Origin of the sequence: Anaerobiospirillum sp. NML120449 (genome assembly GCF_023051105.1) — a bacterium.
Classification (GTDB): Bacteria; Pseudomonadota; Gammaproteobacteria; order Enterobacterales; family Succinivibrionaceae; genus Anaerobiospirillum.
In genome coordinates this window covers 1-47,788 of sequence record NZ_JALKIL010000037.1, presented here as the reverse complement: position 1 = coordinate 47,788, position 47,788 = coordinate 1, and the positions used below count along the sequence as shown (strand labels likewise).

At 52.5% G+C, this 47,788-nt stretch carries 24 protein-coding genes and 1 riboswitch; of the genes, 11 read left to right on the top strand and 13 right to left on the bottom strand.

From position 1 onward, the window contains the following. Window positions 1–325: 325 nt before the first annotated feature. Together MXE41_RS10205 and MXE41_RS10200 are read right to left on the bottom strand one after the other, a co-directional pair. Window positions 326–1,630, bottom strand: coding sequence for an ATP-binding protein (locus tag MXE41_RS10205; RefSeq protein ID WP_247100414.1), 1,305 nt, complete (start codon window positions 1,628–1,630; stop codon window positions 326–328). 609 nt (window positions 1,631–2,239) lie between these two features. Continuing rightward, window positions 2,240–3,571, bottom strand: coding sequence for an ATP-binding protein (locus MXE41_RS10200; protein WP_247100413.1), 1,332 nt, complete (start codon window positions 3,569–3,571; stop codon window positions 2,240–2,242). Window positions 3,572–4,610: 1,039 nt separating this feature from the next. On the opposite strand from MXE41_RS10200, the gene MXE41_RS10195 reads away from it, so the two are divergent. The 5 genes from MXE41_RS10195 to MXE41_RS10175 all read left to right on the top strand — a co-directional run bounded on the left by MXE41_RS10195 (window position 4,611) and on the right by MXE41_RS10175 (window position 22,695). Then, complete coding sequence (locus MXE41_RS10195; protein WP_247100412.1) at window positions 4,611–7,097, top strand: AraC family transcriptional regulator; 2,487 nt, start codon at window positions 4,611–4,613, stop codon at window positions 7,095–7,097. Window positions 7,098–8,044: 947 nt separating this feature from the next. After that, complete coding sequence (locus MXE41_RS10190; RefSeq protein ID WP_247100411.1) at window positions 8,045–9,718, top strand: alpha-glucosidase; 1,674 nt, start codon at window positions 8,045–8,047, stop codon at window positions 9,716–9,718. A gap of 5,713 nt (window positions 9,719–15,431) precedes the next feature. After that, window positions 15,432–17,114 carry an alpha-glucosidase gene (locus MXE41_RS10185; RefSeq protein ID WP_247100410.1) on the top strand — a complete coding sequence of 561 codons (1,683 nt, stop codon included), beginning with the start codon at window positions 15,432–15,434 and terminating at the stop codon, window positions 17,112–17,114. A gap of 1,245 nt (window positions 17,115–18,359) precedes the next feature. Next, on the top strand, window positions 18,360–19,814 hold the full coding sequence (locus tag MXE41_RS10180) for an MFS transporter (protein WP_247100409.1): 1,455 nt from the start codon (window positions 18,360–18,362) through the stop codon (window positions 19,812–19,814). A gap of 1,144 nt (window positions 19,815–20,958) precedes the next feature. Further along, a complete protein-coding gene (locus MXE41_RS10175; RefSeq protein WP_247100408.1) occupies window positions 20,959–22,695 on the top strand; it encodes an alpha-glucosidase in 1,737 nt (578 codons plus the stop codon). A 340-nt stretch (window positions 22,696–23,035) separates the two neighbouring features. Here MXE41_RS10175 and MXE41_RS10170 read toward each other — a convergent pair whose 3' ends face one another. Beyond that, on the bottom strand, window positions 23,036–23,941 hold the full coding sequence (locus MXE41_RS10170; protein ID WP_247100407.1) for a DUF1963 domain-containing protein: 906 nt from the start codon (window positions 23,939–23,941) through the stop codon (window positions 23,036–23,038). Window positions 23,942–24,553: 612 nt separating this feature from the next. Here MXE41_RS10170 and MXE41_RS10165 point away from each other — a divergent pair. The 3 genes from MXE41_RS10165 to MXE41_RS10155 all read left to right on the top strand — a co-directional run bounded on the left by MXE41_RS10165 (window position 24,554) and on the right by MXE41_RS10155 (window position 27,352). Beyond that, on the top strand, window positions 24,554–25,984 hold the full coding sequence (locus MXE41_RS10165) for an Rpn family recombination-promoting nuclease/putative transposase (RefSeq protein ID WP_247100406.1): 1,431 nt from the start codon (window positions 24,554–24,556) through the stop codon (window positions 25,982–25,984). Window positions 25,985–26,330: 346 nt separating this feature from the next. Next, window positions 26,331–26,603, top strand: a complete 273-nt coding sequence (locus MXE41_RS10160; RefSeq protein WP_247100405.1) for a hypothetical protein — start codon at window positions 26,331–26,333, stop codon at window positions 26,601–26,603. A 392-nt stretch (window positions 26,604–26,995) separates the two neighbouring features. Next, window positions 26,996–27,352 carry a hypothetical protein gene (locus tag MXE41_RS10155; protein WP_247100404.1) on the top strand — a complete coding sequence of 119 codons (357 nt, stop codon included), beginning with the start codon at window positions 26,996–26,998 and terminating at the stop codon, window positions 27,350–27,352. A 375-nt stretch (window positions 27,353–27,727) separates the two neighbouring features. On the opposite strand, the gene thiH is transcribed toward MXE41_RS10155, so the two are convergent. From thiH to thiC, 6 genes are all read right to left on the bottom strand, one after another. Beyond that, window positions 27,728–28,858 (bottom strand): 2-iminoacetate synthase ThiH, encoded by a 1,131-nt coding sequence (thiH, locus tag MXE41_RS10150; protein WP_247100403.1) that lies wholly within the window; start codon window positions 28,856–28,858, stop codon window positions 27,728–27,730. Window positions 28,859–29,328: 470 nt separating this feature from the next. Next, window positions 29,329–30,108, bottom strand: a complete 780-nt coding sequence (locus MXE41_RS10145) for a thiazole synthase (protein ID WP_247100402.1) — start codon at window positions 30,106–30,108, stop codon at window positions 29,329–29,331. A gap of 5 nt (window positions 30,109–30,113) precedes the next feature. After that, window positions 30,114–30,317, bottom strand: coding sequence for a sulfur carrier protein ThiS (gene thiS / locus MXE41_RS10140; RefSeq protein WP_246978900.1), 204 nt, complete (start codon window positions 30,315–30,317; stop codon window positions 30,114–30,116). Between the two features lie 349 nt (window positions 30,318–30,666). Next, window positions 30,667–31,416 (bottom strand): ThiF family adenylyltransferase, encoded by a 750-nt coding sequence (locus tag MXE41_RS10135; protein ID WP_247100401.1) that lies wholly within the window; start codon window positions 31,414–31,416, stop codon window positions 30,667–30,669. A 509-nt stretch (window positions 31,417–31,925) separates the two neighbouring features. After that, entirely contained in the window at window positions 31,926–33,566 is a 1,641-nt protein-coding gene (thiE, locus tag MXE41_RS10130; protein ID WP_247100400.1) for a thiamine phosphate synthase, read from the bottom strand. Between the two features lie 1,394 nt (window positions 33,567–34,960). Then, a complete protein-coding gene (gene thiC / locus MXE41_RS10125; RefSeq protein WP_247100399.1) occupies window positions 34,961–36,760 on the bottom strand; it encodes a phosphomethylpyrimidine synthase ThiC in 1,800 nt (599 codons plus the stop codon). Window positions 36,761–38,059: 1,299 nt separating this feature from the next. Further along, window positions 38,060–38,171, bottom strand: a riboswitch (TPP riboswitch). 962 nt (window positions 38,172–39,133) lie between these two features. Here thiC and MXE41_RS10120 point away from each other — a divergent pair. From MXE41_RS10120 to MXE41_RS10110, 3 genes are all read left to right on the top strand, one after another. Continuing rightward, window positions 39,134–40,696, top strand: a complete 1,563-nt coding sequence (locus MXE41_RS10120; protein WP_247100398.1) for an ABC transporter substrate-binding protein — start codon at window positions 39,134–39,136, stop codon at window positions 40,694–40,696. Window positions 40,697–41,896: 1,200 nt separating this feature from the next. Beyond that, window positions 41,897–43,462: an ABC transporter substrate-binding protein gene (locus tag MXE41_RS10115; RefSeq protein ID WP_246978895.1), complete on the top strand. Its 1,566-nt coding sequence runs from the start codon at window positions 41,897–41,899 to the stop codon at window positions 43,460–43,462. Between the two features lie 504 nt (window positions 43,463–43,966). Next, window positions 43,967–44,359, top strand: coding sequence for a heme-binding protein (locus tag MXE41_RS10110; RefSeq protein WP_246978894.1), 393 nt, complete (start codon window positions 43,967–43,969; stop codon window positions 44,357–44,359). A gap of 250 nt (window positions 44,360–44,609) precedes the next feature. Here the strand turns inward: MXE41_RS10110 and MXE41_RS10105 are convergent, their stop codons facing one another. The 4 genes from MXE41_RS10105 to MXE41_RS10090 form a co-directional block, all read right to left on the bottom strand. After that, on the bottom strand, window positions 44,610–45,206 hold the full coding sequence (locus MXE41_RS10105; RefSeq protein ID WP_247100397.1) for a zeta toxin family protein: 597 nt from the start codon (window positions 45,204–45,206) through the stop codon (window positions 44,610–44,612). Then, on the bottom strand, window positions 45,203–45,490 hold the full coding sequence (locus tag MXE41_RS10100; protein ID WP_247100396.1) for a hypothetical protein: 288 nt from the start codon (window positions 45,488–45,490) through the stop codon (window positions 45,203–45,205). Before MXE41_RS10100 ends, MXE41_RS10105 begins: the two co-directional genes overlap by 4 nt. A gap of 1,204 nt (window positions 45,491–46,694) precedes the next feature. Further along, window positions 46,695–46,997, bottom strand: a complete 303-nt coding sequence (locus MXE41_RS10095; RefSeq protein ID WP_247100395.1) for a hypothetical protein — start codon at window positions 46,995–46,997, stop codon at window positions 46,695–46,697. A 209-nt stretch (window positions 46,998–47,206) separates the two neighbouring features. Beyond that, window positions 47,207–47,557, bottom strand: coding sequence for a hypothetical protein (locus tag MXE41_RS10090; protein ID WP_247100394.1), 351 nt, complete (start codon window positions 47,555–47,557; stop codon window positions 47,207–47,209). Window positions 47,558–47,788: the final 231 nt, after the last annotated feature.

Sequence of the window (47,788 nt, the reverse complement as noted above, 5' to 3'; positions counted from 1 at the left end):
CTTTTGCACGATGGCACAGCTGCGTCATTTTTAACGCCCATATACGTCTCCTGTATGTTATGGAACATGCAGGAATCTTATATAAATCAGCTAAATCATCACACCCCACACTCAGAAAGTACGTACTTTCTTGCCCGGCATTCCGATCGACAGGCCTGCAGGTCCGGTCCCTGGACATCTGTCACTGGTCATGGACATATGACACTGGTCGTGGACACCTGCAACTTTTCATGGGCATCTGCCATTGGTCATGGACACCTGCCACTTTTCATGGGCATCTGCCATTGGCCCATGGCCAATGGCTAATGACCAGTGGGGCTAACGGTTAGCGGCCACGGTACTTGAAGTTTGGAATGCTGCCCAGGATACCTTTGAGGTAGTCCTCGCGCAGATCTTCGACATTGCGGGACTCAGGGCACTCAATAAGAGGGGTGAGGAAAGTGGCGCCGCCGCTGGAACGGTCAGTAAACCAGATCTCATCAGGGCGAACCACCTCAAAATCCAGCAGCTCGACATCATGGGTTGTCATAACCAGCTGCATGCGGCTGAGCTCTGTGCAGTAAGCAAGGTAGCCCTTAATCATGGAGCGCACCAGCAGCGGATGGAGGCTGTGCTCAAAACCGTCAACCACGTACAGACGGTCGGTTCCCTGGATGCACAGATCAATGAAGGCAGGCAGCAGATTGAGGAGCTGACGGACACCTGAAGATTCCTGGCTGAGCTCAAGGGTAAACTCGCTGCGGCCACGGCCAGCATGTACGGTAACCATACGTCTTAACTGCATAACCCCCTCAGAACGGGTGGCAATGTAGCGCTCATGGCTGGATGCCAGGGCAAAATGCACGTAGCGCCCCTCAGAGGCATCTCTTTCAATCTGATCCTTGAGATTGCCCGGCAGCTGCAGGTTCTCCCATACAGCATCACGAAGGTCAAGACGGACAATGCCGGTGCCCATTACTGACAGGGCCTGGTTCATGGCTGCCAGGAAAGTATCAGCCTCATCGTAAAGAGAGTAGAAAGGCTCGAAAGGACAGTCAGGGGTGAGCAGGATCAGGCTGTCATTGAACCAGTCGTACAGAGGACGCAACACGGAAATGCTCTGCATGACGGTATTGGTGATGAACAGCTGATTGGATCTGGTGCCACGGAAAGCAAAGTTGAGGAAATCAAGCTCGGAGAGCTGATCTGAGAAATGCATTTCACCGTCATAGCGGAAATAAAGAACGCTCTGACGGTCATCGACGGTACGGACCAGCTTTTCCTCGAGAATTTCGCGGGCATTGAGCTTGACGCTGAACTCGTAAAGTACGTCCTTTATGAGCACCTCAATACAAAATGAGGAAGGACGCTGAGTGTACTCGTTATCAGCAAGATAGGGCATCACACCAGTAGCTTCACCGGCACGGGTACCATGCACTACCAGATTCTTCAGAAAACCAAGGGCATGGCAGAAAGCACTTTTACCGGAACTGTTGCTGCCGAAAATGGCTGCAAAAGGAAGAACCCTGGACTCAAAACCAAGGGGCTCAGGAACTCTGTCCAGATGCTGTTCATCTTCACCGGCCACCATGGAAAAGGTGGTTTTGTCACGAAATGACATCCAGTTCTCAACAGTAAAGCTAATTAACAATTCCCGGCTCCTTTCCAGATCCCAAAACCGTGCGGTGATTAATCCTCATATCACGTGTCCGGATCCCGGACACGGCTAAACTTCTATTCTAACCTCAATTGAGCGCCGATCCTATAGGCATATGCTGCAACTCATAGTCACATCACACGACTCCCATATTTATGCCATGCTATAAGACAGATATCATACACAGTCCCGGCTGCCCTGCGCTTTGTAAGGCCCCAGCCCGCCCGAAGCCGCACCTGTCCACGGCGTATTGGCAGCAGCCCTGCCTGCATGGCCACACCATATTCTCCGCTGTCCTGCCTGCATGGCCACACCATATTCTCCGCTGTCCTGCCTGCCCGGCTACACCATATCCGCTGCTGTCCTACGTGCGAGCCCAGTCAAATAAGACATTCCATGGCCCTAATAACACAAAAGGATGCCATAAGGACATCCTTTTGATGTGCAGTTCATGCCTCAGCAGGGCAGGCTCACATTGGCTGACACATGGTATGTTCTGCAGTCCGGCGTATGCCGGTCTCCAGGGGCATCAGGCGGGCATCAGTATAGCCCGCTCAGGCCCTGACACTGGTTGCTCAGCTCATGGTGTCAGGCGCTGATGCATCAGTCCTCTTTGAGGGCCTTGCAGATAACGCCCTTGCCAGGCAGGTCAGGGACGGCGCCCATCTTGCCCTGCAGGTAGCTGGTGCGCAGATCCTTGTCAATCTTCTTGCCCCTGTACTCAAAGACAGTATCAAGATGGGAGGCCCCCTCTTCGTCACGCTCGGCAAGCCAGATTTCGTCGGTACGGAAGAGTTCCTTATCAAGCAGCTCCACATCGTGAGTGGTAAAGAGCAGCTGGCGGCGGCTGTCAGGGCCGCAGTTGAAGAAGAAGAGATTGATAAGGCGGCGCTTTAACAGGGTATGCATGCTGTCAAAGAAGCGGTCAATGACATAGACCTTGTTGCAGTCGGCGTCCATAAGCTCAATAAAGGCAGGCAGCAGATTGATAAGACGCTGCACACCGCCTGATTCCTGATTGAGGTTAAAGACAACCTCGGTGCCATCCGGCTTTTTGTGAGTGCTCTCCAGTCTGATGGCAAAGAGTGAGCCGCCATAATTGTAGACAAAGTAAATCTGACCGTTGGTGCCAGTGTCTACAATGGCAGACCAGTTTTCATGCACAGCCTTGTACAGGCGACCCTTAAGACAGTCGGTAAAATCAACCTGCTCCAGCGGTACTGGCTTGCCTCCGAGGCTGGTAATACCGGTATCAAGCATGCTCAGCAGCTGACTCATACGGGATAACAGGTGCTGACCTTCGCAATTGAAGGCAATAAAAGGATCAAAGCGGGAGTCAGGACGCAACATGACCAGACGGCTGTCAAACCAGCTGTAGACAGGTTTGAACAATTCAAAGTCAGTTTCGCGCAGAGCGTTGAGATAAAGCTGATTACTGCGGGTATTCCTGAATACAGTCATCAGATCATCACTGCCCTGCAGAGCAGAGTCGAGCTTGATCTGATTGCCACGACGGACAAAAAGAGTGTGCAGACCGGTGGCATTTTCCAGTACCAGCTTTTCTTCAATAATTCCGGCTTCACAGGAGGCGCTGAAGCTGTACTCGTAAAATGACTGATCTATCAGCAAAGCGATATGGAAAGTTGACTCTTCCTCTGCTGAGCCACTGTCCAGAAGGAAAGGACAGACGTCTACCCCCTCCTTTTGATCTGTACCCTCTACCACCATGGTCTTAACAAAGTTAAGTGCCTTGAAGAAATTGGTCTTGCCTGAGCCATTGGCGCCAAGCAGGGCACATACCGGTACAACAGCTGTCTCAAAATCCCTGATTTCAGGAATGTGGTTGCGGTGCTGAGTCTCGTCACCGGCTACCAGAGACAGGGTGACAGGGTCACGAAATGACATCCAGTTATCGATCGTAAAACTTACCAGCATATAACCTCCGAACAGCTGTACATGTCTTCCCAATATAGACAGCCCAACTATATGGATCAATTTGTTGGATCACAGTATTGGAATTTAATGTTAGCTGATAAATACGGTTTTTTGCCCCAGAGCACACTCCCGGCTCTTCCCGCTGCTCATTCCGGAGCACACTCCCGGCTACTCCTTCCATTTACACCGGAGCATACTCCCGGCTCTTCCTGCTGCTCATGCCCGGAGCATACTCTCGGCTATTCCTTCCCTTTACACCGGAGCATACTCCCAGCTCTTCCTGCTGCTCATGCCGGAGCACAGTTACGACCTGCCAGCAAACTGTGACCGGATCCTGGTACAGACTTGCCAGTGACCTTAAAAGCGACCTGCTCTCATGACCTGACAATATCTGCTTGCTATGCATGGCTCTGTTCGGGCAGCGAGCTAATGAGCAGTCCCTGATCTCGTGGTGTTACTGCGTCTGGCCTCATTGAGGTCAGGAGCTGTTCTGCTGGTGATACTGTCTCTGGTCCCTGAACCATGGATACATGGTATGCCTGGCAACCATGATCCGTGCACGCTGAACTGTTGTGGACGGATTGCTGACTGGTGACTGGTGAGCTGCATGGGTATGGCCTTAAGCTCTGTTACTGGCAAGGCCGGCCTGTGCAGCTGGTCAGGTCAAGTCTGCAGGCATGGGATGTTCAATTCTTGCTTCAGGCGTGACTTTGGAAGTTAATATTATGCATTTTTAGCAGTTTTATGACTGGTCAAATGTGGACATTTTAAATAGTATGCATTTGGTATGTTTACTGATATCTATGGCTTTTGCCGGAATTTCTGCTAGCTGCAGTATTTGTCTCACCTCACAATTTTGTACTTGTATCAGTCATTTTATGGTTAATACAGTATAGTTTGTGCCATAATCGGCTATCCTGTCAGATTATTTCCTCTGAGGGCCTCGACAGCCTTTATGGAATAAAGATGTGTGGTGGACAATAAAACTGTCATTTATGGCTGACAGGCAAGGTCAGTACAACAGATTAAGAGTGCAGATATGGGCAAAGCAGTCAGCAAAGGCGCTGAAAAAGCCACAGATGCAGGCATGGGCAATGTTTCCGGCCAGCAGGAATACTACGAAGAAGAGTATATGGATCCCGAGCAGGACGAAGAAAGCCGCCCGGACAGCTCACATGCTGATACAGACGACAGTCCGGCCCCTCCTTTTGTTAATGCCGGACGCGATGTCTATGACGATATCAGGATTGCCAACAGCATGGGCTCGGCCAATATCTCAGGCGATGCCCAGGCCGGCAAGGCAGGTACCGGGACCGGGGCTGGTACAGGTGCCGCCGCTGGACGCAGAGGCCATGCCCAGCAGCGCCCGGCCACTCAGGCCATAGGAAAGGGCAAGGCTCAGATCGCTCCAAGCCGCGAGCTCAATGAGCATGTGCGTCATGGCACCTCTGTTTTCCCTTTTGCAGCCTACATATGGGAGCCCCAGAAGTTCCCCTCACGTGTGCCTCTGCACTGGCACAAGGAAATGGAGCTGGTGCGCTTTTCCCGTGGCACTTTCAAGATTTCCGTAGACATGAATGATCTGGTGGTGGAAAACGAAGCTTTCCTGTTGCTGCCAGGTAATGTCATGCACACCTTCGAGCTGCCTCCTGAGTGTGAGGAAAGCGCCATTGTCTTTGATCCGCGCATGCTGGTCATGACTCATTACGATGAAGTACAGTCAGAAATCTTTGATGCCCTGCTGTCATCCAATATCCCTATTCCTCCAGTAATCACTCCTGAGCATCCGGTATTCCGTCGCATTGACAGACTTTACCGCTACTGCGCACGTCATGGAGCTACGCAGAACGCCTCTCACCGTCTGCTCATCAAGGCCAAGCTGCTGGAAATTATTGCTCTGTACCATGAGTATGGCCTGCTTTCCCGAAAAGAAAGTGCTCAGAACACAGTGCAGACCAAGCAGGACAAGCTCAAGGATCTGCTCAACTATATTGATACCCATTTTGCCGGCCCTATGACCATCAAGGACGCCTCCGTGCGCATGGGTGTTACCGATCAGTATTTCTGCCGCTATTTCCGCAGAGTCACTGGCATGTCTTTTACAGAGTACCTTGGTGATTTGCGCCTGCGTCGTGCGGCCAAGGAAATTGAGCTTACCTCAAGGGCCATATCCGATATTGCCTTTGATAACGGCTTTGAAAATGCCGGCTACTTCTTCAAGAGCTTCAAAAACAAATTTGGAGTAACCCCCCTGCGCTACCGCAAGCGTCATATTGAAGAGACCATGGCCCGCAGCAAGGACGAGGAGGTAAGCGCTCAGGATCTTTCTCCATCGCTGAGCTCCACTGACATTAACCACACCTCGGGAGATCAGGGTTCGGACCTCAATGTCACCCGCAGCAGCAAGTCTGTGCGCATGAACAGTGGCCGCCGCAGCGACCACGGAACTATCGATATCCGCACCGGATCAGGTCCAGCTTCTGCTGATGCAGCTGCATCTGCCGCCGCATCACACAGATCCCATGCTTCGTCTGAACCATCCTGTGCAGGCGTCGCTGCAGATGCTGCAGCCACTGCCGCTGCTGGAACAGCTGGCGCAGCCAGCGCAGCTGATTCAGCAAGGACAGGAACTGCAGGTGCCGGGAGCACTTTCTTTGATGACAGCGAGTCTGAAAACCTCTCTTCAGGTCATAAGGCCGGCAAATCTTCATCGTCTGCCCGCAAAGGCCCAGCCAGCGACCAGAAGCAGAGCGCAGCAGCATCAGGAGCCGATGGTGCAGCAGACGCTGCTGCGTCAGCAGGTCAGGCTGCAGCCAGCGGCAGCTCAGACGAGGCCGTAAGCACTCACGATGTCTACAACCCTCTTCAGGACAAGGAGAATCTCAAGGCAGCGCTGCGCAATCACTCCATCAATCATCTTGATGCTCAGGACAACGAAGATGATCTGTATGAAGATGACGAGGACGATACCCGCAATCAGGCAGTCACTGATAAGAGCAGACTTAAGGACAATGCCTCTTCCGATGACTGGGACGACGAAGACGACAGCGATGATGAGGAAGAGGAAACTTACCCTGAGCGCCGTGAAAACTCCATTGCCCGCAGGACTACCTTTGCCCTGCAGGAATGCTTTGACTCAGGCAACTTCGAGCGCCCGCGCACCCGTGTAATGTCTGGACAGAGCCGTATTTCATCGGCCTATAAGAACAACACCGCACATCGCAGTGAGGAAGAAGAGTTCTGGTTTGATGACAATGGCAATCTGCTCTCCCGTGAACGCGGTTCAGACAAGAGCACTGTAAGGGGTCGCACAGTAAGAGCCAGCCGCTCCTCTGGCAGCGCCCGCACCACCCGTTCATCTTCAAAGACAGCAACTAAAACGGTTAAGAGCAGCAAAACTTCAAGGGCAGCATCAGCCGCCGCCGAAGCCATTAAAAACAAACCATCAAGGCCAACCACTCCATCAGAAATCAGAGCCAAAATCGAAGAGCTGGAGCGCCGCCGCAACGATCCTTTTGGTCTGTAGCTCCAATGCTGCTCTGACACACCATTACCATAACACTTTACAAAGCCCGGAGACTTTCATCCTGAGAGATCCGGGCTTTGCTCTTACTGAGCCATTAATCTCACAGCCCACCCATTACCAGCTCCACAAGTTGCCCCGCCATCGCCACCGCCACCGCCACCGCTGCCGCAACCATCGTGCTCAACTGCACCTGCCAGTGAATATTTAATCCTGCATCCTGCCCCTTACCACTTTCCGCCTGACGCCTGCCACCTGCCACCTGCCACCTTGCCCCTGCCACATTCCGCCTGCTTCATTCTGCCAGTGCCCCATTGACCAGGAGCAAAGTTAATATGGTATAGCATCTTAATGACATATCAGTGTTGCTTTGCCACGCTTATATGTCACTTCAATACAGTTTTTACTCAAAAAATCGACTATTTGACCTGAAAATTGTCCAAGATGATCTGGATCAGCTGCAATTCTCCTCATGTGACGCAGATCACTCAATTCCCCGGCACAGACAAATAAATGGTTAATATTGTGTATATTCTGGCCAAAAAGCCATAACAGCTGCACCAGGCCCGCCCCTATAATCTACTCATGGACGGGCCCTTATATCGCATCTTCAATGTGTCCGTCTTACCTGCAATATAACCACGGCCCTGATACGCTTATTCGGCTCTGGCTCCGGCACTGGCTCTGGTAACTGCCTGACAGCCGGCCCCGCCATGGGTAATTGCCCAGCACAGGTCTGCTTTGCGTTGATCATAAAGCTGTCAATGCAGTACAGCTATGGACAGCCATATGGTCAGCGTCCATATGGGCTGCAGCAGTCCTGTCTTTTCAGACAGGGAACAATGGTCAGTTTTACAGCCAGTGGGCGGGTAGTCAGTGATAACAGGTGCAGGCCGTATCGGGATACAGATACGAACATCAGGTGTGTACAGCTCTGGAGAATAATTACTATGCAGCAGAAATGGTGGCACGGAAAGACAGCCTATCAGATTTATCCTCGCAGCTTTAAGGACAGCAATGGCGACGGTGTAGGCGATCTGCCAGGTATTATTGAAAAGATCCCTTATCTTGCTGAGCTTGGCATTGAGTTGCTGTGGATTTCGCCTATTTACAAGTCCCCTTTTGCCGATATGGGCTATGACATATCTGATTATCAGGACATTGACCCTGTATTTGGCTCCATGGAGGACTTCAAACGCCTTAAGGCTGAGGCCGACAAATACGGCATAGGCATCATTATGGATCTGGTGGTCAACCACTGCTCTGATGAGCATGAGTGGTTCAAAAAGGCCTGTGCTGATCCATCATGCAAGGAAGCTTCTTACTTCATTATCCGTGAGGGTAAGGATGGCAAGGTACCTAACAACCTGCGCGCCAACTTTGGCGGCTCAGTGTGGGATAAGCTGCCTGGCCATGACAATCTGTACTACTGCCACTTCTTCCACAAAAAGCAGCCTGACCTTGACTGGTTCAATCCTGAGCTGCGCCAGAAAATCTACGAGATGATGAACTGGTGGCTGGTAGACATGGGTATTGCCGGTTTCCGTGTCGATGCCATCATGTGTATAGGCAAGGATCCTTCCTACCCTCAGTATGAGCCTGATGATGTGGGTGACGGTATGTGCTCCTGCGGTAAGATGAACAGTGACAATGTCGATGTGGCCATCAACTTCCTGCATGAGATGAATGAGCAGACTTTCCGCAAGCATGACAAATTTGCTGTAGGCGAAGTCTTTGGCATCTCAAAGGAAAACGTAGCCGACTTCATCGGTGACAACGGTGTCTTCAGCTCTATCTTCGACTTCTCCGCCCGTGAGGCCCTGACCGGCCACTACTGCTTCTACGGTTTTGAAAAGCTCAGTGTTGCCCGTTACCGTGAGGTGGTATTTGCCGCTCAGGAAACTGCAGGAGACTGCGGCTTTCTGGCCCCGGTAATTGAAAACCACGATGAGCCACGCGGCGTGTCCACCTGGCTGCCTCCTATGTGGCACAACGCAAAGGGAGCCAAGGCACTGGGTACAGTTAACCTTACTCTCAAGGGTATTCCTTTTATCTTCCAGGGTCAGGAGCTGGGCATGCTCAATACCCGCTTTGACAATATTGATGAACTTGATGACTGTCAGAGCAAGGATCAGTATGCCATGTGCAAGGCCCATGGTCTGTCCGAGACAGTGACCATGCAGGTGCTCAATGATCAGGCACGTGATCATGGCCGTGTACCAATGAGCTGGGATGACAGTGAATACGCAGGTTTCTCCACTGTAAAACCATGGATGAAGGTCAACCAGGACAAGGATACGGTCAATGTTGCAACTGAGGCCAAGGACCCTGATTCTGTTCTCAACTACTACCGCAAGCTGATTAAGCTGCGTCGTGATCCTCAGTACAAAGAGATCTTTACCTATGGTGAGTTCGTACCTATGGACGATCCTAACGGTCACACTCTTGCCTATCTGCGCCGTACCAGCGACAGAACCATTATGGTAGTGGCCAACTTCGGTGCCTGGCCTGTGCAATTCCCGGTCAACGAAAGCTCCACCATTCTGCTAAGCTCCGACCGCGTCAAAGTGGAAAACAACCAGCTTACCGTTGCCGAAGGCAGCTCAGCCATAGTCCTGCTCTAACCCGGCAGGTCCGGCAATCACCGGAAAGTCTGCCGGCCAGCATGGGCCGGTCAGCACCGGCCATCCCGGCAGACCATGTAATGCCATGCCCAGGCATGCCCATACCAGGCTAATCCTTCCAGGGCATGGCACAAAATACTGAAGCATGTCTGGCACGCTATCGTCTGGCGCGCCATAGGCAGCAGCATGCCACGGCTTACACTAAACTGAGCTTAAGCTGGTCGGCATGCATTCATGCGCAATGACAACTTCCATACATCATTCTGGACACAAAACTGCTCCAGGGACAGCTCAGGACACACAGATTTACAGCCACAGCAGCAAGGGATGAACAGTCATATTCCCCGGGGTAACCCCAAGCACGGCATCACCATGATGCTCAGTATTAACATGACCCTGACTGTTATGCTCCCTGCCTGCTGACATTACCACGGCGTTATGCCCCCTCAGTTTTGCGTTAAGCCTGAGTAAGTAAATGCCAGACATCCGTCATGCATCGCTTATACAGGCAAATCCAGTTTTCATTTTGCAGTAGCAGGCCTGGGCCGATTTCCGCCCAGGCTTTTCTGTTTGTATGTAAGCCAGTCTTGCTCTCCACATGAGCCTTATCAATGCCCGGAGAGTATCACTTCCTGCTGCAGTGAAGTCCCCGTACCGATTGTCCCCGCGCCTCAGTCATTATCAGCTGTCGCCATCATGACGGCGCCTCGACCTCATCCATCACACGCCAGCGTCAACATCTGAGCTCATCCCGTCCAGCTGATACCTTCAACAGCAGGCACCCTAACAGCGCCCGCCCTGTGTATACACCTTATCGGTGCTTACCTGATTTGCGCCCGTCCACTCTGTCCCCAAAGCGGCAGATACCTGTTATTCCCATGCCTTTATGTCTTCTCACTGGTATACTCCCGAACAGCGCCACTCCTGTGTATACACCTTATCGGTGTTTACCTGATCTGCGCCCGTCCCTTCTGTCCCTGAAGCGGCAGATACCTGTTATTCCCCTGCCTTTATGTCTCCTCACTGGTATGCTCCTGAGCTACGCCCGTCCTGTGTATACACCTTATCGCTGTTTACCTGAGCTGCGCCCGTCACCTCTGTCCCTGAAGCGGCAGATACCTGTTATTCCCCTGCCTTTATGTCTCCTCACTGGCATGCTCCTGACAGCTGCCGCCATGTGTATACACCTTATCGGTGTTTACCTGAGCTGCGCCTTTCACCTATGTCCATGAAGCGACAGATACCTGTTATTCCCCTGCCTTAATGTCTCCTCACTGGTATAGTCCCTAACAGCGCCCGCCCTTTGTATACACCTTATCGGTGCTTACCTGAGCCGCGCCCGTCGCCTCTGTCCCTGAAGCGGCAGATACCTGTTATTCCCCTGCCTTTATGTCTCCTCACTGGCATGCTCCTGACAGCTGCCGCCATGTGTATACACCTTATCGGTGTTTACCTGAGCTGCGCTCGTCCCTTGTGTCCCTGAAGCGGCAGATACCTGTTATTACCCTGCCTTAATGTCTCCTCACTGGTATGCTCCTGAGCTGCGCCCTTCCTGTGTATACACCTTATCGGTGTTTACCTGAGCTGCGCCCGTCCCTTGTGCCCCTGAAGCGGCATATACCTGTTATTCCCCTGCCTTTATGTCTCCTCACTGGTATGCTCCTGACAGCTGCCGCCATGTGTATACACCTTATCGCTGTTTACCTGAGCTGCGCCCGTCCCTTGTGCCCATTTATGAGCGCATGACTTAACCTCATGTGGCAATATTCACAACACAGATCACAGTGTGACTTTAAAGCTCACCTCCAATGCCCTGACTATCCTTCGATCGTGCTCGGCCCCGGCGTCTCTGCGCCCTTACATCAGTCATTCTCGGTCATGATCCTGTACTGGTAATGGCGAGCAATGCCAGGAGAAAATGCACTTATGTCCATGATTGATACTGTGCGCCACCGGGGATCATCATGCGTAACCTGGCAGATAATTCTTGTGCTTTGCCTGAGTAAGCTCAACCGCCTCATGGAGAGACCTGTATGGTTAAGTGTACGGCTTGCTTTCTGGCAAATCGTTCCTGCCGGCGTGTCAGATTTCCTGTATTGAGTGCCATGTGGCCGCTCCTGTCAGGAGGCTTTGCTCAGTACATTCAGACCTGGACGCCCTCAGGCATATACCTGTTTCCAGCTGTCATTTAATGTGATGCGTTTTCGTGCTCAGCATGAAAATGGGTACTGGACGCCAATAAATGACAGTCTAACTGGTTTTTGCAGGTTACTTCCGGCTGCAGTTGCATGAGCCTTGTAATAACTTGCTTAAATTTGCTGTGATGATCCGGGTGAGCACACTTCAGTGTGCCCTGTATAGATGCGACAAATCTCGCTGCAATTTTTCACAAGATTTGCATTTTTTGCATTATTGTTGCAGCAACAGAAAAGGCTTTGATTTTCCCCAGACCGCATACTGCCTTAATCAGAGGCATGTAAAATTTATTTTTACATTAGCCCCGCCGGTAGTTTTCTTTGCAGTAAAGATATTGCATAATCACCAACATAATTTTGCTGACTGATCCAGGTTAAAAGAAATTTACTGCAAACAGTCTGTAAGCCTCATTCATGTTTTGAGCATGTCTGAAAATGCCTGTACATGATGATTTGAAGTGAAAGGCTTTCATGTCAGTTCCGCAACCTGCGGAAGCATGGATGTCACCTGTTACCGTCCCCCCGTCTGCCCAGTGCTGACGGCCCCTGACTGGCAACAGCTGACCGTTTGTGCTCCATGTTCAGTTCAGATTTATAAAAAGGATTTTATCCTGATATTTCTCCAGCGCAGATACCACAGCACTATGCTCTGTATAAACAGCAGTTGTCTTCCATAATGCTGTGCCGGCCTGCGCTATCGTACACCGACAGGTGTACTTGTGGCTCTTGTCCCCTGCCCGTTATTGTTTCCAGCATTCTTCTTTAACTCCCTGCCCTGCTCCCCACATGGAAGCAAGGCTGCGGCTGTATGCCTTTACAAAAGGTTTTATGCAGGACACATATATCCTCAGCACTCTGCATCAGCACTGCTGAACACATGACAACGGCATTATGTCCAGTCAAACTGACACTATGCACGTACAAAAGTTCAGACAGCTGATGGTACAGACAAACAGACAATTTATTTGAGTTCTGAGGCAGGATTGTGCAGCGTGGACAGAGTTATTTCAGAAGAAGCCTGCAGACTGACAGACAGACTGGCAGGGCAGACAGAAACATGGTGACAGGTAAGCAAGCTCAACAAGGTGAAATATCAGTATTCACCGTCTCACGAATGTGAGGTTGGCAGCTTGCCGGGACACTGGTGTACAGGCTCCGGCAGCGATTTAGGGACTTTAGTCCGGCTGACGCCCGAAGCACTTGCGCAGGCTGCCATTCTGCATTTACCGCTTCTGTATCCCGGCAGACTGGCCTGTGCTTATACTGCAAACTTACAGCTCACTGTACATAACACTGTACTGTGTATCTTATTCCATAATAAGTGCACGGATGCTCCAGCTGCAGGCAGTTGCTTTGCCCTGTGATCAGACAGAAAAGAACAGATACATCACTAAAACACGACATATCAGCAAAGCGGCAGCAGAAAAGAGCACAGAGCACACAGCAAAGTCTCTTCTTTACCGCACATAGCCATCATAGTGCATTGATTGCCCCAGGGCATTACTGCAAATTAACACCTCAAAGCCTCATTAAGGCCCGATAGCAGCTGCAAGGACGGCCTGTCTCTTATTATCCCCACCTTACTGCAATGACAGGCAGACAGATGCGCTGCCGCCATACCAGCAGCGCTTTGCCCTCCCCAGGCCTGAGCACTGGCATAAGACCCGGCGTGAGCCTGACCAAAACCCTGAGTGTGCCCCAGGACCTGAGTCTGTCCCTGGCCCTGTTCAGAAGCCAGTACCTGAGTCTGAGCCTGCTACCGTGCCTGTGCCTGTGGCTGGCCTTTAGTCTGAGTCTTTTCCTGTCCCTGTGACTGTGACTGTGCCTGGCCTTTAATCTGAGTCTTTTCCTGTCCCTGTGCCTGCCCCTGCTCCTGTTCTTCAGGAGCATCTCATACCATAACTGTCACACCAGTTTCGCCAGATCCATGTGGCATTTCATACCCGCTCACATGCCTGATGACTCATATCTGATTTTAAGTCCCGATGTTCGTAACTCATTGCAGAGCTCAAGAGGACCACGCTCGTGGCAATGTAAACGCTGGCCGGACAGAGCCTGTGACATTTGCCACCACAATGGCCTTCATGATGCCATCTGCCACTTATGTGCAGCATTCTGAAGAGTGCCAGTTGAGGCGTGCCAGTTATGGCTGCTCAGTCACGATTACGCTACCGGATCGCGTGTACACTAAATTGCGCCTCCAGGTATACACAGCGTAGTATTGCACAGACGATATTAGTCAACAGATTTGGCTTATTTAACACAATGAAAACGTTACCACAGCCAAAAGGCCATATATATGCTGTTTACAGACACAAAATTTATCCCCTGATTCAAACTAAGACCATTGTGATCGTGATCACGCAATTTATGACGTCATATTAAAAAAGTGTATTTTTCTGTTCAAATACTGATTTTTTTTTTTTTTTTACAACTGGCCCCCCGTATAATGCCTCCATACACAGGGAAATAAATCACGCGACTGCGCAGGTGTGGCTGCGCTTTAAGCCATGAACTTAAAACCGGCCGCGAAGGCTTTTGATTATTTAAGCATGGACCTGAGGACCCGGACCTAAATTTTCCGGAGATTACTTCAAACAGGCCCTGTGACTCCAGCGAGGTTAATATCGCAATTTATACTGCAAAACCATCAGGACTGAAGACATAAGCCTTAATGCATCAGGTCACGCTCCCGCTCATGACCGATGCCTTCAGCTCTGTCTGCAATGAAAGCACCTGATGCCAGCCATGGCACTGACCTGCAGTCCGCAGTCCCCTCAATGCCTGACGACCAGAATATTGCACTGCATACCAGCTGATACCATATGTACCGTTGGCACAAATCAGCCACCTGGTATTAACGGGCAAAACATGCTTTATAAAGCAGATAACAGCCCAACACCTCTGTAAGCAGCAGTGTGCAGTGCACTAAAGTACAGCTATGCTAAAAGTCCAGAGCACCAGAGCATACACCCAGAGAATACCTTATCTGCACTGTACGCACTGCCTGCACTGACAGCCGATTTTGCTTTGTCTTCAAATCGCGCCGCTGTATCTGCAATTCATGCAGCGGCGCCCCTGGTTCAGGATAATTCATCCAGGGCTTCCTTATCAGATCGCTTTATAAAAGCATTTAACAAACTGGTTTAAATTCATTCCATATTATTTTATAGACCATTTTAACTGTGTGCGCATACCCTGACTGCGCACTGAGCCCTCTGCGCAAACACCTGCGCCTGCAGGTTTTGAGTATGAGTGCGTCAGCCATAAGAGACAGTACAGCTGCTGCGCAGCTGCAGCTGTGGCGGATCCTGCAATTGCAGGTGGCGTCGCCTGCGCTGTGACAGCAAGTTCTGTACGGATGCAATGCTCGCAAGTATTCTGCTTTTGCCTGTGCCGGAGCTTATGCCGGTGCACGGGACTGTGCCTGACCTGATCCGGGACTGGTGCGAGCCTGCTGCGGCTGCGGTGAGATGCAACAGACTTTCTTTGAAGTCAGCTGATATAAGGAAACATTCATGAGTGACAAGTGGTGGGGCAAGGTTGCCTATCAGATTTATCCTAAATCATTTCAAGACTCCAATGGCGATGGTATTGGTGATCTGCGCGGTATTATCAGCCGCCTTGATTACCTCAAAGATCTGGGTGTTGAGCTGGTATGGCTAAGCCCAATCTTCAAAAGCCCTATGGTGGACCAGGGATATGATATTTCTGACTATCAGGACATCAATCCTCTGTTTGGCACCATGGAAGATTTTGATGAGTTGCTGGCAGGTGCCCGTGAGCGCGGTATCGATATCATTCTTGATCTGGTAATCAACCACTGCTCCAGCGAGCACCCATGGTTCAAAAAGGCCTGTGCTGACCTCAACAGTGAAGAGGCCAAATACTTCTATATCCGTGAGGGCAAGAACGGTCTGCCACCAGACAATCTACGCTCCTACTTTGGCGGTTCAGTATGGTCAAAGCTGCCAGGCCGTGAAGATGAGGACCTGTGGTACCTGCACTATTTCTGCAAGGAGCAGCCTGACCTTAACTGGTATTACGAGCCGCTGCGCAAAAAGCTCTACGATATGATCAATTTCTGGCTGGACAAGGGTGTAGCCGGTTTCCGTATCGACGCCATCATGAACATTGCCAAGGATCTGTCTTTCCCTGGCCTGCCAGCTGATGGTCCTGACGGCATGTGCTCAGCAGGCAAGATGACAGCGAAGCTCTCCGATGAGGCCGCTACCTTCCTGCATGAGATGAACAACGCCACTTTCAAGCCTCACAAGGCTATTTCTGTGGCCGAGGCTTTTGGTGTCAACCAGGCCTCACTGAAGAACTACATTGGTCCTGAGGGCTTTTTCTCCACCATTTTTGATTTCTCAGCCCGTGAGCTCAACGAAATCTATCCTGCTTACTACCGCTTCCGTCCGGTAAGCATTGCCCGCTGGCGCGATACCATTTTTGCCAGCCAGCAGCGCGTCAATGACATTGGCTTTATGTGCCCAATAGTAGAGAACCATGATGAGCCACGTGGCCTGTCCTACTATGTACCGCGCCATGCTCAGACTCCTGAGGGCGCCAAGGTCCTGGGTGCCGTAAATGTCCTGCTGCGCGGCATGCCTTTTATCTACCAGGGCCAGGAAATTGGCATGACCAACACCCGTTTTGACTCCATTTATGAGTTTGACGATGTGGCTGCCCACGACAATTACAAGTCAGCCCTCAAGGCAGGTCTGAGCCCTAAGCAGGCACTGGACATACTCAATATCGAGTCCCGTGATCATGCCCGTACCCCTTTCCTGTGGTCAGCTGAGAAAAATGCCGGCTTCTCCACAGCCTCTGAAACCTGGCTCAAGGTCAATCAGGACTACACCACCATTAATGCTGCTGCACAGATTAATGACGAGCACTCAGTACTGTCTTTCTACAAAAAGCTCATTGCCCTCAAGAAGGACAGCCAGTGGCATGACATTCTGACCGATGGCCGCTTTGTACCGCTCAGTCCTGTGGCTGAATACGAAGTTCCTTTTGCCCGTGAACTGGATGGACGCCAGATTCAGGTGCTGGCCAGCTTTGAAGACTCTGCCATTACCCGCTCAGTGCCTGCAGATGCCAGCATCGTACTGGCCACCGATGGTGTAACACTGAACAATGGTCAGCTGACCCTGCCGGCCACCAGCGTAGCCATCATTGCCTGCTCCGCCCAGTAGCCGCACCACGGCCAGGGCAGGTCCCATAGGACCATGCCCCAGGCAGTACGTCCCGGGCAGAGCTCAAAGGCCCAGGCAGTACGGCCCGGGCAAGACTTCCCGGGCAGTACTGGCAGGTATGAAAGTTAATTGAAACACCACTGCAAGTCTCCACCTTTTAGCTCTACGGCAGTGTGTTTCCACCTCCCTGACCATATCTCAGGTCAGGGAATTCAAGGAGAGTAAGGACAGGGTAAGGTCAGGGCAAGGCATGACACGCCAGGGCTTTGCAATGCTGAGCTTTGCTGTGCATGTCCGCCCCGGGCATTGCCCGATCCTGATATCAGCGCCCGCACCGGCGCTGTCTCAGAGCGCGCTGTTACTGCTAAAACAGCTGCGCCTGATAACTCCCTTATGTGACAGCAGTGCTCATAAACTGTAGTGAGCACTACAGCCACCTGGTGCTCAGGCAGCCTGACCTGTGCAGCCGCTCAGCGGCCGTGCACTGTGCAGACTGTTAGTGTGTGAATCGTCTAAAGTCTCAAACCGGTATTACAGGAATCCTTCCTGCCGGTGCTCAAAAGCAATACACCAGCTGGCAACAGCCAGCAGCAAAACCAGGTCATAGCAGAACCTGAGCCAGGACATTGCCAGAGCCATGGCTATACCATGGCCAGCAGCTCCGGCCTGTCGGCCCTGTCGGCCATGCCATGCAGACTGCGCCTGCCACAGGGCATAACCTGCTTCAGACAGGCCGTAACAAGCCCTGATACCATGACTTCATGTCCATGACCATGGGGCTTCCCGGCTGCTGCAGTCCTGTGTATTTATATCTCCATGGCAACATCAGGCCATCAGGTCACGCTGTCATGGGGACATCAGGTCACAGGGCCATGAGGTCAAGCTGTCATGGGACCATCAGGTCAAAGGGCCATGGTGCCATGAGGCCTGAGTCCAGGAATCTGCCATGTCATGATGACGCTGTGTATGCTCACGAGTATCTGCAGGAAGGCTGCCCTGAGGGCAGATTAAGTGCTGTGCCCGCCTTATGCTACCAGCAGCTGCTGCAGCCATGAGGAAAACAGGAACAGTACCTGCTGCCTTTGCAATACCGGGTGGCAGCCATATGCTGACTGCTCTGCAGTATCCTGCACATGCTGCACCTGACGGCCCGGAGCCTGGTTTTTTACCTGGCTGGCCTGACGGTACGCAGGACTCAAGCGCAGTCTGACATATGCCGACTCTGAGGCTTAAAGGAGTCAGCTGATGTTATTCCCAGCTCTTGCCAACAATCCTCAAAAAGATCCCAAAATAGGCCTGACCGAGCGCTTTTCCTATGGCCTTGGTGACTTTGCATCCCAGATGCTCTATACGCCTACGGGAACCATTCTTATCTACTACTACACCGAATACGTCAATGTGAACATTGCCGTAGTCGCAACCATCATGCTGCTCTCACGCCTGCTCGACGGTGTTTCCGATCTCTTTGTCGGCTGGCTGATTGAAAACACTAAAAGCCCTTACGGCAAGGCCCGTGCCTGGCTGTTGCGCATGCTCATTCCTTTCTTCATAGCCATGGTGGCCATGTTCTCGGTACCACCTGGCCTTGATGACTGGCTTAAGTATGTCTATATCTTTGTCAGCTACAACTTTGCCATTTCCGTGGTCTACACAGCCATTAACCTGCCTTATGGCTCCATGACCACCTCCATGACCAATGACAGCTATCAGCGCTCCATTCTGGTAATTTACCGTATGCTGCTGGCCACTGCCGGTAACACCCTGACTCTTGTCGTTACTCTGCCTATGGTTGAGTTCTTTGGCAATGATCAGGCTGCATGGACCATTACCTTCGTGATTCTTGCCGCCGTAGCCTGCACCTGCTTCTTCCTGACCTTTGCTTTCTGTCATGAGCGCATTGTTACTCCGCCACCTGAGAAGAGCGATCTCAAGACCACCATCAAGGTTATTGGCCGCCTGTTCAAGAACAAATACTGGGTCATGCTCACTCTGGCCATGCTGACCACCTTTACCGCTGACGTGGTGTTCTCAACAGCCAATACCTACTACTGCCGCTACTTCCTTGATAATCCTAACCACATCGGTACCTTTGCCACCATCATGAATATCTTCAAGGTGGGCTGTCTTATCCTGGTGCTGCCAATTATGCTCAAGAAGACAGGCAAGCGTAACTCTCTGATGATCGCCTGCGTCATCATTATCATCGCTGCCATGGTGCGCTTTATTGACCCTTACTCTGCAACAGTTGCCTTTGTCGGTGCAGCTATCTGGGGTTTTGGTCAGGGCTTTACCTACGCCTGCGTCTTTGCCATGCTCCCTGACTGCGTGGAATATGGCGAATACATTGACCACGAGCGCCACGAGGGCATGGTCTACTCAGGCGCCAGCTTCGGCATGAAGCTCGCCGCCGGCCTTGGTGCCGTCATCGCCTCCACAGTGATGCAGGTTGGCGGTTACGTCAACAATGCTCCTGAGCAAACTGATGCCGCCATGAACACCATACTGCTGGCCACCACTGTCTTCCCTGCCATCCTTTTTGCCCTGTGCATTGTCTCCGTACTGGGCTACCGCCTCGACAAAATCTACCCTGATGTTATCAGAGAGCTTCAGCAGCGCCGCACCAGCTCCAATGCCGCCGACGCCTCCGCTCAGACCGATGCCCAGGCTGACAGCAGCAGGGATCAGCAGGCTCAGAGCTAAAGCCACAACCATAAAGGGCTGCAAAGGCTACAGCCAAAACACAGGCTCAGGCCAAATCTGAAGCCAGTGCTCATGCAGCCCCTCCGCCCGGCCAGCTCTGGCCGGGCTCTGACCGGTACCAGAACTCAAACTGGCACCCGGCCCCAAAAGTAATAGCGGGCTGACAACACCAGCCTGCTTTCAATGGCGCCATCGCAGGAGCTGACTGCACAGATGCTTCCGCCCAGGCGCCACCTGCCAAAGAATTACTCCACTTTCCCATTAACCATATATGCTCAGGTATTCCCAGGGACGTCAGCCGGGATCTGCCTGCAGACCCTCCTGGCCTGCTGCAAAGGTCAGCCCCGACCACACCTTAACACCACCCCGACACCGCCCATTAGTCATAACCGTCGCCACCTGCCGAACAGCATACTAATCTGCATAAGCACCGTCACTGACTCTGCAGACACTGGCTGTAGCGCCAAGGCATCAGTACAGGTCCATGTCCGTGCTCATCGCCGGCCAGATGGCCGTGCTGTACAACAGTTTCATTTAGTGCCCAGCAACAGCCTGATGCTCGCGCTGAGCTACAGTTTAATTTCCGTGCTCATCCCCGGCCAGATAGCCGTGATAATCAACAGTTTCATTTCCGTGCTCATCACCGGCTGTAAGCGCTGCAGCAGCGGGCATTAAGTCAGCACTCGGCTGACGCTTTAGCATGAGCATCACTTTTAGCGTGACCGGGATTACGCAGTTAAGACCGGGCACATCCACGATTAACAGGCCTGAACGCGTGACGGCCTGAGTACAGGCAGGCCCACAACCTGCCTGCTTTCTAAGCAAAGATGTGATTAAGGGACAGAGAAAACAGGAAGTAAGAATTAAACAGATACAGGGAGTGCAATACAATCAGGGCAGAGCAACAGACTGAACAGACAGTGATATACAGACATGGTCAGAGAGCAAGACTGACACACAGACAGAGATCTGACAGAGATTAAATTTGAAATTAACAGGCCTGGCCATATGGGGCTCATGGCCAATACAGCTCACAATAATAATAATAATAATAATGCTTTGTAAAGTATTTTATTAACAGGACACTCAGCACGCAGCAGAGTGGGCATGATATACATGCCTTACTAAGGCACAGAGGTGTTTAATGGAAAAGAAATGGTGGCATGGCAAAACAGCCTATCAGATTTATCCTAAATCCTTTCAGGACTCCAATGGTGATGGTATTGGTGATTTGCGGGGTATTATCAGCCGCCTTGATTACCTGAGGGATCTGGGCATTGATCTGCTCTGGCTAAGCCCGATTTATCCTTCGCCTTTTGTCGATCAGGGTTACGATATCAGCGATTATTGCAACATCGCCCCTGTGTTCGGCACTCTTGATGACTTTGATGAGCTTTTGAGCAAGGCCCGCGATCGCGGCATCGATCTCATTATGGATCTGGTGCTCAACCACTGCTCGTCAGAGCATCCATGGTTTAAGAAGGCCTGCGCCGATCCGCTCAGTCCCGAAGCTGACTACTTTTACATCAGAAAAGGCCGTGACGGCCAGCCACCTGACAACCTGCGCTCCTATTTTGGCGGTTCGGTATGGTCAAAGCTGCCAGGTCACGAAGATGAGGATCTGTGGTACTGCCATTACTTTGCCCGTGAACAGCCAGATCTGAACTGGAACAACCCTCAGCTGCGTGAGCAAATCTACTCCCTGGTCAACTTCTGGATAGACCGTGGCGTCAAAGGATTTCGTATCGATGCCATACTTTCCATTGTCAAGGATCTCTCCTTCCCGGGACTGCTACCAGATGCAGCTGGTGATGGCATGAGCCATGCGGCCAATATGAACGCTCTGCTGCTTGACAGAATTGGACCATATCTTAACGAGCTCAAGGAGCGCACCTTTGTCCGTGCTGACTGTTTTACCGTAGGAGAGGTTCTGACTGTTACTGATAAGAGTGTCAGGGAGTTTGCCGGCACAAATGGCTATTTTTCTACCATGTTTGACCTTTCCTGCCGTGCCGTTATCGAGTCAGCTCCCCATTACACCCAGTTTACAACTCTGGGGCCTGATGAGTTTGCATCCTGCGTTTTTGCCACTCAGGAACTTTATCAGCAGGCCGGTGCCATGACAGCTCCAATTCTGGACAATCATGACGAGCCACGCGGCGTGTCCTACTTCATGCCCGAATATCTGCAAAATGCCCAGGGAGCAAGGGCACTGGCTACAGTGCAGCTGACCCTGCGCGGTATTCCCTTTATCTATCAGGGCGATGAACTGGGCATGACCAACACTCATTTTGCCAGCATTGATGAGTTCAACGATCTCTATGCCCTTGATGAATACCGCCATGCACTTGAAAGCGGCCTGAGCGATGAGCAGGCTCTGCGCTGCGTGGCATGGCACAGCCGCGACAATGCCCGTACTCCAATGCTCTGGGATGACAGCGCCAGTGCCGGCTTTACCTCAGGTAAACCATGGCTGCGTCTGCATCAGGACTGGCGTACCGTCAATGTCAAAAATCAGCTCCATGATGAAAATTCAGTACTTCATACCTACAGAAGGCTCACTGCGCTCAAACATGACAGCCGCTGGCATGACGTGCTGGCCTGGGGCGACTTTACCCGCTGCCCGGTCGGCAGTGGCATGATTGCTTTCTGGCGTCACGATGAAAACTGCACCCTGCTGACCATAGTCAACACCAGACAGGATGTCTTTACCATGGATCTGACCCGGGCCCCGGGTGCCGATCTGGCGCTGAGCGCCCCTGACCACCATTGCTGTGACCTGATTTTCGCAGCCAATGGCGTAAGCCTGGTCAACACCATACTTACCCTGGGCTGCGGAGGTGCCGCCGTAATTTGCCTGCGCCACAAAGCCATGGCATAAAGCAGCCCCGCAACCGGCCCAGCCGGATGCGGGCGCACGCACAGCCAAAAGGCAGCCCGCCGCACCTGCAGACACGGCTCAGCCCGCAGTCTTGCCTGATTAAGGTCAGGGACGGCCCCATGATCGCTGCCCCATAAAGAGCAAGGGAGATCTCCGCATGCGCGGGATCTCCCTCTTTTGTCCGCAGCGTCGACCGTACAGAGCGTGCCACAGCTGCCACCATGAGTCTGGCTCTCCTGGCTGCAGGCCGCCGCCGGGCCGTGCGTCAGCTCCTGGCATGACCACCCTGGTCCGGTCGTCCTGAGCCCGGGCAGCCTGAGCCCGGTCGGCCGGGCTGCAGTCAGTAGCAGTCCATATAACTGCGCACCTGATCAAAGCGACCGGCTTTAAGGTCATCCTCATCGATAAAATAATAGATTGCGCCGGCATCACCTATGCAAAGCTGCCATTTTTTAAGGTTTTCATCACAAAATGAACTCTGGGTATAAAGCAGGCGGCACTGCCTGTTTGCAGTATAGTCTCCCTGGATAAACTCTCCCCAGCCCAGAAACTGAGTGGTATCATCCTCAAGCTCTTCATAGCCGTCAGTCCCAGCAAGCTCAGCAAAGAGCTCCTCATAACTGTCATTGATCTGCTCAAGCTGCTCTCTGCTCATGCCCCAGTCTGCATCGCAGTCATCACCTTCTTCAGTATCGAACATGGAGGACCACTCATGAGGGACCTGCCAGCCGGCACGGACCACAATGCGGTGCAGAGGAATCTCCATTCTGTCAGTCTCAAGAACCTTTTCACAAGGAGGATCTGCAGGGCGCTGTGTTACTTTCAGGCTGTACACATCGTCAAAAACATAAATACGGCTGTGCTCTCCATCAAAGCCAAAGGCTTCTCCGCAGCCGAAAATGACCATCAGTCCGTGATCAGGCAGCAGCCCTTCAAGGTCATAGCGGCTGAGCTCCCTCAGGTCATACTGGGCCATAAAGACCAGTGGACGCATGCCCTTTTCCTTGTAGCCATACTCAGCCTCGGGCCAGACAAAGCCCTCAGGCAGGTGAGGCTGACCGCCCAGATGAGACAGTGCAGAGAGCATGGCGCCCTCAGAGTACTGGGCATGAGCCGGACGGGCAAATGCAGGCTCCCCCTTCTTAGCGACCTCCTCAGGATTAACAAAGTCACAGAAAATCGCCTTGCGGGCCAGCGCAGCCAGAGCATTGCTGCACTTAAGTTCCTTGAGCTTAACCTTATCCATAATATCCTCCAAAAGCGCACCACAGCGCCGCCGTCCCGTCCCCAGACTGCGCTCTGTGCCAGGCCATGCCGACGGCTCTGCATGGCCTCCCAGGCACAGCAGCCCCCACAAGAGCCCATCCAGGACCTGTGCCAGGGACTGGATCTGCCATACCATGCAGCGGCCGCAGTTGCGGCAGCGGCAGCAGCTGCTGCACCCATAATTATCTCATAAGTCTGTTGACAGCAAATCCTCATGCTCAGACAGCACAGGATCACCTCGCTGCAGTCACCACGAAAATGATCTACTTCCCATATCTGAAAATTTCTGCCCGGCAGGTGCCATAAAAGCGCTTATTTATGAGCTGATGCTGTTGACATATGCCCCGGAAACTGATTTAAAATATCCATAACCGTAAACTATGCTCAGACCATTTTTCTGATGCATAGAAAAGGGCCCGTGTATATGGCGCTTATTAAGTGGCTGATACACGGGCCTTTTTATTTTTTACGGTCATATAAACAATAGATGTCTGTTATGTCCAGAAACGGACACAACTCAATTGCTTAAAGGTGAGCAGCACAGCGATCAGTTCTGCTCTGAGCAACTGTTACAGGCCAGCAGGAGCCACCTATGAAAACTGATGACACGATCTGCAAAGATAACGCCTCTGAGGCATCAGCCCCTTCTGGAAATACCATGTCGGCAGAGCCCGGCCCGGCCATCCACCATGACACATCTGTATCCGAAGCCTCAGCTGCGGCAGACGCCGCAGCTGAGTGCCGACAGGATGCAGCTGCATCGGCCTCACAGGTCCAGAAATATGTCAGCATCAAGAATGCTGTACATGACGGCAAAGTAATAAAATACGGCTATACCGCTGACGGACTGATGGGTAAGATAGAAATTAAAATTGATTACAGCGTAAAACCGGCCTCCAGGCTGTCTGGTCCGGTCAGTGGCAGTCCACATGACCGCTATGCCAAGATAATGTTTGGCGACCCACATGTTATCTGCTCTATTTTTAACAATTTTATCTATCCGGCACTCTACGATGAGACAGGAACATTAAGACCTGTTGACTTCAGAAAACTGGACAAGGAACTTCTGAGCAAGGACAAGGCTCTCTTTTGTGATTTGCTGTGGAGTTGCGATTCTGAGCATAACTCTCGCGACATTATCGATGTTGAGTTTCAGTCGAGTGTTGATAAAAATATGCCTGAGCGCATCAGACAATACATCGATTCAATCAAATTCAACAATCAGATTATCACAGAGTCACTCAAGGATGGCCGTCATCCTATTGTATCTTCTGTCCTGATATTTACTGGAAACAGTGAATGGGACGGTCTGTACAGTTTGAAGTTTCAGTCTGAACTGGCGCCGAAAAAGCGCATGTTGATTTTCATGTCCCAGCCATTCGTATTCATCTCTCCGCAGCACTATGAGCTTGATGAGCTGCTGGCCATGGACAGCAATCTGGCGGCTGTGATTTTTGCCCTGTACAAACCTCTAACATTAGAGAAAGCTGTAGAAGTGCTTAATAAAGCCGTTAATTTAATTGGGTATCTTCCTGAGCATACAAAACGTGATTTTACTCTCTTTATCAACTATGCTTTAGGTGTAGCAGCTTCTTACATAAAATTCCCAGTATATGAGGATAATCCTATGACAGTTCAGTCACTTCGTGATGCTTCCATGGAAGCTCAGATTCAATGGTCTAAGCAGCAGTATGACCGTGGTTATAATGAGGCAGCTATCATAGTCCGTGACCAGGTACGCGATGAATTACGTGCCGAAGTACGTGCCGAAGTACGTGATGAATTACGTGCCGAAGTACGTGATGAATTACGTGCCGAAGTACGTGATGAAGTACGTAACGAGGTACGTGATGAAGTACGTAACGAGGTACGTGATGAGGTACGTAACGAGGTACGTGATGAAGTACGTAACGAGGTACGTGATGAAGTACGTAACGAGGTACGTGATGAAGTACGTAACGAGGTACGTGATGAAGTACGTAACGAGATACTTGAGGAAATACGTAACGTGGTACGTGATTAAGTACGTAACGTGGTACGTGCCAAGGGCCGCGATCAGGTAATGAAGTTGATTGAAACATGCCGCAGCGAAAACATGAGCGACACGCAGACCCTGCAGCGGATTATTGACATGATGATCGCAAAGGGACATATGCAGTCCAGCTCCAACGGTGGCTGCATTTCCGCTGATGGCAAGTGATCATGTCTAAAGGGCAGCGCCCTCAGCGTACTGATGCCCAGCCATCACTGCACTGTATTGCTTATAGCCTGTGGCTGCAGCCTGTGTGGCTTGCTGTCATGCAGCAGAGTTGCCATACTGTGGGCCGGCTGGGGTCATGCATGAATACCCTGTATATGAGGATAATCCTATGACAGTTCAGTCACTTCGTGATGCTTCCATGGAAGCTCAGATTCAATGGTCTAAGCAGCAGTATGACCGTGGTTATAATGAGGCAGCTATCATAATCCGTGACCAGGTACGTGCCGAAGACCGCGATGAGGTAATGAAGTTGATTGAAACATGCCGCAGCGAAAACATGAGCGACACGCAGACGCTGCAGCGGATTATTGACATGATTAGCTCAAAGATACATATGCAGTCCAGCTCCGACAGTGGCTGCAGTTCCGCTGATGGTAAGTGATCCTGTCTCAAGGGAAACGCCCTCCAGGTACTGAAGCCCAGCCATCACTGCGCTGTATTGCTTATCGCCTGTGGCTGCAGCCTGTGTGGCTTTCTGTCATGCAGCAGAGTTGCCATACTGTGGGCCGGCTGCAGGTATGTGTGCGAATTATCAGAGACTGTCAGGGCTAATCTATATCCTGCTTTCGGTCTGATATCAGCAAATTTTTGAGCCATACAGTTAAAAGGACTGCTCCTTGAATGGATCAGTCCTTTTGATTTTCATCCCTGGCCGTATTACACACTTTGCAAAGGACTGGTGGCCGATCTGATGCCACTCCCGGCCTGGGCCCATGGCAGGGGCCGGGGCCTGCTGAGGTCATGCATAAATACCCTGTATATGAGGATAATCCTATGACAGTTCAGTCGCTTCGTGATGCTTCCATGGAAGCTCAGATTCAATGGTCTAAGCAGCAGTATGACCGTGGTTATAATGAGGCAGCTATCATAATCCGTGACCAGGTACGCGATGAATTACGTGCCGAAGTACGTGATGAATTACGTAACGAGGTACGTGACGAGGTATGTGATGAAGTACGTAACGAGGTACGTGCCGAGGACTGCGCTCAGGTAATGAAGTTGATTGAAACATGCCGCAGCGAAAACATGAGCGACACGCAGACCCTGCAGCGGATTATTGACATGATGAGCTCAAAGGAACATATGCAGTCCAGCTCCAACGGTGGCTGCATTTCCGCTGATGGCAAGTGATCCAGTCTCAAGGGAAACGCCCTCCAGGTACTGAAGCCCAGCCATCACTATACTGCACTGCACTGCACTGCACTGCTTATCGCCTGTGGCTGCAGCCTGTGTGGCTGACTGTCATGCAGCAGAGTTGCCATACTGTGGGCCGGCTGCAGGTATGGGTGCGAATTATCAGAGACTGTCAGGGCTCATCTATATCCTGCTTTCGATCTGATATCAGCAAATGTATGAGCCATAAAGTTAAAAGGACGGATCCAGGAAAGGATCTGTCCTTTTGATTTTACGCACTTTAGGCTGGCCCGCCTGGCACAGGCCTGATGGACGGCATGATGCCCGCCCCGGCCCGGCAACTTGCAGGTGGCTTTCCGGGGCATGGTGGCATCAGGCCGGATTGCGGGCAATGTAGGTGGTGGAGGCGTCGTGGAAGACAGGCTTGAGGCCGTTGATTTCCATGGCGCGTACAACCTGCTCAACGGTGCGGTCGTCGTTGACTGTCCACTGCTCAAGGTGCTGACCCTTGTTGGCATAGCCGCCTGGCTCAGTGGAGCTCTGAGCTGAAATGGCAGTAATGCCGTAAGGAGTGATCATGTCACGGAATTCCTTACTCTCACGGGTGGAGATGGTCAGATCCAGCTCATTATCAAAGATACGCCATGCGGCAATAAGCTGTACCAGCTGAGAGTCGCTTACAGGCATGTGTGGCTCATAGCCGCCGGCTGCAGGACGCAGACGTGGGAAGGAAACGCTCAGACGGGTCTTCCAGTAGTGCTCACGCATGTACATGATGTGCATGGCCAGAGCGCAGCAGTCGACACGCCAGTCATACAGGCCCAGCAGGGCACCCATGCCCACCTTGTCGATACCGGCCTCACCAAGACGCTCCGGTGTTTCCATACGGTAGCGCATGTCCATCTTCTTGCCGGCCAGGTGTACGGCCTTGTAGGTAGGCTGGTGATAGGTTTCCTGATAGACAGAAACGCTGTCCAGACCCAGCTCACGCAGCTCGGCATAGTCCTCAGTGTTCAAAGGCTGAACTTCCATCTGCAGATAGGCTGCATATGGCTTGACTACAGGCAGCACCTGACGGAAATAATCCATACCGCCACGGCGTGAGTTTTCACCTGTTACCAGCAGAATGTTCTGGAAACCAAGATCTCTGATGGCCTTGCACTCAGCCTCAATTTCCTCAAGGGTCAGCACGGTACGGGCAAACTTGTTATCTGATGAGAATCCGCAGTAGGCGCACTTGTTGGAGCACAGATTGGTCAGATAAAGAGGGATGTACATGTTCAGAGTGCGGCCGAATCTCTTGCGGGTCAGCTGCATGGAAGCCATGACCATGTCCTTGAGATAGTGCTTGCGGGCACTTTCTGAAATGAGGGCGGCAAAGTCCTCGATATTAAGAGCTGAACCTTTGGCCAGAGCGCGCTCAACATCAGCATCGGTACGGCTCTCAACCAGCTGGGCAAACCTGTCTACATCAAGCTTGCTGATTTCATCATAAAAACTCATTTTCTAGCCTCTATACCCGCCTTCCATGGCAGGCCTGCCCCTTTACGGGGGCTTGAAAAAATTTTCCGGACAGACAGCAACACCACCCGGCACCTTGGGCACTGCGACGAGAACATCGCCCGGCAATGCGACGGGGTCAGCGCCCGGCAATGCGCCAGGCTCAGCGCCGGGCGCGCTCTGCAGCGCAGCCTGCAGGACGGCAGGTCCTGCCTGCGTGGCAGGGCTTTAGCAGGTATGGTTATTGTCTTACCGGCAGGAGCAGCTCTGCCTGTGACTGGAGGCTGCCCTTTAAGCTGTCTGACGGTGTGCCACTGCTGCACACAGTACCAGGGTTGCGTCGGGTACGACTGCAGCCTCAGTGCTGCTGCAGCGTCATGATAACTGCAAGGTCAGGGCTGCTGCAGCGTACGGGCGACCTTGATGACGCCAGACCCTCAGGCGTCCGGGCTGTGCTTTACTGACCGTGCTTATCAGTCCTTCAGGGAGTTTAAGAACTGCTCCATTGGAGAGGTGGCGCGGGCAGTTTCAAACTGAGATGCCAGACCGGCCTCATAACCAAGACGGCCAGCCTCACAGGCAGCACGGAATGCGCGGGACATGACAACAGGATCACCGGAGGCAGCAATGGCAGTATTGACCATTACAGCAGCTGCACCCATTTCAAGAGAGCGGGCAGCCTCTGAAGGTGCGCCAATACCGGCATCAACAATCACAGGGCAGCGGCACTCCTTTAAGATCAGCTTTAAGAAAGGCTCAGTCTGCAGGCCTTTGGCAGATCCAATAGGGCTGCCCAGTGGCATAACAGCAGCAACACCGAGCTCCTCAAGACCCTTGCACAGGCACAGATCGGCCTGACAGTAGGCAAAGACCTTAAAGCCGTCAGCTACGAGCTGCTTACAGGCCTCATAAGTCTCAATGGTATCTGGAAGCAGATACTTCTGATCAGGGTGGACCTCTACCTTGATCCAGTCAGTGCCCAGGGCCTCGCGGGCCAGGTGGGCGGCATAGACGGCCTCTTTGGCAGTACGGGCACCTGAGGTGTTAGGCATGAGGGTAACACCCAGCTCACGCAGTGGTTTGATGATGTCATCAGTGGCGTGCTCCATATCAACACGCTTTACAGCCATGGTGGCAATCTGGGAGCCGGAAGCCTTAATTGAATCAGCAAGGGCCTGACCACTGGCATATTTGCCTGTACCAACAATCAGTCGGGAATCAAACTCCTGACCTGCCAGAACCAGTTTATCCATGTTTATTAACCTCCTGCTACCAGACTGAAAACTTCAACTTTCATATTGTTCTGTAAAACGAAAGTACCAAAAGTGCTCTTAGGCACAATGGACTCATCTACTGCCACTGCAGTGCCATCAAGGGAGAACTTGAGTTCCTCAAGCAGAGCGCTCAGGGTGGTGTCCGGTGCGATGGTGGTGGCACGGCCATTAACTTCAATGGTAATCATAAATTTCTGAACCGCAGGTAGTCTCAATATCTCTCCGCCATGTCCGAAAGCAGTCCTTTCCAGACTCTGCCAGAACCTTGCAGACTCTGGCAGCCGAGCCGCGCTGTGAAAGCGGTGCACGAAACCGCCGGACAGCTGCACTCAGCTGCCGGAGAAATAACAGGTTATAAAGAAAATCTCAGGGAGGGGCCTGCCGACAGGACCATGGTACTGGCTGCACTGCGGGCCTGCTCTGTAGCAGACCGGCACGCCAGGTCTGGCTGTGCACTGGGCTGCTCTGTAGCAGACCGCTAAGCCGGGTACGGCTGCGGCGGGGCCTGTTGCGCGGGCATCTTTTGCCCTGCAGGGCCTACTGGGCGGCAACCTGCATGATGGCGCAGTCTGGACACTCAGGATCGGCACACAGATTCATCTTGTTCATGGTCATGTGGCGCAGGTCGATGCGAATAAGCTTGCCTCTGTGCTCCTTATTGCCAAGGAGATACTCAAGGGCAACATGAGCGGTCATGGCGGCGCAGCTTTCGGCTATTGGGCCGGTAATACCAACCCTGGTATTAATAGCGGCACCTGATGTCAGGCAGCGGTAGCAGCCTGAAGTGGCGACAAATCCTGGATCGTGATAGGCAAATGTGGCGATCAGAGCTGTATAGGCTGAAACAGCTCCGCTGATAAGGTCGAGCCCGTGATGCAGGGCCAGACGGGAAATGGTCAGACGGCTCTGAGCATTGTCTGAAACATCAAGTAACAGATCGAGGCCATCGGCAAAGGCTTTAAAGTTGCTCTCGTCGATCTTTTCCTTAAAGGCAACAACATTGCACTGACTGTTGCGCGCAAGAATCTCACGGCGGGCAGCTTCTACCTTGGAGTGACCAAGATCACTTTCCTTAAAGAGGATCTGACGATGCAGATTGTGAACTGCCAGGTCATCATAATCGGCAATGCGGATCTGACCAACACCTGCAAGAGCAAGCAGCAGTGAGCTCAGGCCACCAGCACCACCGACGCCGATAAATCCTACCTTCTTTGAGGCCAGTTCTTCCTGACGTCCAGCATACAGTTCCAGCATCTGCTGTCGCAGATAACGTTCATTATTGTCCAAAGTGGTCTCCTCGCTGTAACCTGACACAACAGAGAACGCAGGTTATCAGCCGGCCTTATGGCCTGGTGAGGGTACCTGATTGCAGGAAAATCCTGTCTCTTAAAACAGCAGCTGCTCTACATACTTATCAGTCGGCAGCTCAGCCTGTCCATGCACTTATGAGCATTCGCAGAGGAATACTCACAGGACAGGGAAAAGCTGCTGCTCTGTGAGCTTATGGCTGCATGTAATTCATAACAGCCATATGGTGCCATGCCCCTGACATCAGAGCATATGCCTGAGGTATGTGCTCTGATGTCAGGCCTGAAAGCGGCGGCTTTACTGGCCGCAGCTGATATCAGGAAAGGCTGACCGCAACAGACTGCAGGCGCTGACGCCCGTATCATGAAGATACAGAAACAATGCGCACTGGCGACATCCGGCTCCTGCACGGGCCGGATTTATCTTTACTGCCCGGTCCTGCCGGTGCGATGTGGCTGCCGGCTGGACCGTTGCGGCCGGAACAGGACTTAGTTGAAATAAGGTACCGGGGTCAAATCAAGGTGGGCAAAAGGTACCGGGCCACGGGTTTCCTGCTCGTCCTGACGGCGGTGCCAGGAATGAGGCTCGGCTCCGTAAAGCTCAGACGGGCCGGTGCGGCAAATATCGATCCACTTCTGGGTCTCAAACGCGTAGTTTTCGGCTTTGGTAATAGCGGTAACTACGGCAATGGAGTCGATACCGGCATCAAGAATGTCCTGTGCGTGGTCAAGCTTGATTCCGCCAATGGCTACAGTAGGGATTCTGTCCTTGAGCATGCGGGCCTGTCTTCCCATTCTGGCAATGCCCTGAGGAGCAGATTCCATGTCCTTGGTCGTTGTCGGGAAGACATGACCAATGGCAATGTACGAAGGGTTAAGAGTCAGAACCTTGCATACTTCGTAAATACCGTGGGTGGATACGCCCAGACGCATGCCGGACTCACGGATAAAGTCGAGATCAGCAGTCTGCAGATCTTCCATGCCAAGGTGAACACCATAGGCACCAAAACGGGCTGCCAGACGGTAATGATCGTCGATGAAAACACGGGCACGGAAAGAGCGGCCCAGGAAACAGGCGCGGCGGATTTCGTTGACCAGATGCTCGTTGGACTCGTCGTCATGAACATCGGTCTTGATACGCAGCTGAATGGTCTTGACGCCCAGAGCCAGCAGACGCTCAAGCCAGGCCACGGAATCAACTACAGGGTAGATACCCATGTTGAAAGGACAGCTGGCAAAAGGACCGGCCTTGACCGGGAAGTTCTGCTCAATGATCTCTGGCATGATGTCAATGTCATAAGCAGGGCCGAGGTGCGCAAGTGGTGGACGCTTGTGATCAATGGCCACCTGAGGCTGGAAAATGCCACGGGTGACATAGACCTTGGCCAGTACGGCGGCATCATGAAGAGCATAGCCACGGGCAATCAGGGCAGCCAGAGCTGAAGACAGGGCACAGCCGCCGCCATGAGCACCAAGGCCTTCCTTTCTCTTATTCTTCATGATGAATCTGTGAGTACTGGAGAGGAAAACATCCTGAGCATCATGCTCACTGATGTTGTGACCACCCTTTAAAAGCACGGCATTGGCGCCTTGTTGTACCAGCAGATCACAAAGAGCAAAAGGACCGCCCTTTGCCTCAAGATCCTTTTCACTCCAGCCGGCAAACTCAAGAGCCTCAGGCAGATTTGGGGTAAAAACGGTTACAACCTTGAGGATACGCTTGAGATTGGCCTTGAGATCGGCACTTTCAAGATTACCGGCAGTAGCGGTAAGTACAGGATCCCATACTACAGGAATGCCCTTGAGCTCACCCTCGAGCAGATCCAGCAGTATGTCCAGAATACGGGCATCGGTAACAAGACCGATTTTGATGGCTGAGATCTTCTCCTTCCAGTCATTGACTGCAAGCTTGATGCTTTCCTTGAAAATCTCAGGCTTAACCGGGTCGATCATGGTGACACGCTCAAGGCTCTGGCAGGTCAGGGCAGTAACTACAGGCATGCCCCATGCACCCTGGTCGTGGACGGAGATAATGTCGGCAGTAACACCGGCACCACCGCCGCTGTCCACACCGGCGATCACCAGAACCAATGGTCGAGTTTCCATATCGTGCAAGTTAATTTTGTCCATAAATTGTACCCAAAATCTGTTGAAACGCCTCAGACCGGCACCGGCCCGGGCTGTAACCCCTTTTAAGGACAAGAAAATCTGTTCCTTACAGACACTCCGCAGACGGCTGCAAAATACCGTCTGTTTCTCCCTCCTTACCGAAGCTGCGCCCAAAGCCGGGCATGGCCTCAAAGCCGGGCACGGCCCTGAGCACCGGGCATGGCCCCCAAAAGGCCAGCCCCTTCTTCGGCGGCAGGGGCTGCAGGCAGTGACCTGTCCGTCACTCCCTGCTCCCTGCCAGCTCAAGCTGCGCCATATCCTGGCTGCAGCCCGGATGGTCACCTGCAAAGTATGGCGCCATCGTGCATTTCAACATCATCTCATCCCTGCATATCCATGCCTGTCCCCTCAAGTGCCACCAGGGTACCTACGCCTTCAGAGCGCACTCAGACCTGCGTCTTATAAGAGCTCCGGCTGCCAGCAGCCGCGCTGAAGGCTCCTGCTGCCAGCGGTCGCTCTGCGCGCCAGTGCGGCAGCACAGAGCATCCGGAGACCGCTTTTTGCTGCCTCAGGCAGCTCATTGCGTCAGAGCTTTGCGTTTCAGGACACAGCAAAGGCCTCTGCAGCCACATAAGGGGCAGATAATCCTTGATGTTGTATGAGGGTGGACACGAATCGGGCAGGCCTGACCATGACGGAAGGTCTGCCTCCGGACCATGGTAAGCCTGCAGGTATTACTGCAGATATTGCTGCAATTGTTACTGCAGATATCGCTGCAGCTGTCAGCATGGCTGCAGACCAGGGGGCAGATACAAACTGCCACCAGGCCCGTCATGGACTGACGGTATGCTGCTTATGCTCTTGCAGATGATGCTGGCTGGAGCCTGATAAAGACCACGAAGATCGCAGGCCGCCAGTTCAGATGAAATGTGGAAAGAGAAAATTAATTAAATTTATTAATTATAATCGCATTTGTTCCTGTTACGGGTCACATTCCCGGCCAGATGAACAAAAATTATTGCTCAAAAGCCATGAATAAGGACTCAATCAGCCCTGGGAAATAATGAACCTGTATGACCACTGTGGCCATATCGATTCGCATGAAATCTGTCTGCCTGCACGCAGCGCCCCTGACAAGAGCTTATCTGCTGTCAAATGTCAGCCGGCGTATGAGAAAAATGCAGGTCAGGAAAAATTCATACAGCAGGCCAGACCTGCTGTAAGCTGCCGGGGAACTAAGCCCGGCTGCTCCCGAAACTGATTTCGGGGCTGCCCGGCGCCCTCAGACACCGGCAAGATCAGACCAGGCAGGCTGTGCTCCGGGCCACTGCCGCTGTCAGCTGCAGTCGGCCCTGCGGCACATGCCTGGGTCTGATGGTCACAGGCATAAGCCTGAGGTGACAGGTATTAGCCTGTTAAATGGAGCCGTACCTGGCCTGCAGGCGGCGGTTGAGGCGCATTGGGCAGAAACGTGGGCCGCACATGGAGCAGAAAGCTGCCTCGTGGGTGTGGCACTCGTCCTCGTCCATCTGAGCACGCCATACATCGTAGGCATGCTGCTCGTCAAAGCTCAGGGCGAACTGGTCGAGCCAGCGGAATGATACACGGGCACGGCTCATGGCGTGATCCATGTTGTAGGCCTGCTTGATGCCCTTGGCAAGGTCAGCTGAGTGAGCGGCAATCTTGTAAGTAATAAGACCTACACGTACGTCATCAGGAGTTGGCAGAGCAAGGTGCTCGGATGGAGTTACGTAGCAGAGCATGGCAGTGCCGTGCATGCCGATGGTGGTGGCGCCGATGGCTGAGGTGATGTGGTCAAAGCCGGCACCAACATCGGTTACCAGAGGGCCAAGGGTGTAGAAAGGAGCCTCGTGGCAGTGCTCATCCTCAAGCTTCTGATTCTCCTCAACCAGGTGGAGAGGTACGTGACCAGGACCTTCGATAAAGCACTGTACGCCATGCTCATAGCAGCGCAGGGCCAGCTTGCCGATATTGCGCAGCTCACCGTACTGAGCCTCATCACAGGCATCGTAAATGCCGCCCGGACGCAGACCGTCACCCAGAGACAGAGATACGTCATAACGACGGCAGATCTCCATGAGCTCGTCAAAGTGCTCCCAGGCCATGTTTTCGCAGTCATGCTGCATCATGTGGGAGGCCATAATGGCGCCGCCACGGGAAACAATACCCATGACGCGGTTGGCAGCGTGAGGCAGCAGGTCTTTGGTCAGACCAGCGTGAATGGTGAAGTAGTCAACACCCTGCTTTGCCTGATCTTCAATTACGCCACGGAATACTTCCCAGGACAGAGCATTGGCGTCGCCACCAGCACGGTCCAGAGCCTCGTAAACAGGTACGGTACCGATAGGTACTGGGGAAGCACGTAAGATAGCAGAACGCAGGCCCATCAGATCAGGCAGACCGGTGGAGAGATCCATTACAGTATCAGCACCGTAGCGCAGAGAGGTCTTGAGCTTGCCAATTTCTTCATCGTGACCTGAGGATACGGCAGAGGCGCCGATGTTGGAGTTAACCTTGGTCAGGAAGCGCTTGCCGATAATCATCGGCTCAGACTCAGGGTGGTTGTGGTTGGCTGGGATAACAGCACGACCGGCAGCGATTTCATCGCGTACCATCTCAGGAGTTACCAGCATGTTTTCGCGCTTTAAGCGGATAACGCCGTCACCAAATTCAACGCCCTCAGTGGTGTGGAACTTGTTACCAAACTCGGCCGGATCGGTGATCTGCTCGAGGAAGCAGGCAGACTCACGTAAAGCTACATACTCCATCTCAGGAGTGATGATACCGGCACGGGCATACTCAAGCTGAGTCTTTGGCTCAGAGCCACGGGCAGCAATCCAGGCCTCACGTGCTTTGGCACGCTCAGCAGTGCTGTCGGTATCAAAGTCAACAATGTAGCGGGTGATGGTATCGCCATTGGACAGGCTCAGCTGGGCATATGGAACCTTGACCTCAGAGGAGCCGTCAGCAAATTCAACCATGACCTTGCGCAGTTCAGGACGCTTGAGAGCCTTCTTAGGGGTAGCCACGCCTTCAACAGTCTGGCCCTTTAACTTGGCATTAAGATGAGCTGCCTTGGCAGCTGCCAGATCATCAAAGTGGATACGGGAAATATTCAGAGTCTCACCACCGGCAGCACCGGTCTGATCCTCTGAGCTGGCCGAACACTTGGAAAATTGAGGAAAACGTAGCATCGTCTGGTCCTTGGTCAATGAAAATAAGAGCCTGATTACAGGCTGCCGGCTGCAAAGGCAGCTGGCGCATCCGGTGCACCCGGCGCCTGCCTGCTCCATACCCGGCTATCCTTGCCTTACCTGACAGACATAAAGACATGTCGTGTACAGATACCTGTAAAGGCCCACAGGCCTCAGATACCTGAACGTCCCGTCCATGGGACCAGGCGCTCCATCCCTGGAGCCCCGGCATCATCCTGTGCCGGTGGTATATGCGCTGTCTTAATCACGAAGCCAGCAGGGCAGGCCAGCATAACTGGCTGCATCAGTTCACAGCTCTGTGCTGACCATACTGCAGACCACAGAGCAATCTGCAGGGTCAGCAGTATGGTCATCACAGCACGATGCCTGTGCATCGTCTGGATGTGAGAAAAGGGGGCCGGGAGTAAAAAGTACTGAGCACCAGACTGTTCTTAGCAATGCGCACAGGGCATAACCGCAATAAGCAACATGCCCACATAGCATCACTGCACAGAGCATCATGCTCACATGGCATCACCGCACTGAGCATCATGCTTACGTGGCATCACCGCACCGAGCAACATGCTTACGTGGCATCACCGCACAGAGCATCATGCTCACATGGCATCAGGGCTGGGCGCAAAGGGCACCGCCAATAAGCATATACAGCCGGGGCAGGGCACAAATGACATGCGCAAATGATGCACAGGCCATTTTGCCAGGAGGAACCATCAAAGGGGAGAATGCGATAAGGAGGGAATTACAGTTACTTATGTACGCTTTGTGTTTCGTTTTGGAAAGTGACATGCACATCAGCTCATACAGACCAGATTATGCACGGCTGTCATGCTCAACACGCCAGTCATGCACGGTCTGTCAGGCTGTTTATCAGGCTCATAATATTAATGGGCCCGCGATAATTCATGAAGCTCAGAAAGCTCAAACACATCAGCGTATTCTAAAGCACTGCTCTTTGAGCAAGAGCCTGAAGCAGCACTCGGGAAAATATCCGGCAGCGTAACCGGAACGCAGATTTACACCACATAAAAGCCAGGCTCACAAGCTCAGTGCGGCAGCACAGAGCATCATAATCTGACCTGTTACTCAGTGATAACATCAGCAGAATTTACAGGACAGGTCCTGAAAACTGCCAGCTTCTTTTACTGAGAGTCAGCCACTTTAAGTGATGCTATATCACTGATAAGGGCCGGGGTGTTCTGCAGTATGCTCATAACCATTTTGCTGAAAATGATTCCACAGTCAGGGCGACGGTGGTGAGCCATACAGTGGTAACTGTTAATGGGGCAAATGCCTGTTCCCTTCGCAGGTATTATTCTTCTCAGGTTCGACGGATTTCCCCTCACCTTGATGAGGGCGGTCTCAGCTTTTTACAGCACTCCGACAAGCACACACATTATATGCACTTTTCATCTATGGACCACTGTTTTTTTGTAATCCGGCTCGATAAAAAAGCGCACCCAAAAATTTAATGCAAATTGCCCTCACCCCAGCCCCTCACGATACAACTGCCAAAGCGCTCATATATGCCCTGATGCCCGCCGCCAGGCCATCTTTGCCCGCAAACCTGGTGCTGCCCAAATACGCTTTTGCGGACAAAGTTTATCGCCAACATCACCCCAGACTTCGGGAGCGGGCACCCGCCTGTGTCACTTTTACCAGGACTTTTGGAGCCATGGCATCCTGCACCTTTCCTGGCCGTTCCCAGCACTCCCTTTCATCCCGGCAATGCACCAGTCCCTCAGTGCGGCGCCATTCCTGGCCGGTCCCAGTGCACCCTTTCATCAAGGCAATACAGCAGTCCTTCACTGCGCCACAGCTCCTGTCAGTTCCCTGTCCGTGATGCCCGGCGCCATGGGACAAACCTGACAGCATTAGCTGAGATGAGCTGCCCGGGTATGGTAGCTTGATGGTCATTGCCCCAGATGCGCAGCACATGGGCTGCCCGCCTGACAGATCTTTATGACTATGCCCCTGCAGACGGGCACTCAGTGGCAACGCCAGCATTACTGCTGCACAGGACAGCATCTGACTGCGCGTTTCTGGACAGTTGTGGCGGCGGCTGTCTGTGCCTCTGCCGCGCGCGCTGGCCATGGCGATGACAGCTGCCTCTCAAATGTACTCAAGGGGCGACGTAAAGAGCAAAGCGCTGTACAATGTTTCCTCCGTACTGTTACCGGCAACAGTGCTGTGCCCCTGCCGTGATGCCTGCCATTCCCCTGTCAGATGCTTTTGCCTGCAGGGAATGAGCAGCCCGTGGGACAGGCATGTTAATGCGCCCAGGCCGGTGCCGGCATTGCTGGGTGCGCACTGGCACTAATCAGACAACTTCTCAGGAACAATATCAGGTTATTTATGAAGCTCTTCACCTCACGCAAATTAATTGCTGCTGCTTTGTCTGTTGTCTTTGCAGCAGGCACTATGGCATCGACTGCCAATGGTGATCCCCTGTCGCGCAAGCCTCAGGACAATCTTATCTACGGTTCTGCTCTGGAGCCAACAGGTCTTGATCCGGCCCTGGTAACTGACAGTGACTCGGCCAACATTAATTACAATGTCTATGAGTCCCTGCTGCGCAGCAAGCCAGACAGCACTGACTATGAGCCATGCCTTGCTCAGAGCTGGACCATCAGTGAAGACGGCAAAACCTATACTTTCAAGCTGCGTGAGGGCGTAAAGTTCCACGATGGCGCTCCTTTTAACGCTGAGGCCGTCAAAATCAATATTGAGCGTCAGCTGCCAGCCAACCGTACTCCTAACATGGCCTATTCCCGCCTGATCCTTGATGATATTGAAGAGGTCAAGGTTATTGATGAGTACACTGTGGCCATTATCCTCAAGCAGAGCTCCACTCCGTTTTTGAGCAATATGTCCATTTCTTTTGCTGCTGCCATGGTCTCTCCTGAGGCACTGAAGAAATACAATAACAATCTCTCCGAGCACCCTGCCGGTACCGGCCCTTACAAGCTCGTTACCTGGCAGAAGGGCCAGAATCTGATACTGACCACCAATGAGGATTACTGGGGACCAAAACCACCGGTGCAGAATGTGGTTTACCGCATCATCAAGGAAACCTCAGCCCGTGTAGTTGCCCTGAACAATGGTGAGGTCGATGTTATCAATGGTATAGACTCTTCCGTATTTGACCAGATTAAGAAGGGTGGCTCCAAAATTTTCGAGACCGAGGGCAATCACGTTGACTACATGGTCTTCAACTGCCGCGACGGCTACGCTACTTCTGATCCTGAGGTACGCCGCGCTCTGTCTCAGGCCATCAATGTTCCAGAGATGATTCAGGCTCTGTACAAAGGCTACTCAACTCCTGCTCACTCTTTCTTCCCTGCCCACGTTACCGGTTACAGCAAGGATGTACGTACCCCTGAGTACAATCCTGAAGCTGCCCGCAAGGTACTGGAGAAAAAGGGTATCAAGGAGCTCAGGCTCATGACCTACTCAGGTCCGCGTCTTACCAACTCAGCCGGTGGTCAGGTAGTTGCTGAAGCTGTTCAGGCCTATCTGAGCAAGGTGGGCATCAAGGCCACCATCGACGTATATGACTGGGCTACCTACCGCAGCCGTCTGCTCACTGACAAATGGGATCTTTCCTTTATTGGCTGGATTGGCATCAACGGTGATCCGGACAACTTCATCAAGCCTCTGGCCTCCACAGATGCAGCTTCCAACCCGGGCCTGTGGAACAATGCCGAATTTATTGAAAAAACCACCAGAGCCCAGCATGTCCCTGACGGCCATGAGCGCGTTGCTCTGTACAGCCGTGCCAATGAGCTGGTAACTGAGGACTGTGGTGTTCTTCCTCTGTCCCACGCAAAGACCGTAGCTGCCTATCGACCAAACATTTCAGGTCAGGTCATGCACCCAATTGGCGTCTTCTACTTCAACCAGCTGACCAAGAAATAAGCAGCCGCAATCTGGCAGCCCGCCTGCGGCGGCTGCCGCACGCGTCCTGACCCGGCCGCCCCTGGCATTGTGCAGCTGCGCAGCCCCAAATAAATGGCCTTATTCCCGCAACAACAGGGGATAAGGTCCTTTTTTTCGCCGCTACGTCATGAAGCCACTTCACCTTGCAGCCAGCTAAAGTGGCAGTCCAGCAAAAGCTCCGGGCCGCCTCATGCAGATCTTTGAAGGGAAAGACAGGGAGCGGCCCTCAATCCATGCCGCATGCCAGGATCCTTTCATGGGCTTTGTTCACTTCACACCAGTCAGCAACACATTGCGCAGGAAAATGCCCTGTTGAGGGGCGCACCAATAAAGAGCAGCGCCTTATCACAGTGCACAGTCCTGACCATAAGTCAGGCCACCTCTTGATAATGTCTCCGCAAAAATCTCAAAGATATCACCGGCGCTGCCATGTATTGCAAATGGTGAATTACCCCTGTGACCGGTGCATGCTCCCGTACTTTTACATTCATAAAGCTTACAGTGAACTGCACCATTAACTAATGTATGTACAATCAACTCATAGCGTATCGCTCCTGCTGACAGTTACCCGGACCAGTGCATGTCAGCCGGTCACGGTTCCTACCAGAAAATAACGGCTCAAGCACCCAGCTCCAGGATGCGTAGCAGACAGCTGCACATGAGCGCCCATCAGCATGCATAGGCCTGCTGGCTGGCACCTGGTCATGCCCGCTCAAGGCAATCACCTGGGCATGCCAGTTCAAGGCAGTCCAGCTCCTGGCTGTACCCTGAGCCTGCAGTGCCGTCCCGGCTTATTCAGGCGCCAGGCATATTGTGGTACCTGGCATTGCCCGCAGCATGGGAACTGACTCTGCCGTCAGGGTCGCCAGAACAGATGCCGCCCGGCGTCACACGGAACCAGGGTCTGAGGGATAACCCGGCTGTGCCCGGTTAAGCCGCACATGCTGTGCATATTGTGCACTTGCAGGTGCCACGGGCTCTGGCTGCAGTGAACCTCTCCCAGGCATATGCCCCAGGAACTGGCCGCAAGGAACCTCTCCAAGGTATCCCCTGGGAACTGTCCGTAAGAAACCTGTCCCTGGCTTGGCCTTGCTGCACCCGTGGTGTTAAGCGGGTCTGTCTGCAAGCGGGCAAGGTGGCATGAGCATCAATAATAAATGACATCAATGGAGATCGTCTGTGAAGAAGTTTTTCTCATCAAAGAAGCTGCTGGCTGCAGCTCTTACTCTGGCTTTTGCCGCAGGAACCATGTCTTCAGCTGCTACTGCCGCTTCCCTGTCGCGCAAGCCTCAGGATAACCTGATTATCGGCTCTGCCATTGAGCCTACCGGACTTGATCCTGCCTATGTATCTGATCTCGACTCAGCTACCCTGACCTATAACATTTATGAGTCCCTGCTGCGCAACAAGCCTGACAGCTATGAACTCGAGCCTTGCCTTGCTGAAAGCTGGACCATCAGCGATGACGGCAAGACCTACACTTTCAAACTCCGTCAGGGCGTTAAGTTCCACGATGGCACTCCATTTAACGCCGAGGCTGTAAAGTTCAATATCGACCGTCAGCTGCCTCCAAAGCAGACCCCTCAGATGGCCTATGCCCAGCTCACCCTTACCGATATTGAGTCAGTCAAGGTGATTGATGAGTACACAGTTGAGATTAAACTCAAGCAAAGCTCCACTCCATTCCTGAGCAATATGTCCATTTCTTTTGGTGCCGCCATGATTTCTCCGACTGCCCTTAAGAAGTACAACAACAATGTTTCCAATAATCCTGTAGGCACCGGTCCTTACAAGTTTGTTTCCTGGGACAAGGGCCAGAACCTGGTGCTGACCACCAACGAGGATTACTGGGGTCCAAAGCCAGCCGTTCAGAACGTAATCTTCCGTATTATCAAGGACACCTCTGCCCGTGTAGTAGCCCTGAACAATGGCGAGGTTGACGTTATCAACGGTGTTAACTCCACCCTTTATGACCAGATTAAGAGCGGCGGCTCCAAGATTTACGAAAACGAGAGCAACAACACCGACTACATGGTATTTAACTGCCGTGAGGGCTATGTAACAGCCGATCCTGAGGTACGTAAGGCCATTTCTCAGGCTATTAACGTGCCTGAGCTGGTTGAAACCCTCCACCGTGGTTTCTCCACCCCTGCACACTCCTACTTCCCATCCATTCTTGCCGGTTACAGCAAGGATGTCCGCACCCCTGCCTACGATCCTGAGGCTGCTGCCAGGGTACTGGCTGCCAAGGGTGTAAAGGAGCTCAAGCTCATGGCCTACTCCGGAGCCCGTGCTGCCAACCCTGCCGGTGGTCAGGTTCTGGCCGAAGCCATTCAGGCCTACCTTAAGAAGGCCGGCGTCAAGGTAAATATCGAGGTCTACGACTGGGCCAACTACCGTGCCCGTATGCTCACTGACAAGTGGGATCTGTGCTTTATCGGCTGGATGGGAGACCACGGCGATCCTGACAACTTCATTCAGCCTCTGTCATCTGCTGACCCGGCCACCAACCCAGGTCTGTGGCAGAACGCCGAGTTTATTGAAAAGACCAACAAGGCCCGCCACATGCCTGAAGGCGCTGAGCGTGTAGCACTGTATGCCCGTGCCAATCAGATTGTCACTGAGGACTCCGGCATCCTGCCTCTGTACCACGTCAAGAACGTAGCTGCCTACCGTCCTAACATCTCAGGCCAGATCATTCACCCTATCGGTGTCCTGTTCTTCAACCAGATGAGCAAGAAGTAATTCTACCCTGACAGGTCCGTAAACAGGTCCTGCTCACCACAGTGCAGAGCAGCAATCGCCCCTGAAGGCGCGCCACTCTGCCCATCTCCCGGGCCTTATCCTCACGGATAAGGCCCTTTTTCATGCCCGGCGTCCTGCCAGAAGCGCGCTTCGCCCGTCCAGCACAGAGCAGGCTGCGCCAGCATTGCGGCCATGGCCGCCAGGCGCACAGCGCATCATGGTCATACCTTGCTAACTGCAGAGCCAGGCAGCCTGCAGATCAAAGCAGCATGCATGGTCAGGCCCCATGCAGGACAACGCAGTCTGCAGGAACTGGCATCCTGCAGGTACACGCATCCTGCAGGTACACGCATCCTGCAGATACAGAAGGCCCGGACTTTTGATGAACCTCACAAAGAGAGCAGCTGCCTGAGCTCAATGAGCATAAGTATCAGCAAATGCTAATCTCAGATACTGCGCAGCCAGTAAGATATGGATGTTGTCTGTATAAAAGGAGTCTATTTCATGAACGAAGCCTTAACTCAAAAGGTTATTGAGCGCGCCCGTGCCGCTGCCGCAAAGGACCATCTGGCAGTTTGCATAGCCGTAGTTGATCCCTCAGGTTTGCTGTGCGGTTTTCTGCGCATGGATGACACCCTGCTTGGTTCGATTGATATTTCCATCAAAAAGGCAAGAACAGCCGTACTGTTCAAGAGTGACAGTGCCGACCTTGGCGTCAAGGCGCAGCCAGGCGGTCCGCTGTACTCCCTTGAGAACAGCAATGGCGGCCTGATAAGCTTTGGTGGTGGCATCCTGATACATGACAAGTCAGGTAGAATAATCGGCGCCATTGGCGTATCAGGCGCAGCTGTTGAAGAGGACGAAGCCATTGCCAGGGCTGGCGCCGGTCGCCCATAGCAGCAAGCGGCCCAGCTGAAGCAGGCAGGCAGTGCTCCATGGCTGCAGCGCAGAATTATGCACTGCACTGGCGACTGCGCCGCCCCTGTCGGCAAGGCATTAGCTCAGCGCTCAATGTGTAGCCAAAGGCCTTTTAAAAGGCCTTATCCTCAAGGATAAGGCCTTTTGTATGTATACAGGGCAGTGCGACAATTACCTGTCTGCCTGGCTATGCCCTGATTTGTCGAGCAGATCCCGGGCTCAGTTAGCATCAGGGCAATGATAATTTTGCTTTGTTGCTCAGTGAACTCTCGAGCTCTTTGCCTGCAGCTGTCAGCAGCCATGTCGGCAAATGTCCGGCAGTAAAGCTGGCTGATCCCCGCCTGCATGTCAACAGCAGACGGCGCCTTTTGCAGCTGTTATCAAATATCCATATCCTGGTGGCAGCTGCCATGGCATTGGGCAGATTGGTCAGTGAGCGCTGGTATCTGCGAAAAATATCGGTCACAGGTACATCATGCCCGCCTGAAACAACACGCTGGTACACCCGGGCAGCCGACAGTTCGACACAGCTCAGTCCCACATAAACAAAGTTGACCTCATAGCCGGCAGATGCAGCCTGCTGCATGAGCCTGATTTCACCCATGCCTGTAAGGGTAGTTTCCACAGCAAAGCTGTGTCGGGCAGCAAGATGGTTGCGGCGGAGCTCAAGGGCCAGAGCACCTGCACTGCGATTGCTTACTTCCCGGTCACGGGCAATATTGTCAGGATTGACCACCGCAATTTTGCCCTCAAGGTGCTGCTTTACCAGGGTGGATTTACCTGCACCATTAACCCCGCCAATAATCCACAACACCGGTGAGCTCATGACATAGCCTCCACGAGCTGCTCGCTGCCACTGCTGAAAGAAACCAGCTCCTTACGGCCATCAGGATATTCCTTGATAATGCAGCCCTGAGGGGTATCTTCCTCCAAATAGTACACGGCAATACCCCGGCCAAGAGCACAGCGCACCTCTTCCCCGCCATCATCCTTATGCACAGCATCGTCAAATGACGCACTGAGCTCATCACCGGCCTCAGCTGCACCAGCAGCTGCAGGTGCATGCACAGCCTCAGCCAAACCGGACTCATAACTCTGCGACCTGTCCATTTTACTGACCTCCACTGCAGTCAAGCTGACACAGCTTTCATTATACGCCTGCACTCAGGCCCAGGCCGCAAGCAAGACTGCGCCAGCTGCAGCTGCTGCGGCACCTGCTGCAACAGCAGCTGCGATTGTGGCGTCCCGGCCCACACCACACACTAAGGCAGGCGGGCATAGCATGAGCTGTCCGGGCTGCAACAGAAACTATAGCAGCACGACAGATAGAGTTTTTAGATTACAGGAAAAGACATTGCTTCAGGCGCGTCAGTGTTATTACCGTTTGGGTCACTTTTGAGCCGTTTTTGCCCGTTTTTTCACAATTTTGAGCAGATTTGAGGGGATTTGGGCAGATTTGAGCACGGCAGACTAAAGGATACGACTGCAGACTTCTGTGTTTAACAGTGCAAAGCTCCCAGTAGTTCATATGGCACTTTTGCCCGGTTTTGCAGCAGTTTTCGGGACCTTTTGGTCACTTATGAGCTGTTTTGCCCTGATATTCACGATTTTTAGCAGATTTGAGGAGATTTGAGCACAGCACGCTAAACAATACGACTGCAGACTTCTGTGTTTCACAGTGCAAAGCTCCCAGTAGTTCATATGGCACTTTTGCCCGGTTTTGCAGCAGTTTTCTGGACCTTTTGGGCACTTTTGAGCCGTTTTTGCCCGTTTTTTCACAATTTTGAGCAGATTTGAGGAGATTTAGGCAGATTTGAGCACGGCAGACTAAAGGATACGACTTCAGACTTCTGTGTTTAACAGTGCAAAGCTCCAGTGGCTCATATGGCACTTTTGCCCGGTTTTGCAGCAGTTTTCGGGACCTTTTGGTCACTTATGAGATGTTTTGCCCTGTTATTCACGATTTTTAGCAGATTTGAGGGGATTTGAGCACAGCAGGCTAAAGAATACGACTGCAGACTTCTGTGTTTCACAGTGCGGAGCTCCAGTGGCTTACCCAGTTGCTTAATATGGCACTTTTGCAGCCTTTTCCACGATTTTTATGATTCCGGGATCTTCAGTTAACAGACAGATGTCCTGGCTGAGCACTGCCTTTACAGCAGTGTGCAGCACCTTACCGGCATCGACAGCCGGGCAGGACTCATAATCAATGAGCGTACGCCAGTCGCTGCTCAGGACTGTACGTACGATGTCAGCTCAAGTATGCTGCGAAAAGTGCCTGACTGTCTGATGGGTGTTTTTACAGACTGTCTGATTATTCATGCTGATGTTTAAGCGCGTCTTCAAGGTCTCTCTCGAAGTCCTTGATGCTTTCGACACTGGTGGCCAGAACAATGAATGAAGCCAGGGTATCCGGTGACTTCACTGCATTGAGACGGTTTTTGAGCCTGTCAGTGACATTGCCAAAACGGGTGCACAACTGCTCAATAATCAACTTGCAAACATACTTATTATGTTTTCTGAAAGCATCGGCAATGGCCTCAGCAATGATGCCAGGTTTGGCCTTGGCAATCAGCTGCTCATCGTAGGCTTTCCAGCGCTCGTCGATATATACCATTAAAGACTCCCAATTATTTGAAGTAAGCCATGGTCCAGGTCAGACAGGGCCATATGCTTAAGGTGCCGGGATGAATGCCTGAGGCTGTATGGGCTGACTCAGGAACACTGGAACTGTCATCAGCGCCAGCGGTGAAGGTGTCTTTGTCATGTACAGTTAAGGCAGCCCAGGGCTGCCTTAACTCAAGAGGTCCAGATAGACTGGCCTGATTATTCATGCTGATGTTTAAGCGCGTCTTCAAGGTCTCTCTCGAAGTCCTTGATGCTTTCGACACTGGTGGCCAGAACAATGAATGAAGCCAGGGTATCCGGTGACTTCACTGCATTGAGACGGTTTTTGAGCCTGTCAGTGACATTGCCAAAACGGGTGCACAACTGCTCAATAATCAACTTGCAAACATACTTATTATGTTCTCTGAAAGCATCGGCAATGGCATCGGCAATGATGCCAGCTTTGGCTTCGGCAATGGCTTCAGCAATGATGCCAGGTTTGGCCTTGGCAATGGCATCAGCAATCAGCTGCTCATCATAGGCTTTCCAGCGCTCGTCGATATATACCATTAAAGACTCCCAATTATTTGAAGTAAGCCCCGGTCCAGGTCGGCCGTGGTCATATGGTTAGGCTGTTTAGCTGCGTGTCTTAGGCTGTATGGGCTGGCGCCGGGACACTGGAGCTGTCATCAGCGCCAGCGGTGAAGGTGTCTTTGTCATGTACAGTTAAGGCAGCCCAGGGGCTGCCTTAACTCAAGAGGTCCAGATAGACTGGCCTGATTATGCATGCTGATGTTGAAG

Excerpts from the sequence above, each read along its gene's own strand:
- MXE41_RS10200 (WP_247100413.1), bottom strand. The coding sequence starts at position 3,571 with ATGCTGGTAAGTTTTACGATCGATAACTGGATGTCATTTCGTGACCCT.
- MXE41_RS10195 (WP_247100412.1), top strand. The coding sequence starts at position 4,611 with ATGGGCAAAGCAGTCAGCAAAGGCGCTGAAAAAGCCACAGATGCAGGC.
- MXE41_RS10190 (WP_247100411.1), top strand. The coding sequence starts at position 8,045 with ATGCAGCAGAAATGGTGGCACGGAAAGACAGCCTATCAGATTTATCCT.
- MXE41_RS10185 (WP_247100410.1), top strand. The coding sequence starts at position 15,432 with ATGAGTGACAAGTGGTGGGGCAAGGTTGCCTATCAGATTTATCCTAAA.
- MXE41_RS10180 (WP_247100409.1), top strand. The coding sequence starts at position 18,360 with ATGTTATTCCCAGCTCTTGCCAACAATCCTCAAAAAGATCCCAAAATA.
- MXE41_RS10175 (WP_247100408.1), top strand. The coding sequence starts at position 20,959 with ATGGAAAAGAAATGGTGGCATGGCAAAACAGCCTATCAGATTTATCCT.
- MXE41_RS10170 (WP_247100407.1), bottom strand. The coding sequence starts at position 23,941 with ATGGATAAGGTTAAGCTCAAGGAACTTAAGTGCAGCAATGCTCTGGCT.
- MXE41_RS10165 (WP_247100406.1), top strand. The coding sequence starts at position 24,554 with ATGAAAACTGATGACACGATCTGCAAAGATAACGCCTCTGAGGCATCA.
- MXE41_RS10160 (WP_247100405.1), top strand. The coding sequence starts at position 26,331 with ATGACAGTTCAGTCACTTCGTGATGCTTCCATGGAAGCTCAGATTCAA.
- MXE41_RS10155 (WP_247100404.1), top strand. The coding sequence starts at position 26,996 with ATGACAGTTCAGTCGCTTCGTGATGCTTCCATGGAAGCTCAGATTCAA.
- thiH (WP_247100403.1), bottom strand. The coding sequence starts at position 28,858 with ATGAGTTTTTATGATGAAATCAGCAAGCTTGATGTAGACAGGTTTGCC.
- MXE41_RS10145 (WP_247100402.1), bottom strand. The coding sequence starts at position 30,108 with ATGGATAAACTGGTTCTGGCAGGTCAGGAGTTTGATTCCCGACTGATT.
- thiS (WP_246978900.1), bottom strand. The coding sequence starts at position 30,317 with ATGATTACCATTGAAGTTAATGGCCGTGCCACCACCATCGCACCGGAC.
- thiE (WP_247100400.1), bottom strand. The coding sequence starts at position 33,566 with ATGGACAAAATTAACTTGCACGATATGGAAACTCGACCATTGGTTCTG.
- thiC (WP_247100399.1), bottom strand. The coding sequence starts at position 36,760 with ATGCTACGTTTTCCTCAATTTTCCAAGTGTTCGGCCAGCTCAGAGGAT.
- MXE41_RS10120 (WP_247100398.1), top strand. The coding sequence starts at position 39,134 with ATGAAGCTCTTCACCTCACGCAAATTAATTGCTGCTGCTTTGTCTGTT.
- MXE41_RS10110 (WP_246978894.1), top strand. The coding sequence starts at position 43,967 with ATGAACGAAGCCTTAACTCAAAAGGTTATTGAGCGCGCCCGTGCCGCT.
- MXE41_RS10105 (WP_247100397.1), bottom strand. The coding sequence starts at position 45,206 with ATGAGCTCACCGGTGTTGTGGATTATTGGCGGGGTTAATGGTGCAGGT.
- MXE41_RS10100 (WP_247100396.1), bottom strand. The coding sequence starts at position 45,490 with ATGGACAGGTCGCAGAGTTATGAGTCCGGTTTGGCTGAGGCTGTGCAT.
- MXE41_RS10095 (WP_247100395.1), bottom strand. The coding sequence starts at position 46,997 with ATGGTATATATCGACGAGCGCTGGAAAGCCTACGATGAGCAGCTGATT.
- MXE41_RS10090 (WP_247100394.1), bottom strand. The coding sequence starts at position 47,557 with ATGGTATATATCGACGAGCGCTGGAAAGCCTATGATGAGCAGCTGATT.